This window comes from Pedobacter sp. AK017, from assembly GCF_014200825.1.
GTDB lineage: Bacteria > Bacteroidota > Bacteroidia > Sphingobacteriales > Sphingobacteriaceae > Pedobacter > Pedobacter heparinus.
The window spans coordinates 17,826-64,047 of sequence record NZ_JACHCW010000024.1; the positions used below are offsets into that span (position 1 = coordinate 17,826).

At 43.0% G+C, this 46,222-nt stretch carries 32 protein-coding genes; 22 read left to right on the top strand and 10 right to left on the bottom strand.

The genetic code is table 11. The annotated features are described in order from the left end of the window. Window positions 1-432 precede the first annotated feature (432 nt). The 10 genes from HDC92_RS23400 (at window position 433) to HDC92_RS23445 (ending at window position 8,394) form a co-directional block, all read left to right on the top strand. Window positions 433-816, top strand: coding sequence for a plasmid mobilization protein (locus tag HDC92_RS23400; protein ID WP_221271007.1), 384 nt, complete (start codon window positions 433-435; stop codon window positions 814-816). Further along, on the top strand, window positions 813-1,670 hold the full coding sequence (locus HDC92_RS23405; RefSeq protein ID WP_183877323.1) for a relaxase/mobilization nuclease domain-containing protein: 858 nt from the start codon (window positions 813-815) through the stop codon (window positions 1,668-1,670). The genes HDC92_RS23400 and HDC92_RS23405 overlap by 4 nt, the downstream gene beginning before the upstream one ends. A gap of 11 nt (window positions 1,671-1,681) precedes the next feature. Further along, complete coding sequence (locus HDC92_RS23410) at window positions 1,682-2,242, top strand: hypothetical protein (RefSeq protein WP_183877324.1); 561 nt, start codon at window positions 1,682-1,684, stop codon at window positions 2,240-2,242. A gap of 86 nt (window positions 2,243-2,328) precedes the next feature. Beyond that, complete coding sequence (locus HDC92_RS23415; RefSeq protein WP_183877325.1) at window positions 2,329-2,733, top strand: hypothetical protein; 405 nt, start codon at window positions 2,329-2,331, stop codon at window positions 2,731-2,733. 95 nt (window positions 2,734-2,828) lie between these two features. Further along, window positions 2,829-4,145, top strand: a complete 1,317-nt coding sequence (locus HDC92_RS23420) for a zeta toxin family protein (RefSeq protein ID WP_317618113.1) — start codon at window positions 2,829-2,831, stop codon at window positions 4,143-4,145. 379 nt (window positions 4,146-4,524) lie between these two features. Continuing rightward, a complete protein-coding gene (locus HDC92_RS23425) occupies window positions 4,525-4,728 on the top strand; it encodes a DUF2683 family protein (protein ID WP_183877327.1) in 204 nt (67 codons plus the stop codon). Between the two features lie 115 nt (window positions 4,729-4,843). Beyond that, window positions 4,844-4,975, top strand: coding sequence for a type II toxin-antitoxin system YoeB family toxin (locus HDC92_RS25275; RefSeq protein ID WP_317618114.1), 132 nt, complete (start codon window positions 4,844-4,846; stop codon window positions 4,973-4,975). A gap of 307 nt (window positions 4,976-5,282) precedes the next feature. Then, window positions 5,283-5,498, top strand: coding sequence for a hypothetical protein (locus tag HDC92_RS23435; RefSeq protein ID WP_183877347.1), 216 nt, complete (start codon window positions 5,283-5,285; stop codon window positions 5,496-5,498). Then, complete coding sequence (locus tag HDC92_RS23440) at window positions 5,488-5,826, top strand: type II toxin-antitoxin system RelE/ParE family toxin (RefSeq protein ID WP_183877328.1); 339 nt, start codon at window positions 5,488-5,490, stop codon at window positions 5,824-5,826. Before HDC92_RS23435 ends, HDC92_RS23440 begins: the two co-directional genes overlap by 11 nt. A 777-nt stretch (window positions 5,827-6,603) precedes the next feature. Further along, window positions 6,604-8,394: a DUF4091 domain-containing protein gene (locus HDC92_RS23445; protein WP_183877329.1), complete on the top strand. Its 1,791-nt coding sequence runs from the start codon at window positions 6,604-6,606 to the stop codon at window positions 8,392-8,394. Window positions 8,395-8,401: 7 nt separating this feature from the next. On the opposite strand, the gene HDC92_RS23450 is transcribed toward HDC92_RS23445, so the two are convergent. The 4 genes from HDC92_RS23450 to HDC92_RS23465 are packed head-to-tail and all read right to left on the bottom strand — an operon-like array spanning window position 8,402 to window position 14,575. Next, the gene (locus tag HDC92_RS23450; RefSeq protein ID WP_183877330.1) at window positions 8,402-9,691 is read right to left on the bottom strand and encodes a sugar MFS transporter; all 1,290 of its coding nucleotides are present in this window, start codon (window positions 9,689-9,691) and stop codon (window positions 8,402-8,404) included. Beyond that, window positions 9,681-10,499, bottom strand: coding sequence for a sugar phosphate isomerase/epimerase family protein (locus HDC92_RS23455; protein WP_183877331.1), 819 nt, complete (start codon window positions 10,497-10,499; stop codon window positions 9,681-9,683). The genes HDC92_RS23450 and HDC92_RS23455 overlap by 11 nt, the downstream gene beginning before the upstream one ends. A gap of 3 nt (window positions 10,500-10,502) precedes the next feature. Continuing rightward, window positions 10,503-11,405 (bottom strand): phytanoyl-CoA dioxygenase family protein, encoded by a 903-nt coding sequence (locus tag HDC92_RS23460; protein WP_183877332.1) that lies wholly within the window; start codon window positions 11,403-11,405, stop codon window positions 10,503-10,505. 29 nt (window positions 11,406-11,434) lie between these two features. After that, window positions 11,435-14,575, bottom strand: coding sequence for a DUF5107 domain-containing protein (locus tag HDC92_RS23465; RefSeq protein WP_183877333.1), 3,141 nt, complete (start codon window positions 14,573-14,575; stop codon window positions 11,435-11,437). 395 nt (window positions 14,576-14,970) lie between these two features. Here HDC92_RS23465 and HDC92_RS23470 point away from each other — a divergent pair, with 395 nt between their 5' ends. After that, window positions 14,971-16,047, top strand: a complete 1,077-nt coding sequence (locus tag HDC92_RS23470) for a substrate-binding domain-containing protein (RefSeq protein WP_015809910.1) — start codon at window positions 14,971-14,973, stop codon at window positions 16,045-16,047. Window positions 16,048-16,058: 11 nt separating this feature from the next. On the opposite strand, the gene HDC92_RS23475 is transcribed toward HDC92_RS23470, so the two are convergent. From HDC92_RS23475 to HDC92_RS23490, 4 genes are read right to left on the bottom strand one after another with little or no spacing between them, the layout of a single operon-like run. Next, window positions 16,059-16,967: a class I SAM-dependent methyltransferase gene (locus tag HDC92_RS23475; RefSeq protein WP_015809909.1), complete on the bottom strand. Its 909-nt coding sequence runs from the start codon at window positions 16,965-16,967 to the stop codon at window positions 16,059-16,061. A gap of 43 nt (window positions 16,968-17,010) precedes the next feature. After that, the gene (locus tag HDC92_RS23480) at window positions 17,011-17,649 is read right to left on the bottom strand and encodes a carbohydrate-binding family 9-like protein (protein WP_183877334.1); all 639 of its coding nucleotides are present in this window, start codon (window positions 17,647-17,649) and stop codon (window positions 17,011-17,013) included. Beyond that, window positions 17,646-19,811 (bottom strand): right-handed parallel beta-helix repeat-containing protein, encoded by a 2,166-nt coding sequence (locus HDC92_RS23485; RefSeq protein WP_183877335.1) that lies wholly within the window; start codon window positions 19,809-19,811, stop codon window positions 17,646-17,648. Before HDC92_RS23485 ends, HDC92_RS23480 begins: the two co-directional genes overlap by 4 nt. Window positions 19,812-19,831: 20 nt before the next feature. Then, window positions 19,832-22,537 (bottom strand): glycoside hydrolase domain-containing protein, encoded by a 2,706-nt coding sequence (locus HDC92_RS23490; RefSeq protein WP_183877336.1) that lies wholly within the window; start codon window positions 22,535-22,537, stop codon window positions 19,832-19,834. Window positions 22,538-22,888: 351 nt separating this feature from the next. Between HDC92_RS23490 and HDC92_RS23495 the strand changes: the two genes are divergently transcribed. The 11 genes from HDC92_RS23495 to HDC92_RS23545 all read left to right on the top strand — a co-directional run bounded on the left by HDC92_RS23495 (window position 22,889) and on the right by HDC92_RS23545 (window position 45,277). Next, entirely contained in the window at window positions 22,889-26,035 is a 3,147-nt protein-coding gene (locus tag HDC92_RS23495; RefSeq protein WP_015809905.1) for a SusC/RagA family TonB-linked outer membrane protein, read from the top strand. A 17-nt stretch (window positions 26,036-26,052) separates the two neighbouring features. After that, window positions 26,053-27,708, top strand: a complete 1,656-nt coding sequence (locus tag HDC92_RS23500; RefSeq protein WP_015809904.1) for a RagB/SusD family nutrient uptake outer membrane protein — start codon at window positions 26,053-26,055, stop codon at window positions 27,706-27,708. A gap of 95 nt (window positions 27,709-27,803) precedes the next feature. Next, entirely contained in the window at window positions 27,804-30,020 is a 2,217-nt protein-coding gene (locus HDC92_RS23505; RefSeq protein ID WP_183877337.1) for a glycoside hydrolase family 3 N-terminal domain-containing protein, read from the top strand. A 10-nt stretch (window positions 30,021-30,030) separates the two neighbouring features. Further along, window positions 30,031-31,296, top strand: a complete 1,266-nt coding sequence (locus tag HDC92_RS23510; protein ID WP_255484660.1) for a DUF2264 domain-containing protein — start codon at window positions 30,031-30,033, stop codon at window positions 31,294-31,296. 55 nt (window positions 31,297-31,351) lie between these two features. Continuing rightward, the gene (locus HDC92_RS23515; RefSeq protein ID WP_183877338.1) at window positions 31,352-32,614 is read left to right on the top strand and encodes a M28 family metallopeptidase; all 1,263 of its coding nucleotides are present in this window, start codon (window positions 31,352-31,354) and stop codon (window positions 32,612-32,614) included. Between the two features lie 177 nt (window positions 32,615-32,791). Further along, window positions 32,792-35,998, top strand: coding sequence for a SusC/RagA family TonB-linked outer membrane protein (locus HDC92_RS23520; RefSeq protein WP_183877339.1), 3,207 nt, complete (start codon window positions 32,792-32,794; stop codon window positions 35,996-35,998). A 21-nt stretch (window positions 35,999-36,019) separates the two neighbouring features. Next, window positions 36,020-37,951 (top strand): RagB/SusD family nutrient uptake outer membrane protein, encoded by a 1,932-nt coding sequence (locus HDC92_RS23525; RefSeq protein ID WP_183877340.1) that lies wholly within the window; start codon window positions 36,020-36,022, stop codon window positions 37,949-37,951. A 22-nt stretch (window positions 37,952-37,973) separates the two neighbouring features. Continuing rightward, window positions 37,974-39,140, top strand: coding sequence for a DUF5000 domain-containing lipoprotein (locus tag HDC92_RS23530; protein ID WP_183877341.1), 1,167 nt, complete (start codon window positions 37,974-37,976; stop codon window positions 39,138-39,140). Window positions 39,141-39,156: 16 nt separating this feature from the next. Continuing rightward, window positions 39,157-40,266: a DUF4998 domain-containing protein gene (locus HDC92_RS23535; RefSeq protein WP_183877342.1), complete on the top strand. Its 1,110-nt coding sequence runs from the start codon at window positions 39,157-39,159 to the stop codon at window positions 40,264-40,266. Window positions 40,267-40,385: 119 nt separating this feature from the next. Continuing rightward, complete coding sequence (locus HDC92_RS23540; RefSeq protein WP_036675319.1) at window positions 40,386-41,606, top strand: glycoside hydrolase family 88 protein; 1,221 nt, start codon at window positions 40,386-40,388, stop codon at window positions 41,604-41,606. Window positions 41,607-41,617: 11 nt separating this feature from the next. Further along, window positions 41,618-45,277, top strand: a complete 3,660-nt coding sequence (locus HDC92_RS23545) for a glycosyl hydrolase (RefSeq protein WP_255484661.1) — start codon at window positions 41,618-41,620, stop codon at window positions 45,275-45,277. 68 nt (window positions 45,278-45,345) lie between these two features. On the opposite strand, the gene HDC92_RS23550 is transcribed toward HDC92_RS23545, so the two are convergent. Together HDC92_RS23550 and HDC92_RS23555 are read right to left on the bottom strand one after the other, a co-directional pair. After that, window positions 45,346-45,693, bottom strand: a complete 348-nt coding sequence (locus tag HDC92_RS23550) for a hypothetical protein (protein ID WP_015809894.1) — start codon at window positions 45,691-45,693, stop codon at window positions 45,346-45,348. A 310-nt stretch (window positions 45,694-46,003) separates the two neighbouring features. Beyond that, window positions 46,004-46,222, bottom strand: a 219-nt coding sequence (locus HDC92_RS23555; protein WP_183877344.1) for a methionine adenosyltransferase domain-containing protein, incomplete at its 5' end; no start/stop codon positions are given.

Below are 46,222 nucleotides of genomic sequence, written 5' to 3' on the forward strand. Positions count from 1 at the left end.
GGCACTCCCCGCTACCATCCCAGGCTTAGCAGCCTGTTCTGGCCTCGGGAGCCGAAGCCCCTGCACCCGGCAGACCGGGAAACTTTGGCACCTGCTAACGCGGTGCAAAGTTAGCCCGTTTGCCTATAGGAGATAGCGAACGTTGAGGGGTACTTCGGCACTCCCCGCTACCATCCCAGGCTTAGCAGCCTGTTCTGGCCTCGGGAGCCGAAGCCCCTGCACCCGGCAGACCGGGAAACTTTGGCACCTGCTGACGCGGAGCAAAGTTAGCCCGTTTGCCTATTCGATTTAGCGGAGCCAGCTATGTTTCGGCATGGCCGAAACGCTGGCCCCATTCATCCGAGCTACGCTTTCGGATTCATGGGGGGCTACCGCCAAAAAGACCGGATGATCTCAATCATTCATCTGGTGATGAACAATTAAGATCTGCCTATGACAATGGAAAAAGAGAAAAGAAAGACTAGTAAAGGAGGCCGCCCGAGGGCGGCGATTAAGCGGGATGTTGCCCTGACGGTGATGTGCAACATCATTGAGAAAAAGTTGATACAGGCCGCAGCTAAGAAGCTGAAGACCACTGTCTCGGTTTACCTGCGTGAGCTGGGGCTAAACGGTACGGTAAAAATCAAGATAAAGACTTTACCAAAGGAGGTGTTACAACTGACCGGAACGCTGAACCATACGGCCGCTAACCTTAACCAGATTGCAAAAAAGCGGAATGGGAATGAAGAGCTGAATGCACTGGACCGGGCGCTACTAAACAAGGAGGTCCGCTCCTTGCAGGGATTAGTGGAGGAAGTAAAGACCTATTTGAAATGATCGGGAAAATTACAACGGGAAAAAGTTTTCGCGGTTGCCTGAGTTATCTGCATGAAGGCAGGTTGCAGGAAAGCGAGGAGCTGCAATTGGAAGAAATGGAGCGCAAACAAGCCGAGGTGATCCATTATAACCTGTGTTTTGGGAACAAGAAACAGGTAGTTAAACAACTGATCGAGGTGAGTAAGCTCAATCCAAAGGTCAGTAAGCCGGTCTTTCATGCTTCCTTAAGCTTTGCCCATGCTGACAGTGATCTACTGAATAAACAGCAGAAGGCAGATATCGGCGCGAGCTTGGCGGAGAAATTCGGCTTTGAACAGAACCAGTATGTGGTCATTACCCATGCAGATACCGAGCATGAACACCTGCACATTGTGGCTAATCGCATTGGCTATGACGGCAAGACGGCCAGCGACAGCAACAGTTATAAGCGCATGGCCGAATTTTGCCGGGAAATGGAAAAGGTATATGGACTGCAAAAGGTACTTAGCCCAAACCGCTTTCTGGCCAAGGAGCAGCGCATCGCTCTGGGCAAACGAGTGGACACGAGAAAAGAATTGCTCAAAGAAACCCTGGAATGGGCGGTTAGCAAGTCTACCAGCGTAAAGCAGGTGTGCAAGCGCATGGAAAAACAAGGGTATGAAGTGGAGCTGGGCAGAGGGATTGCCTTTACCGATCGGGATATGGTCCGGTTTAAGGGAAGCCAGGTTGGTTTTAGCCTGGCTGATATTCAGAAGAAACTGGTTCAGCAGGAGCAGATGCGCATCCGGCAGGAGCAAAAAGAACTGAAACTTCAGCAGGAATTGCTGCAACAAAAAACAATAAAGCGAGATAGATCGCAAGGAATTTCATTTTAAAACAAATGCTTATGAGTTTAGACGAAACGACATTGACCGAAGTACTGAAAGATGTACTCGAACAACAGGAAAAAAATCAAAAGGTCATCCAGAACCTGGAAATTGTGCTGGGAGAGCGTGATCAGGTTATTGCTACCTTAAGCGATGACAACAGGAAGCTGATTGCCAGCTTTGAAGAAAAATATAAAAAAATTGAGATCAAAGCACCTGTACCGGATCTCACGCCGGTGCATCGTGAACTGCATGCAGGTATGTCCAACTTCGTCCAGGTCCTGGAAAAGAAGCCCATGCCAATTGTCAGGCAGTTCAGGTTTCTGTTTTTTCCGGAAAACAACCCGGAGAAGTTTTACCGCATCGTTGCCGGACATATTATACCCTGGACCTTTGGTTTTATCGTAGCGATGGGCCTGATCCCCGTGGGAAGAAAATGGGCCGAGGGTTACGAGGCTAAACAGCACAGCAGGAGCAGGGATATTGCCGCAGCGGCATGGATAGAGGCGTATGAAAGCGGAAATGCAGCGATGCAAAAGAAATTGAAAAAGGCCTATGCTGAGGCAGAGAAAAAATATTAGCTATCAACTCATCAGCCGGGATATCCCAGCTGATGAGTTAAAACAGGATCAATTCACCTTATTTTTTAGTAAATTTGAGAAACATTATGCTTAAAGACATGGAAACGCAGTTTGTAAATGATGAAAGCGGAATGCCAGTAAAGGTGATCATCGGCTATGATGATTACCTTAAGATTGCTGAACAGTTACATTTACCGCTGGCACCCACAGCGACTATTAAAGAACCCGATACTTTTGACTGGTATACCAGTACAGAAAGCGCGAACTCAATCCTATCCGGACTGATCGCCCTGGCTTCAAGAGAAGAACGAAAAGAACTCGATAAAGCCATTCCCGATGAAAGCAGGGTTGCCGAACTTTCCGCTTTGGGAAAAGAGGCACTGGAACAGTATAACAACACGGAAAACTTTTCCAGCCCAGAAAAAATGAAGGCCATTATTGATAAATACAGCCCGATTCTTTTGGCCCAGAAAAAAAAACTTCAGTTTTAAGTGAAGGAACGTTTGCCGATTTTTCCAAGTCATTAAAAAGCCTTTACCGCCTGCCGGATAAAGACTTCAAGGAGATACAGCAGGATATCATTACTATTTTTGCCGCTGGCAAGTCGCCTTCAGAGCGTCCAGTGGTCATCATTTTGGGTGGACAGCCCGGAGCAGGTAAATCAGAGCTGGAGCGAATTGCCCGAAAAGAACTAGGGCAGAATGTCGTTAGCTGTAACGCAGATATTTTCAGGGACTACCATCCCGAGGCAGAAAAGATCAAGGCAAAACACGAATCGTATTACCCGGAACTTACCTCCGAATATGCCCAGGCGTGGAACAATGGCTTACGGGCTTACTGCGAAGCCAACCGCATGAATTTTATTCTGGAAACCACATTTTCCTCTGGAAATCTGATGAATAAAACCATATCGGAATTACAAGATAAAGGCTACAGGGTCGAGATTAAATTGATGGCCGTTCATCCAAAGCTTAGCCTGCTAGGTACTCATTTCAGGTATGAGCATATGAAATTAACCGAAAACTCAGGCAGGTTAGTGGGCAAGGAGGCGCATGATAACCGCTACAATTTGATCGCGCCAACGCTGTACCTGGTGCAGAATGAGGGTCTATACAATAAACTGCAAATCTACGGCCGTACTTTACAGAACGACCCGCAATCCTTCATTGAAGGGGTGAGTTTACTTTCCACAAACCCCAAAAATGCAGTACAGATTTTCCAGCAAGAAGTAGATCGTAAATGGTCGGCTGATCTACGTCTGTACTTTCTGCAAAACCTGGATAAGGTCATCGCCATGAAACAAGCCAGAAATGCCCCTGCCCACGAGATTAGCGAATTTAAAAAGGAAATGGCTGCCGAGTATCCTTCACAAAAAGAGATGCAGGAACTTACCGGTAGCATTATTTATCAGCAGCAGCAAACTGACTTATTGGAAAAGCGGGTGAGTGGACGATTGCCCATCATTGATATTGCTGGTACCAGCTTCACTGTTGATCTGGGCCGCAATGAACTACGGGAAACCAAGAATCCTGGTAATGTCATTAATTTCAAGGAGTTAGTGTTCTCTGAGTCGAAGGATAAGTATCATTGCTATTACCACATCAAAAAACATCGCATTTTTCACCCCGACAAGGACATTACAGTTATACCCAAAAATGTTAAACTCTTGGAGATCCCAAATAAGAATGCGCTTGATCCGTTTGCAGTTGCCAGCGAGAAAGGTGCTGTGGTCAAAGAATTTATTGCGAAATATCCTTTGCAAGGAACAATTATGGCAAACCTCCACCCCCTTTCGAAGTCTTACCTGCCGCAAATCGTGAAAGAAAATCTTATCGAAAAGCAGCGGCAGCAATCGGAAAGTTTGAATAAAGGGAGGGACAAAAATCAAGGAATATCCATGTAGGGAAATAAAAAAATGAGGGTATACCATTTTCACCGAATCAGCGAAGGTAGCCCTCACCGGAATATCCGTTCAAGGATATACAAGCGGGCAGCGCCGCTTTTGCCCCATTCTTCCTGCCCGTCCTTGACCTGATATCCGGTTCCGAGCTCTTGGGTGCTTACGCGGTTAAAATGGACTGATTTGTTTAAATTTATAGGGTTCGACAACTAACGACTATATCCGCCGTAATAAAAGTGAGTTTATTTTGCAAACGACTGACTGCCGGACGTATAAACTATGTAGGTGGTTGTGACAGCCGGTACGCCAAACAAGAATTGGTAATAAAAATCCATATCCATTGGCCAGTTTATTTTATATTTTTGTATATAAATTAAAGGCCATGACAACTGCAACTATACAAATACCTGATGAAAAGGTAGCTTTAGTTAAGCAATTGCTTAAGGAACTTGGGGTAACGGTCACGATTAAAACGACCGAAAAGAGTCCGTATGATCCTAAGTTTGTGTCTAAAATAAAAAAAGCGGATCAAGAAATTGAAGCTGGTGATACTAAAAAAATCCCCATTGCTGATTTATGGAAATAGCATACACCAAGCAAGCACAAAACGATTTGAAGTTTTGGAAGAAATCTGGCAATAAAGCCAGTCAAAAAAAGATAACCAACTCTTAGAATCCATCCTTGAAAGTAGTTTCGCGGGTATTGGTAACCCTGAAGCTTTAAAACTCGAATCAACTGGAAAATGGTCAAGACGTATTAACCAGGAGCATAGAATAGTCTATTGGGTGACGGATGAGATTAGCTCTATTCAGTCTTTGAAAAGACACTATTAAGGCCCCGAAAAAATAATTGCGGCTTCTCAGGGTCAAAAGCCGCGAAATGTGAGACTGCGCTGTGTTCGGTATTGGCGGGTGATAAGCAGCATAATCCTGGATTATGCTTAAGGTGGCATGAGACGTCATAAATCGCCTGTTATTAAGGAATGCTAATGGAGGATCTCAATAGGCAGTTTAAAGAACTGCTACCGGAATGCCGTTTCCCGGAATGTTTGTCTAACGGATACTAACGGTAAATCAAGGGCTAAATATTTTTGAAATCCCAGATTGGTATTTATAGGAAAATAATTATTAAATTTGCAGTATGACTGTACTGACTATCAAAGTTCCGGCAAGTGCCAAATCTCGAATAGCTGAGTTCGTTAAAGAACTGGGAGGGGAAGTCGTATCTAATAAATCCAAAGCAGGAAAAAAAGAAGCTTTACTTAACGAGATTAAAGAGGGTTTAAATGACGTTAAACTCATACGTCAAGGCAAAATTAAGCCATTTTCAATGTCAGATTTGTTGAGTGGAAAATAAAGTTCATCTTACCCCATATTTTTTTAAAAAAGCAAAGCGCTTACTAAAAAAATACAAGAGCCTGAAAGATAGCTTAGCCTCGTTAGAGGATGATCTGCTAAAGAATCCAAGATCGGGTGATAGCTATGGTGCAAATATCTACAAGATCCGTGTCGCTGATGAGTCCAAAGGCAAAGGGAAAAGCGGAGGTTTTAGGGTAATTACCTATCTAGTCGAGCAGCACAAAACTTCAACTGAAATATACCTGATCACTATTTTTGACAAATCGGAAGAAGCATCTATATCAAAAGAAGATGTAAAGAAAATTATCGATTCTCTGGGCTTTTAATTCGCAGGGCATGGACATTCAATCACTGGCGATTTAAAAAGGGACGGTAGTAAAATCAATTCAATTTCAAGATTACACCCTATTTCTGACAACACTTTCAGCTAAGAGTTAATGGCGAACAATAATTGCATGTAATTGAGGGAGCAGTTGAGGGAGCAACTGAGGGAGCAAATGGCGCCAAAAACGCTTTAATAGGCGCCAAAGTTAAAAAAGCAGGCAAATTGAGGGAGCAATAAAGGACTAATCAAACGTGAAAACGGCTACTTGTTATATCCGTGCCAAAGTTAATGAGGAATAATAGGAATAGAGGATGTCACGTCAAGCGTATAAATGATGGCGATTGTATAATACCCATCAATTAATACGCATGATCTTTTAAATCATTTCCGTATATTTGATCAATAGCAAACGAAGTTCTTTTAAATTAAAATATCAGTGAGTAATTCAGAGAGTCAATTTTATAAGCTCTGTAACACGCTGATTTATAGGTTATTTAAGGAGGGTGTTCAAGTCCCGTCCGGTCCGCAAGTTTTAAATTAAAACATCGAAAAGCCTTCAATCGTAAGATTTGAAGGCTTTTTCATTTTCCGGGTCCCCCGAAATATTCAATTTTTCCTTTAGGTTATCTAGCTATACCGGGTTACTGGTTTATTACACTATTTTTCGCAACCAAACGAAACTGTTATACGAAATAAAACGAAATATAATTGCAATAAAACGAAATGTTTTCTAACTTGGGGAACCTGTTTAACCGAACCAAAACTATATTACAATTTTATGAAAGTGACCAGCAAGCTTTATCAATTAATTCTTTTTAGTGCATTAACCGGAATTTCCGGCGCCGGATTTTGTCAGCAAACGCATTGGGACAAAGGACAAATATTTACAGAGGCAAACGATCCAGTAAAAACGGACAACAAAAACTGGCTAGAGGTAAAACCGGGTTTACATAGTTCTTTTGTATCTATTGATAAACGTTATGCTAAATCTGAAGTGCCTAATATTAACATAGAGCGGTCAGTTCATTTAACAGGTTGGAAAGGAGAGCGTTTGTCAGCCCAGGTGCTGCTCTGGACTACAGATTCCATTCCCGGAGCGAAAATAACCTTATCTGATTTTATTTCTGAAAGTGGGAGTAAGCTCAAATCAATCGGTTATGCCCGGTTCGAGCGATATGTGCTGACAGACGAATATGGATCCGGATGGGCTTGCGGAAAACGGAACGCAGCAGATTTTTCCAGTTCATTATCTGCAGATATGCTGGATGACCTTTCGTCCTTCAATCTGGAAAAGAAAAAAGTAAGACCCGTGTGGATCACCATAGAAATCCCCAGAAAAGCAGAGCAAGGCTCCTATTCGGCGAAGGTACAAATAACTACCAAACAGGGAAAGCAGCAGGAACTGAACTTATCCCTGGATGTTATCAATCAGCTGTTACCGCAACCATCTTCGTGGAGCTTTCACCTCGACCAATGGCAACACCCCTCAGCAGTTGCCCGTGTAAATAAATTACCTGTATGGAGTGAGGCGCATTTCGAAGCCATGAGACCACAAATGCAGCTCCTGGCAAACGCCGGTCAGAAAGTAATTACGGCTACATTGAACAAAGACCCCTGGAATATTCAGACTTATGATCCTTATGAAGATATGATCATCTGGACAAAGGGAAAGGACGGAAGCTGGTCGTACGACTACCGGATTTTTGATAAGTGGGTATCTTTTATGATGGGCCTTGGAGTAAAGAAGATGATCAACTGTTATTCTATTGTTCCCTGGAATAATGAAATCCATTATAAAGATGCCATCACAAACAAGTTTGTAAACATAGTGGCCAAGCCTGGTACTACGGCGTTTACCGAAATGTGGGAACCGTTCCTGAAAGATTTTGCAAAACATCTGCAGCAAAAAGGCTGGCTTGAAATGACAAACATTGCCCTGGATGAAAGAAATAAGGATGAGATGGGAATGGCTTTTGCACTGATAGAAAAGGTAGCCCCAAAACTTGGCGTTGCCTATGCTGATAATCAAAAGACCTATAAGCGTTATACCAACAGTGATGATGTGAGTACCGCGGTTCAACACCCTATAGATGACAAAGATATTGCAGAGCGCAGAAGCAAGGGATTGAACACTACCTTTTATATCTATTGTGGAAATAGTTTTCCCAATCAATTTACTTTTTCTGAGCCCGCTGAGTCTGCTTATTTAGGCTGGTATACCCTGGCTACAGGTTATAATGGCGTGCTGCGCTGGGCTTATAATTCCTGGGTGGAAAATCCTTTGGTAGACTCCCGATTCAGAACATGGCCTGCAGGAGACACCTATATTACTTATCCGCAAGCCAGAAGTTCTATCAGATACGAGCGTATGCTGGAAGGTATCCAGGACTATGAGAAAGTGCTTGTGGTAAAGAAAATGCTGGAACATAAGAATGACCTGGCTACTTTAGCGAAATTGAATGATGCCATTGCGAAATTGAAAAGCCATTCCCGATATGAAGGTTGGAATAGTGATTTAAATGCAGCAAAGCAATTGCTCAACAACATTTCAGTATCCTTATCGAAATAGCATTCTGTTAAATTTCATTCGGCATTGAACGTCTGCCCCTCAGGCTGTAGTATAGATTAAAAAGATAGCAGGGAATTAGAATGATGTAGGCATATTGATTATTGGTATACTTAGCTAAAACGCCATATACTAATGGCATGATGGCCCCACCGGCAACGCCCATAATCAAAATAGCAGAGCCTCTGTTTAGCATCTTCCCTTTTAACCCTTTTAGGGCCTGGGGCCATATTGCAGGCCATAATAATGCATTAGAAAGGCCTAGTAAAGCGATAAATACGATGGAACCTGTACCGGGGACAAAGATCGCCAGAAGTGAAATGAGTATGCCCAGCCATGCAGAATAGGTAAAAGCCTTTTCCTGTGATATATATTTGGGAATGGCATAAGCGCCAAAAAGATAGCCAATCATGGTACTTGCTAAGGTATAGGCAGTAAGGTTCTTTGCAATGTTTAAGGAAAGGCCATGATAAATGCCATAATTACCAATGGTATCTCCGGCTATCACTTCCAGGCCAACGGTCGAAAATGTTGCAATAAAGCCCAATATAAAGTTTAGCCGCAGTTTAGCCGCCTGTTTTAAATCAATTGTCCCCTTATCCGGACGTGCTGGTAATGAGGCTTCAATTTCAGGTAAATGCGCAAATTTAATGAGATAGGCTATGGCTAAAAGGATGAGCGTCAGTGCTATATAAGGTAATATTACTGCATGTGCAAGGCTATCCAAACGTAATTTACGGTCTGCATCTGCCATCTGCTGAAGTTCGGCAATCAGGCCATCAGAATTTTTAAGAATAATAGCGCCTAAAATAAGCGGGGCAATTACACCGGCAAATTTATTGCATATACCCATCATGCTGATGCGTTGTGCAGCCTTTTCAGGAGGGCCAAGCAGTGTAATATAAGGATTCACCGCCGTTTGCAATAAGGTTGTACCTGTGCCCACTACAAACAAGCCCAATAAAAATAAAGGGTAATAACGCATTAAGGCCGCAGGTATAAACAATGCACAACCAATAGCCATAATTATCAAACCAACACGCATCCCTTTAACCATACCTGTCCGTTCCAGAATTTTGCTGGACGGAATGGCCATCACGGTATAGGAAATATAGAAGGCAAAAGTAACCAGGTAAGCCTGCCATTCTTCCAGTTCACAGGCTATTCTCAGGTAAGGGATCAGTGTTCCGTTAACCCAGGTTATGAAACCGAAAATAAAAAAGAAAGCACCAATAGTTATGATTTGCATGGTCAGGGCCTTTTTAGCCGGAGTCTGTATGGTTAGGGTTTCATTCGGCATAATATCTGGTTTTAAGTAAATCTTTAATGTATTTGTTGAGGTTCCATTGGTGTTCAGAAGCAGGTATATGGCCGGGACTGGACGACATATACGGGAATGGGCCAAACTCTGATGTAAAAGTGAAATATGGAGCCGCTTTTTCTTGCTGCAGGCAAATTGCTTTATCCCAGATTTGTAAATGATGCTGAAGGGCTTCCTGCCATTCCGGATTGCGGGGGTTATTTACCTGGGGGCCCTGCGTAAAGCCGACACGAGCATGGATGTGCCGGGTTCTGGACAAGGCCAGGTCAACTGCTGCTGCCTGGTCTTGTAAAAAACTTTCTGCAACAGTAAACCAATGAGAAATATCGAGTGTAAGGTTTAACCAGGGCAGTTCTTCTAAAAAAGCTTTGGTACCATGTGCGGTAAAACTAAATTTTCCACGATGTGTCTCGTGCAGGATCTTAATTCCACTTGAAATGCTTATTTGTTCCGCCTGGGATAACAATTCCAGATTTTGTTCAAAACTGAAATGATCTTTTCCAGTATGTGAGGTAATGAACATGGGTTCTGCCTTTGTCAGGTTAATTAACCGACTTTGCATTTCTTTTTTGTGCTGATTAAAATCTGGTGTACAGGTATCCCAGTGTACACCGATCAGCTTCAAATTCATAGCTGCTGCAAGCTGCGCCATTTTTTTTTGTATCGTAGGGTTGGAAGGCAAGCTGGCTTCTACACCATCGTACCCGGCATCCTTAACCTTTCTTAAAAAGTCTGCCCAATCCAGGTGCTCATTACCCCAGTAGGTACAAAAAAATAACTTCTCCATATTTTATATGGCCATTTCCTTTTCAGGATCTATCAATATAGGGAAATATTGTCCGCTTATTTTTTCTCCTTTAGGTATGGCTGGAGTTCCTGGCATCAGTTCTTTGTCGGTATCAGAAATGGTGCCATCTGCAAACATATTTAAAACAAAGGCCCTTCTTGATCTTTCAGATCTGTTTTCGTAAGATCCATGGATCAGCAATGGGTGGTGAAAGGTTCCATAGCCCTTTTTAAGCTCAATTGGAACTGGTTTGAAAGCTGCTTTTTGTTCGTCTGTCAGAAACTCCATCAAACCTTCCATTTCTCCTGCTAGTTCCGGTTTCTCCAAGAGGCCCCAGTTATGGCTTCCGGGCACATAATACATGCAGCCATTTTCAGTTGTTGCATCGTCAAGCGCTACCCAGCAGGTTAAATGTTGCAAAGGAACTGTCCGTGTCCAGTACGAATAATCCTGATGCCAGGCTACCACGCCGCCATGTTTGGCAGGTTTGCAAAAAAGCTGGTCATGCCAAAAGCGGACGGCTTTGTTGCCCAGCAGCTGGCTGGCCGCCATAACAAAGGCCGGGTTCCATAAAATGTCATGAAAAGCCGGCGTAATGCGCCAGGCTCCTAAAGCATGGAACAATACAGAGTTGGGATCTGTTGAAGCATTGGAGAAAAACTGATGAAATAAAGTGTGGTCAGGCAGGTTTGGATCTGAAATGCGCAACAGGTCTTCATTCAGCTGATCTACCTGCCATTCTTCTAAAAATTTGATGCCACTTACATAACCATTCGCTTTGAAAAAACTGATTTGCTCATCACTGAGTTTATATTTCTCCCATTCTTCCTTGTGTGTTGGCCATTTGAAAAAGTCTGATACCAGCTGGTGGTATACGGAAAGGTCTTTAAGTTGGTTCGTGTTCATTTTGCTGATTTTTAAATCCGATTGATCTGTTAATTCATTGTAGCTAAATGTGTATGCTTGTTAAATAATCCAATACTGTGTAATTTTTTTACGAAAGGAAAGGACCGGTCTTCAAATGGCACTTCATAAGGCAGAACCTCTTTAACCGGAACCTTCTGTTGAGAAAGTTCAGCCAATTCCTGTTGGTTGCCTTTTAAAAATGCGATGCTCCATTTTAGCGGTAAAGCATCAGGATCTTGTTTTAACCAGTTGTCCAGGATTCTTTCTGCACCTTTTACATCACCCATTTCCTGCATAAGAAAAATGCTGATGAAGTCAAGTATACCATAAGGACTGAGTTTATGGTGCATTCTGTAACTTGTTATTTTATCCGTTAGTGCCTTTCGTTCTTCTTTATTTTCATGATCTATACAGATAAGCTGCATGTAGTCTTCGAGGCGCTCATCAACATGATGAGGTTTGCCAATGCCCATGTTTTCAGGCCATGTCCTAGCCATATTGATATGATGTGTCGCTTTTTCCTGGTTCTTATCTTCAAGCGCGTTAAACGCACAGAGCAGGTGAGTTTCCCGCCAGCTGTTCCTGCCTTCAGAGGCCCCCTCATTTGGCAATACGGTCATATTGGTCATCAGGGCAATCCCTTGTTCAAATTTATGCGTATGCATAAAGCATTTTGCAAGTTTCAGCCCTAAATAATAATTGTCGGGATACATTTTATATCCTTTACTGGTGATGTTGAGTGCCTGCACCCAGTCCTCATGTGCAGCGTAGTAATTGGAAAGGTTTAGAACTGTCCTCCATTCATCGGGTGCAAGCTGAAAGGCTTTTTTTAGGTCAGAAAGGCAGCCGTCCTCCTGCAATTCCTCTTTTAAGTTTGCCCGTACAATATAAAAAGGATAGAAGTCGGGCAGCTGCTGACAGCTGTTTAAAAGACTCAATGCTTCTTCTCTGCGCAGGTTCTGGATATGGGCAAGTGCAAGATAATATTTAAACTGCCAGGCATTGTGCTGGCTAATTGCCCAGTTCAATACTGTAATGTCCTCTTCACGATGCGGAAAAACAAAATCAGGCCTCATTGCCACTGCCTTTTCCAGTGCACTGGCAACAGTAGTTTTCGAATCGGAAAGCGAATATAGATAAGCTTTCCAAAGATAAACCATTGCGTAATCAGGGGCTGCTTCCAATAGTTTAAGCGCTTCACTATACAGGTTTACATTGTAATAGAAGGCAGCCAGTTCTGTATAAGTTTCATAAGGAAGTTCACTTACGGTAATTTTGTCCAGCGGGATGCCTTCTGCTTTGTTCAATTCAAATTTTGCCAGGTAATTAATGGGGTCTGTATGTAAAAGCTGTTTGATCAGTAGCATCGACTGTTTTTTATTTCCTTTAAGATTGTTTATAATGATGCTTAAATATAAAGATTGGAGATTGTCCGGGCTATACAATCTTGCTTTTTTTACATAAGCATATGCCTTTTCAATCTGACCTTCACGCAGTAACATTTTTGCCAGAGCTATAAATGATGCAACCCTATACTCGACAGATTGACTGGCAATAGAAAAACCATCCTTTGCGTCTGCTGTATTTCGTAACCTTTCATTTACCAGTCCATATAAATAATTGGCCTCCGGGTCATACGTATCAACAGATAATACAATACTTAAAAGGTTCAGTGCTTCAGTAAATTTAAGTTGTTTAAAATAAAGACCTGCCAGGCCGCTAAGCGCTTCTGTATAAAAGGGGTCCAGGTCCAGGCAAATCTGATAATGCGTTATTGCTCGGTCAAAAAAACGTTGTCTTTCCCATTCCTTTGCCTGAATGCAATGCGCTTGTACCGAATCGAAATTGTAGTCCTTACTCAGTTTTGTGGGTCTTTTTAATACTGTATGCTGTTCAGGGCCATTGTATATTATCGAATCATTTAACGTTACCAGTAATTCGGCTGCTTTTACAGGGTATGGAAGTCCGAAGCTGCAGTTCTGCATTGCTTTCATTCTAAGCTGTGTTGAAAGGATTTCCTTAGTGTGGTGAAAAACTTTAAAATGATCATCCAGGCTTTCATTGGCACAGATATTAATCAATTGGTTTCCTTCTTGTACAGTTATATAAAATGAAAGTTGTTGATTGCCATAGGTTAATCCTCCAGTGTTTTTAACCGGAAACCAATGTTCTTCCCAGGTATCGTAAGTATAGGGTAAAAATGACCTGTGTTTAAACGGGGTTTTAGAGCTGGCAGCAATACTTTGATTAAATAAACGACCACTTTGAACCTCTGTGTACTGGCCATCCTCGTCTGTTAAAAGATCTTCCCAGATCATACCATAACGCGAAAGTCCCCAAATCCATATCTTTTTTCCTGGTTTTTCGTCATAAGGAGCAGAATGTCCCATGCCAAACTGATCATTATGCCAGTAACACCCCCAAAAATCGGTATAGGCGCCAAAAACATGATAGGATTTATATTCACCATAATTATTCTGGTCGTAGAAAGAAATTTTTCTTTTTTCGTCATCCTCAGGCCAGCTCTGTGGTACTCCATCGTGTCCTAAACGATGCTGCCCCGGGTAGATGTATTCCAGGTTTCCGGAGGTTTTAATACCCACATTGTTCCATTGATAGTAGGACTGGGACATACAACTATTGTTGTGCCACCAACTTTTAGTGCTAAAATGTGCAGCATCTTTACCCAGTTTTATTTCTACACGCCATTCTGTACGGGAGGGCCAGTCCGTGGCCCCGATAAAGCAGCTTACACTGCCATCTTCATTCTCAATTGTTTTGTAGTCAACCGGAGCCGAACAGGAGGGAGTATGCCCGATGATGCCCATATTGATTTCCATGCCACCGGAAGTCCAGGGACCTCTCATGGCTACATCTCTGAATTTTGCTGCATGGTTAAAATATATAAATTCCCTTGTTGTCGATTTTTCTATGGCACCCCATATTTTTCCCCCTACAGCTGGATTGATCCAGATTTTGATGTGATTGTTTTCCATAACAATCATTTCCCAGGTCTGTTCTATGCTTTTATTGGTGTATCCATCAAAACGGTTATAAGGATACAGGCGTCCAAACTCAGGAATGGGACTCGGATCCGAATAGGGATACGTTTTAAGTACAATAAGTTCCTTTCTGATGATCGCTTTTTCTTTAATCTTGGTGTCTTCCATTTGATGTCACAGGTTGAGCAGGGATAAGTATATGAGCCCAACAATATTTCTATGATCAAACTTAGTTAAGAATAAATTAAGAAGCAAGCCGTGAATTAAAAAAATGTGTGCGCACACACATGATTATTTGTTGAAATAACCAATAAAATGTATTTTATTTGCAATACGCATACATTTAATATTAAATGTATATGTGGATAAAAAAACTTACGGTTTTGGTGATATGCCCTTGAAAAGAGGATTAACCGGATAGACTTGTATTTATGTTTATCTTACAAACTAAATAAATACATTTGTTAAATTTTTTTAGCCGCCGCCGCCAATATTTTTGATTATCTTCTGGCTTGCAGAAGGAAAGAATAACGCTTTAATATAACAGAAAATATAAATAGAAAATGAAGAACATCCGTATTAAGGATATTGCCGTTAAAGCAAAAGTATCTGCAGGTACTGTCGACAGGGTATTGCACGACCGGGGGAATGTTTCTGAAAAGGTAAAGGAGCGGATTCTTAAGATCATTGAAGAAATGAACTATGAGCCAAATTTCATGGCCCGCGCCCTTGGAACCAAAAAAGAATATCATTTTGCCGCGCTTATTGGTGATCCCCGCTACGATGCGTATTGGCTCGATCCAAGGGCCGGGATCCAAAAGGCCGCGAAAGAAGCACGACAATACGGTGTTAAGGTGACATTGTTTATGTTCAATCCTTATGATCCCCATTCATTTGTGAAAAAAGCTGAAGAAGTTAGCCGTGCCAATCCGGATGGGATTTTACTTGCTCCAATGTTTTACAGGGAAGTACTTCCGTTTTTCGAAGCATGGAAAAAACAGGAAATCCCTTTCGTTCTGTTTAATACCCAAATTGCAGAATTTGATCCCCTGAGTTATATCGGACAAGATTCCTATCAGAGCGGCCAGGTTGCAGGTAAGCTGATCCATTACGGACAACCCCAGCCACCATCCGTTTTAATTGCCCATATCGATGAAGAGATCAGTAATTCAGCCCACCTTACCAAGAAAGAGCAGGGTTTAAGGAATTACTTCATTCAGAATAATTTGAACCATCAATATGAGATCATTAAAGCAGAGTTGAACTTACGCAATTACGCTTTGTTTGTAGAACAGCTCGATTCCATATTTGAAGGTAATCCCCAGTTGCAGTTTTGTTTTGTGACAACCTCCAAAGCCTTTGAAATCGCAAAGTATTTTGAACAAAAATTTATCAACCACATCAAAATAATAGGCTACGATCTTATTCCTCAAAACCTCCATTACCTCAATAAAGGGTCTATCAGCTTTTTAATCAATCAAAATCCATTAGGACAGGGGTATTGGGGTATTAACCAGTTGGTTGATCATTTGGTGTTTAAAAAGGAAATTTCGGCCATCAAGTTTCTGCCGCTGGATATTGTTACCAAAGAAAATCTGAACTATTACATCGATGATTCGATGCTTTACAACAGATTTTAAAAAAGCGCTGTTTACAGGTAAGGGTTGAGCGGAATGTGCACCAGGTGATAACCGGCCCGCTTTAACTTTTGCTGCTCCTGTTCATCTGGTGTTTCTTTAAAAATTAAACTTGTAAGCACCTGACTGCTGCATAATTTTAACTTCACCAGCAGGTCGAATATATATTTTTTCATCCTTAGTTTTAAAAACTTCAGATTTCCCGGATTGGCCATGGTTGTTTCTGCACCTTTATAATAGAAATTGGAATTGATCCTTTTAAAAGCCACCATACGTAAATTCAGTCCTGCCGCTAGTTTTTCAAACTCGCGTTCAGAAACCTTGTATACAAAATTTCCTACAGGTTCATAAGAAAACCGGTTTTTCCAGACTTTCTGTACCAGTTTATCATTTATTGCTGCCAGAATATTGGTGATGAACAGGAACATTGGCATTTTAATTACCGGATCCTGGGGTTCAATCATCATGATGCCCTTTCTGGCTACCCTCAGCATTTCATATACCGCCATATATGGCCTTGGAAAATGATGGTAGGTTTCTTTGCACAATACATAATCAAAGCTGTTGTCTTCAAAAGACAGCTTCTCGGCATTTTCAGCCGAAAAACTATTGATAAACCCTTCCTGTTCAGAAACTTTGAGGAAATCACTTTTCAGATCACTGGCGTGGGCGGTATTGTCATTGCCATTTGAAATGATGTAATTGGCATCTAAACCGTAAGCATCACCAACGGTTAACCAAGCCTGTCCCTTTACACTGATCAACGGGTCGAGACAGGAGAATTGTATACTTTGAAGCCAGTTGTTGATGGTATTCTGATCTGCTTCTTTGAATTTTTGAAAATAAGCTTTTTTAGATTCTTCAGTTGGGAATAGGGTGTTGTACCAGTTCCCATGTTTATTATAGCTCTCTTCTTGAAACATCTGCTTTTTTTGGCAAGGTTATAAAAAAAACTACAAAATCCAATTATACAAAATCAATTAAACCAAAATATTCCGGTAAATGAAAGTTGGGACTATCCGTTGTAATATTGTTCCAGGCCAGGTAATGCGGCTCTGGAAGATCATCACCGCATTTAAAAAAATTGCCCCTGCATGATGGTCCTTCAAGTTTACGAATGGTATGAAAACAGAATACCTCAAAAGGAATAACCAGCGTCAGCTCCCATTCTATCAGCGATTCCATTCCCTTGCTTTTAAATGAGCGGCAGTAGCTGATCTGATCGATAAGCGATTTTGGCAGGTACTTTCTTTCCCTGCCTGTTCCAAAACCCAATAAACAGGTTCCGGCGTTGTTGAACTCAAAGTTGTAATATCCTGCATCGGTATTAAAACCAATAAAAAACTCTACACAACTGTCTCTGTATACCGGGTCGTTGGCGTTAAAATATACAGGATTACTAAAGGCTTCCCTGACATAATATTTCAGCGCGATGCAGTCTTTCCCCTGAACAATGGCGAAACCGGCTTGTACGTCTGCGCAGGCATATTCTTTCCAGGGTGAGCAGCCTATGGGCTGTCGTTCCACTTGGTCAAGTAGATCAGACAGCCCAAAGAGCCCTGTATTGGTGTTGATTTCCGGCAGGTATGCTACTTTTAGTATCATTTTACTTTTTGATAGCCAATTTTTTCAAATGGGATATTTCTGAAACCAGGTATTTTTTGCCATATGATGGCATCCTTACGCAATTTAAAGTTTTCTTTGGCATAGTTTTCAAAACCAGGATCTTCATTGGTTTCGTAATTGCTTTTCATAAACGGCAGCATTTCTTCCCGGCCTTCAACTCTTTTTGGCATTTTTACCAACAGGTTGTTATAAAAAGTATCTCTTTTTGGAATCTCCGGATTATCTTCAAAGTATTTTGGTAATGTTGGATACTGGGTCGAGTAAGGTGGGTTCTTGTAATTTACAGCTTCCAGTCGTTTTTGAAAAGTACCATCTTTTACCAGCATGGCCCTTGCCCAGTGCTTTAGCCGGTCATCAATATGCCCAGCATATTTTGTTTCAATAAAAATGTTGTTGTGGTAAGGATTGTCCCTGCCGCCACCAATAAAGCCTGCAACAGTTCCTGCTTTATAAAATACATTGTCATAAACTTCCATTCCACAGGCTCCGTCATCGTGGTAAACCGCCATAGTCTTATGATCACCACCTATATGATGAAAATAGTTGTACCTTACAATCTGCCCCATTTCAGAAGGGTTCCTGCCAAAATACAGGGCGCCCATATCATCCGAGTCCATCACCAGGTGATGAAAATTATTATACTCAACCAGATGATTATTGCCATGCAGCATCACACCAGATGAAGGTGCATTGTAAATGTCGCAGTTGGAAATGCTGTTACCTACCCCTGTGATCCATATACCAGGGCGATACGAACGTTCAATGCGGTTGAAATCGTGAATGCTACAGTTTTTAACATAATTATTGCCGCGTTCAAGAGTTAACCTGTTCCCGCCGCTGATCAAAAAGCCACCTGATCCGGTATTGTAAACTTCGCAGTTGACAATTCCATTGTTTTTTCCGGCTTCCCGGTCAAAAACCGTATGGTCATAAACATATTGTACCAGGCTCCCAATAGATCTGGAGGCGGGCTTAACGGCAAATACACTTAAGCTGTCTGATTCTGCCTCTACACCTTTACCCATAAAAACTGCTACAATGCCAAGATTGGTAAACTTACAGCCATCAATCAGCACGCGCTCTGTTCTTTCCATCGTAATACCGATGCCCCGGCTGCAGGTAAAATCCAGGTTTTGTATCTTCACATTCTGTACATCATCTATGGAAAATAGTGGACTTTCCAGTTCTGAGATTTCCAGTTTTTTTAAATTATCGGGCGGTAAAAAGTAAAGCATTTTGGTCTCGGTGTCCACATAGTATTCTCCCGGAACATCAATCTCTTCAGGTATATTATATGCATGCCATGCCCGCCATGGTTTTCCATTTCCGAAACCATAGGCATGGGGCTTAAGTGTAGTAATGGTCTGTTTTACTGTATCTATGCCCCTTAAAGGCACCGCGTCATCTGCATAGCCCCACATGAAAAAGCCGGCTATCCAGGCTTTCTCAGGTTCTTTCCACCTTGAAGGGCGGTTAATGTCCTTATAGGTAAAGGTACCACCCCGGTTTGTAGAGTCGCCCCATCTTGGAATGGAACCCGTATCCAGTACAGAGTGGATAGGGACAGTCCCTTTATTTGGCCAGCGTGCAATTCTGCCCGGTTCGTCATTTGTAAAAATTTCCAGCCATGCAGGTGCAAAAGGTCTTGTAAAGCCGGTCATCCTTAACTTACCGGTATTTTTAATACCGGCTTCCTTAAGGTTTACCTGCCTTATCCTGTTCCTGAATTCCGGTAGAAAGCGCTTCCGATATCCGGCATCCGAAACGGGTTTGATCAGGTTTGGGGCAATGATCTTCCCACCATGAACAATTACCTTTTCATTGTTGTAAGCCTTTATAGTCAGGGGCACCAATGAATTCCAGGTTTTCCCCTGTACAATTTCCAGGGTATTTGTCTGCGGATAAACTCCGGCACGTAAAATAATCTCTACAGGTTTTTTGCTCTTCTTAGCTGCGGCATTGGCCCTGGCTAAGGCTGTTGAAATTGTTGATACAGGGTTTTTAAGCGTACCTGCAGCGTTTACTTTCCCATTTGGGGCCACATATATTTTAAGGGCTTGCTGCGCATTTACCGGGACCCAAAGGGTCAGACCTAACAGCAATAAACTTGCCGATCTTTTCATTAAAGTCGTAATCTTCATAACAATCCGCTTTATCTTAATTATTGTTTCCTTTTGATTACAATAAGAAAGCCTTTTTCGCCTTCAAGGTTGATTTCTTTTTCGACATTGATTGACCGTCCGTCCTGGAACTCTTTTATTTCCGGTATTTCTGCTGTTACCTGGTCAGGGGACAAGCCCAGGGCTTTCCAGTCTATTTTCAGTTTGCATTTCTGCGGTTCTGCAGTCCAGTTGGCCAAAGCCACAATTACTTCATCCTTTCCTTTATAAATAGTGGCCTCAGTTTTTTTATTATCCGTTTTAACCGGAATTTCATCATTCCAGAATCCGATCATCTGTTTCTTTTCAATATGGTAGTCATCCCAGAATTTCCAGATATATTCTGGTGTTTTGGCTTTAAACCAACCCAAACGGTTTGTAATACCAAATACCATACCCCTCCATGGATTTCCACCTTTGTTCAGCATTTGTGAAGAAAGTCCGAAGGGAACACCACTTACTTCTATCAGCCAGTAATCAGAAGAACGGTCGTAATCCCTGGCTTCACCAACCCATAAATGATCAATATAAGGAAGCATATCCATATACAGGTTTAGCGAAGAAGCCCATTTTGCATATTTGTTGTAATGGTTCCAGGTATGCATGTCAATTTTCGCACCTGGACGGTCGCGCTCCAGGATTTTACGGGTCCTTTGCATGGTTTCCCTGTCAAGCGCCAGGTCATCCATGTAAATGCCATCAATGTTCAGCTCCTTGCACATCCATTCCAGTCCGCCCAGAAAAAAATTATTTAAGCGAGAATCGGGCCTGGTCAGGATCGAAAGGTCCTGGCGGCCTTTATATTTACCCGAAGTAAAAGTAGCCACCCAGCCCGGTATAAAATCCTTCTTTAAATTCTGACCCAGCCATGGATGTACGCCATTCGGGTTTACCAAAGTTCTGGTAGCCATTCCTGGACCCGGGTAAATGATTTCATCACCCAATGCCCGCATAGCCCATATTTCAGGCGCATTTACGCTAATCTCCCGTGTAGTATAATAAAGTTTTGTTTTTATACCTTTAGTATGGCTGCTATCGATAAATGCTTTCAGGTCGGGAACATTGTCATTGGCCATTGGATAGTCCAGGAAAGGGTAGATATCTTTCTTGTGGTGGATGTTGATGATATTGGCCCCATGTTCCTGTGCAAGTCTGATTGTATTGCTGGTTGTATCAATGTCCGAATGGTAATAGCGATCGTTAAACTGTATGTCCTTATTGATCAGTTTGAAAGGTGTAACCAGAAATTCTGCATCAAACTGATAGGTTTCTCCCTTTTTCAAGGTGCGCTCACCAGAATAGGCCTTAATCATTACTGTTTTTTCCTGTTCATAAATATCTACCCCACCTTTATGACCATTGCCCCAGGATTCAGGCTCATGCAATGGCCCAAATGGATAATAGAGGTTAACCAGCTGTCGCTGATAGTTTTTCCCTTTAAGTTTTAGCTTCAGTCCACCATTCACCGCACCCATCCATACCTCATCCTGATGTTTTTCCAGCACATCCCATTTCCAGCGCCAGTCTTTCGGACTAAAACCACCTTCTTTGTCCAGTCCCATCATATAGGTCGCTTTTTCCGGACGCATAGGTACCTGCAAACGGATATCATCTATAGAGATATCCTTTGAAGCCGTCACTACCGCACTATAACCAATAAATCCATCATAATCTGCACGGCCTTTAATGGTAACGCTGATGTCCCCGTTCGTTAATTTAGTTTCCCAATGTGTTGACCCCGGAAAATGATCTTCAAATTTCAATATTCCTGCGGCAAGCGGAAGTTCCCGTCCATCTTTTTCAATAATAAACCGGATAGGCGCCGCAATAATGGGTTCGCCTTTCGGTAAGATCAGTTCATTGTTTTTATCAAAAAAAGTTTGAATATCAAGTGGCAGGCCCTGATCAGATAATTTAATGGTACGGCCCAATATAGAAATGTTCTTTTGAGCCCGGTCTACCTGTTTAAAGCCATTGGTCAGGCCATCGTCCATTGCAACTTTTGTATTCAGCCAGGCCAGACGGGACAATTTGGTCTCGTCATTGTAGCCATGATTGGCAATAATATTTCCCTTTACATCTATACTTATGTGAATTAAGGTAGCCGGCAGACCTTCGGGCTTAATCTCCACTGTACCTTTATATAGACCTTTGTAATTTTCAGGTACATCTACCCCAAACCATAAAGGCAATACATTGTGCGGATCAAGATGCAGCGATTTTGAAAATTTCTCTCCTTTAAAAGAAATGCCCCCCGAATTGAAACAGGTTACTTCTTTTATAGACTGCCCCTTGTCATTGTTTAGAGCTGAAAAGCGAACCTGTATATTTTTTAAAGGCTGCCCAGCTCCATAAACCCCAACCTGAAATACATAATATTCTCCTGGTTGTGCTACGCCTTTAAATGAAACCAGATCGGCCGCCGAATGGTTTGTCCATTTTTCAGGCAGACTATCCAGCAGGCGGATTGAATTTTCCCTGCTTTCAGGAAAGGTAAAATACTTTTTCCCCGGAAATTTTTTTAAAAAGGCAGTCACCTGTGTGCTTGCTGCTGGTTTAGACATCACTGTAGGAGCCAATCCGATATACCCGGTTAATTTGGTTTCCCGTATGGCGTCAATGTCAATGGCATGTAGCAGTTTGTCTTTGTTCTGTCCGTAAACAAGCGGGCCAATTAACATCAGGGAAGAGAATAGCAGTTTTTTCATAATTGTTGATTTATTAAAACAAATCGGGTGGTTTATTTTGGTTGTTGCAATTTTTGCTGTTTTAACAGTTTAGCGTACAGATTCTTTTTAAAGCTTAACCACATGCTATGATGTGAAAATCAAAAAACACTGTAGCCAAACATAGCAACAAAAAACCGGTAATAAAAAATAATTTCAAAATTGTGTTCGCACACATTAATATTTTATTATGTTTGTGTAAGCAATATGATGTGATTGTGTGTTCGCACACTTTATATTGTGATTGTTTTTTTGAAAATAAAGTAATCAGAAGGCAATCGATTGCAAAATATAACCAAATAGAAACTTTTAACCAACCTAAATTCATGAAGTATGACAAAACTCAAACTACTAAATTGTAACTTTTTAAGTCTGAGGGTTACAAAATTGTTGCTTGCTTCTGTTTTTATAGTCTTACTGGCCGCCTCCGGTAAAGCTGTAGCAGCAAAGAAAATGTTGGCCCCCATAACCATCACAGGTAAGGTGATGGATGAAAAAGGCGAGACCATTATTGGGGCAACCATCAAAAGTTCGGCAGGTGGTGGTGCCGTTACCGATGTAAACGGAGGTTATTCTTTAACTACAGAGAGTAACGCGACGCTTACTGTTAGTTACCTGGGATATATTAGCCAGGAAGTAAAGGTAAATAACCGCACAAAAATTAACATTACCCTTGTCCCTGCGGCCAATCAGTTAAATGATGTAGTTGTAATCGGCTACGGTACGCAAAAGCGTAAAGATGTCACCGGCTCAATTACTACCGTCAGATTAGAAGATGGTCCTAAAGCCAGTGTCCCGTTTGTAAATGCGTTAGAAGCATTACAAGGTACATCTGGTATCAATGTTGGCCCTTCAAATGCTGCAGGTGCTACCCCTAACATTGCAATCAGGGGGCAGAATTCTATCAGTGGGGGAGGAAATCCATTAATCATTTTAGACGGGGTGATCTTTGATGGAAACCTTAATGAGATCAATATGAACGATATTGCTTCTTATGATATCCTGAAAGATGGTAGTGCTGCTTCCATTTATGGTTCACGTTCTGCAAATGGGGTACTTGTAATTACTACCAAGCGTGGCAGAACAGAAAAACCTCAGATCAACTTCAGCACCTATTATGGCGTACAAAACTGGACAAGGGTTCCTAAAATGAAAGCCGGTGATGAGTTTATTCAGTGGAGAAAAGACAATATGTCTATCAGGGGTCAGGACATTACAGATATGACGAAAGTGTTGTCGAATCTAGAGTATAAGGCGTATAATGAGGGGCATACCTTAAATTGGCTGGATGAAGTTACACAATTTGCGCCTATCCAGAATTACCAATTAAGTGTCTCCGGAAAAACAGATAACACCAATTATTATTTCTCAGCGGGTTACCTGAACCAAAAAGGGGTGTTGTACAACGATAAGTTTAAGAAGCCAAACCTCACCCTAAAAGTAGAGAATAATATTACAGACTGGTTATCGTTTGGTGCAAACGGATATTATTCGTCACGTGATTTTACAGGCAATTCGCCAAGCTTATACATGGCTACTTATATATCCCCATACAGTTACAGGTATGTAGATGGCAGCGATATCTACCAGCGTTACCCCACAGGAAATACGTCAATGTACAGTCCTTTCTGGGGTAGCCCTACTAATGTTACTCAACCTGGAGTCTATGATGACGATTTGAACAAGCAAAATACGATAAGAGGTACCGGGTTTATCAATGCGAAAATACCTTTTATCAAAGGTTTGAACTATAGATTTGAAGCTACAGGGACAAAATCGGTTTCGAATACAGGCTTTTTCCACCACGAATTTGGTGAAGTGAACACTTTGCTTCCTGGAGACATTGCGAATCCTGCACAGTTTTTGTCCAGAGCAAATGGGTACAGGATAAATAATCAGGGAAACAGCTGGGTAATCAATAGCCTGATTTCCTATAACCGTTCATTTGGGGACCATAATATTGACGCTTTGTTTGGTTATACCCGCGATTTCAGTACAACTGAACAACTGAGGGTAAATTCATCCGATTTCTCTGCAGCCGGAACCACCTTGTTAGGGATGAACGGTTTAAATACGGGTAAAGTCATTACAACAAATACTGAATTTGCTAAAACAACCAATGTTGGTTATTTCGGCAGGTTAAATTACAACTATAAATCAAAGTACTACGGTACATTTACCTTGCGGCGTGATGGTTATTCTGCATTCGCCGAAGGCTTTAAGTACGGTTATTTTCCAGGGGGATCTGTTGCATGGGCATTGAGTGAAGAAAATTTCATGAAAGATGTGAAATTTGTAAACTACCTGAAAATAAGGGCTTCTTATGGAAAAACAGGTAGCCAATCGGTAGGGTCATACTCTTCACTTGCTTTTACTGACAACACCTTGTTTACCGTTTTTGGCAGCAATTCTTTTTTAATCAGTACTCCTTCCACACTGGCTAATAAAACATTTACCTGGGAAACTACAAATACCTTAAACCTTGGGGTAGATTTTCAGTTGTTAGACCAGCGCTTAACCGGTAATGTTGATGTTTACTCCAGCAAAACCGATAATCAACTTCTAACACGATTGCTGCCAATTTTCACTGGTTTTAGTTCCGTAAAATCGAATCTCGGCGAAGTTCAGAACAGGGGAATTGAAATTACTTTAAATTCAACCAACATAAAATCTGATGATGGATTTAGCTGGAGCTCTGGAATCAGTTTCTGGCTGAACAGAAATAAAGTGACGCATTTGCCTGATGATAAAGACCAGCCGGAAAACTCATTGTTCATTGGTAAGTCTTTATTAGGGTTTTATGATTATACCGTTGAGGGAATCGTGCAAAGTTCTGATACGGAATATATGAACAAATACAAAACTGCAGGTGGAGCCCAGATATTCTTTCCTGGAGACCTTAAAATCAAGGACATCAATGGTGATGGGATGATAGACGTTAACGACAGGTCAGTAATTGGATACAGCAAGGAAAACTTCAACTTCAATGTTTCCAATACCTTTAATTACAAAAATTTCCAATTGTTTTTTACTGTTAACGCTATCATTGGTGGTGGAAAGAACAATTTCTTTATGTCGGGCAATCCACGCGGGTTAAATCCAGCGTCGCTTTTGCCAACTTCAGGAAATTGGATTGCCGGCCAAAACCCATGGATGCCGGATCGTGAAAGCAATGAATTTGTAAGACCTAACTATGGAAATCCGTTTTCATATGGTTTTTACCAGTCGCGCACATTCGTGCGTTTGCAAACGGCCTCATTAAGCTACAGTCTTCCGAAAGAACTGCTCAACAAGTTAAAAGTAGATAATTTGAAGTTGTTCGTAAGTGGTACCAACTTACTGACTTTTACAGGATGGACAGGTCTGGATCCAGCCAATGGGGCACAGATTGGTGGTAACGGCGGGTCTTCTCAGACATCGGTAAACGCCAATACGCCTATTATGAGAACTGTTTCCTTTGGCTTAAACTTAGGGTTTTAATTAAAATATGAATAGATATGAAATTACATAGAAATATACGAGTAGTCGCAGTAGGACTATTAGCACTACTTGCTTCCTGTAAAGATGATGAGTTTTTGAGGGAAAGTTTGGACGACAGGATCAGTACTGAAACAGCCTATACCAATAAAGCACAGCTGGAAGGTTTAAGCGGAACCTTTTACAGGTATGTACAATTGATCTACAACATGAACGACGGGCCGCATGAAGCATGGATCCTGGGCCTGGGTACCGATGTTTGTTTCGATCCACGGGATGACAACGCCAAATACAACAACTGGGGTCTGGTGAATTCAGTAGAAGCCTATTCGGCTGATTGGTTTAACAATCAATATGCTTTGCTTAAAAATGCTAATCAATTGATCGAGTCTGCATTAAAACCTGGATTTCCATGGGCCACAGAAACTGATAAAAATCAAGCCCTGGCAGAAGCCTACTTTTTCAGAGCATTTGCTTATCGCAATCTGGTACACTTGTACGGTGGGGTTCCTATTGTCGATAAACCGGTCACTTCAGCAAAGGTAGATTTTGTACGAAATACACGTGAGGAGGTCCTACTCTTTATAAAAAAGGACCTGGAATTTGCCAGGCTTAACCTTCCAATTACCCATACTGTACCTGGAAGGGTAGTAAGGGCCGCTGCAGATCACTATCTGGCAGAAATTAACCTCGCAATGAAAGATTATGATGGTGCCATTGCTGCCGCAACCAGGGTTATTGATGGTACGGATGGTACTTATGGTTTGGTAAACGCCCGTTTTGGCGCACGCAGTTCTGAAACGGATAAAGATTATTACTATGACCTGTTTGTGATGGGAAACCAAAACAGACAAGCGGGTAACAATGAAGGGATTTTTATTGCGCAGTTTGCACAAGGTCCTACAGGTGCTTCTATCCCTGGAGGAACTACGTTTGCAGGAAGACCGCTAATTGAACGGATGATGTGGTGTAACTACTGGGGTCTCGCAAAGATTGGTTATCCTGGTGTTGCACAAGACAGTACTGGTCGTGGGGTTGCTTATGCAAGGCCAACCAATTATACCAATTATACCATCTGGAAAAATTCAGGAAATGACATCAGGAATAACGAAACCAATATCAAACGCAAATATTATTTCGGTGCAGATATTAAAGATGCTGCTGGAAATCTGTTGTATAAAAAGGCCACATTAATCCCAAAATCTTTCCTGACCACAAGGGATGATACCATGATTTATGTATTCCCGAACTGGGCAAAATTTGGTACGGATAAGCACATCAATAAAGTACCAGATAATGGCTATGTAAGGAATTTTTATGTCGTTCGTTTACCGGAAACCTATTTCCTGCGTGCTGAAGCCTATCTGGGAAAATCAAGAGCAGATCTTGCTGCTGACGATATTAATGTAGTAAGAAGACGTGCAAATGCCACACCGGTTGCTGCAGCAAATGTAGATATAGACTATATCCTTGATGAAAGGGCCAGAGAGCTATATGGGGAAGAATTCAGAATGATGACCCTGGCTCGCTTAGGAAAGATCTATGATAGGACCAAAAAATATGGATATGAGAAATCTCAGGCTACAGTTCAGATGATGAACAACCTGATGCCAATTCCTCAAACAGCAATAGACAGAAACACCGGAGCCAAAATGCCCAACAATACTGGCTATTAATTTTTGCTGAGTATACACAAATTTCAACTGTGCAGGGTTAAACCTCTGCACAGTTTATTCTTTTTCTTGCAATCGACTGCTACACTTTAAATATTATGAGGCTATTTCAATTTATACTATTCTTCTTTACAGGTCTGCAGCTTTTAAAAGTACAGGCCCAGGAAAAAACCGGTTATATTCCCTTAACCAAACAAGAAAGGCAAAAAGTAGAACTGCTGCTGAGTAAAATGACCTTGGAAGAAAAAGCGCATCAGCTGGCCTCATTTTATCCCAATGCCAATAAAAGATTAAATATCCCCCATATGCAGGCCGGTGAATGTCTGCATGGTGTGGTTGCTGCCGGCACCACTTCTTTCCCTCAGGCCATTTCCATAGCCAGTTCCTGGGATCCTTCGCTTGTCGAAAGGGTATCTACCGTGATTGCAAAAGAAGCCAGGGCTTTAGGCATACACCACTGTTATACCCCAATGCTTGGGGTTTTGCGCGATGCGCGCTGGGGCCGTTTCGAAGAAGGTTATGGAGAAGATGCCTACCTGGTCAGTAAAATCGGCGTAGCCTTTATCAATGGCCTGCAGGGCCGTGGCAAAAACCGCTTCGATAAGGACCATGTAGTGGCAACAGCTAAACATTTTGTGGCAGATAGTGAACCCCTGCTGGGTGCCAATGGTGCTGCAGTCGAAATTTCCCTGCGTAGTTTGCACGAAGTTCACCTTCCGCCTTTCCGGGCTGCAGTAGAAGAAGCTCAGGTGGGTTCGGTCATGCCCGCGCACCATACCTTAAATGGGGTGCCCTGTCACATCAATACCTATACCCTAAACGATGTATTCAGAAAGGAATACGGCTTTGATGGCCTGGGGGTTTCTGATAACAACGACCTGAGGTGGGTACAGGACCGCTTATTCGCCACCGAAAGCCGGGAAGAAACCATCAGAAAAGCACTGGAAGCAGGTGTGCATACCGAGCTTGCCTTTAAACAGACCTGGGCCGATAAAAGAATGTATGGCCCCCCACTGGTCGCCGCGGTAAAAAACGGAAAAGTGCCGGTAAAACTGCTCGACGACGCCGTTAGAAAAGTACTGGAATTTAAGATTGCCCTGCACCTCGACGAAGAAGAAAATCCATTGGGCAAGGAAATGACCGAATTACAAAAAGGTACAAAAGATGCAGATGTAAATGCTGATGTATTCTTTTCGCAGATCGATGGCTCATTGTCCAGCCCCAGATCAAACTATAAAACTGTATTAAATAATCCTGCACACGATGCACTTGCACTCGAAGCAGCCCGCAAAAGTCTCATCCTCCTAAAAAACAACAACCTGCTGCCATTTAAAAAAAGTCAGTTCAAAAAGATAGCCGTAATTGGTCCAAATGCCGATACAATTCGTCTGGGCACTTATTCTACCCAGCAGCCTAAACACTTCATTACTGTAAAACAAGGCATCGAAACTGCTGTAGGTAAAAATGCACAGGTATTGTATGCAAAAGGGACTGATATCCAGCATCCAAAAGATACGCAGCTTGCAGAAGCCGTTGCCATTGCAAAAGAAGCTGATGTATGTATCCTGGTGCTGGGTGATGATGATAAAACCGTAATGGAAAATGTGGATAGGGACGACATTACCTTGCCGGGCGACCAGGATAAGCTGTTACAGGCCATTGTGGCCACAGGCAAACCTGTAGTACTGGTATTGCTGCATGGCCGTCCGGCCGCTATTCAATGGGCCAAAGACCATGTTCCGGCCATATTAGACGGTTGGTTTCTGGGCCAGGAAACAGGTACTGCCATTGCAGAAGCCATATTTGGCGATCTGAACCCTTCCGGAAAATTAACTGTTACCTACCCAAGAAATGTAGGTCAGGTACCTGCATTTTACAATACTTTAATACCAGGCAGGCCAAGGATGATGTGGGGAACGACAGAAGGTGCAACCTATCCCTTTGGTTATGGCATCAGCTACACACAATTTAAATATGGAGTACCAAAACTCTCTAAAGCCAGCATGAAAGCCAGTGAAACTGTTTTTGCCGAAATTGAAGTAACCAATACCGGTAAAGTGGCCGGCGATGAAATTGTGCAGCTGTACCTTCGTGATGACATCTCTTCACTGGCAAGGCCAATTAAAGAATTAAAAGGGTTTAAACGCATTAGCCTGCGTCCGGGCGAAACCCAAAAGATTTCCCTGCCCATTTCTTCCCGTTCGCTTGAATTCTGGAAAGATGGCAAATGGATTACCGAACCTGGCAGTTTCACAGTCATGATGGGCCCAAATTCTGAAGAACTGAAAACCATTAAATTAGAACTGACCCAATAAACCGATCATCATGTACAGGCGCCGATTTTTATCTTTAGTACCACCCGCAGCCCTGATGGGATTGGGTATAAATGCAGCCGATGCACGGACCTCTTCCGAAAATCCTGTAGGTATGCAGAAAAAAAATGCAGAAAGCAGGAAATACTGGATTGCTGTGCTCACAAAAATCGCCGACCCTGTACTGGAAAGCTTAAGCAGGGGCAGGCTTAAGCTGGACATGCCCGTAGAAGTGAATCCTTCCAGCAAATTCGACCGGACTAAAGTCACTTACCTGGAAGCTTTCGGACGCCTGATGGCCGGAATGGCACCCTGGCTGGAGCTTGGTATCGATTCTACAGCAGAAGGAAAACTCAGGGAGAAATATATCCTGCTCGCCCGTAAAAGCCTTGCCAATGCAGTCAACCCATCCTCACCGGATTTCATGCAGTTTACTTCCCAGAAATATGAACAGGCCCTGGTAGACGCTTCTTTTTTAGCTCATTCGCTGATCAGGGCTCCCAAGCAGCTTTGGGAGCCATTAGATGCAGAAACAAAGAGAAATGTCATCAATGCCCTAAAGTCTACACGCAACATTAAACCAACCTACAACAACTGGCTGCTTTTTACGGCAATGATAGAAGCCTTTTTAATGCGAGCAGGTGATGACGGCGACATAGTGCGCATCGATTATGCCATCAAAAAACTGGAAGAATGGTATAAAGGTGATGGTATCTATGGCGATGGGCCTAAATTTCATTTCGACTATTACAACAGTTTTGTGATCCACCCCATGCTGATCGACATCGTAAAAACTGTGACAGACAGGGGCCTGGAAAAACAGGAAGTTTACAATACTGTATTGGAAAGGGCCATCAGATACGCTGCAATCCAGGAGCGTACCATCTCTCCTGAAGGTACATTTCCACCCGTCGGAAGGTCTCTGGTTTATCGTTTTGGGGCCTTGCAAGCCCTGGCACACATTGCATTGCTGTCTAGACTCCCGGAAAACATCCGTCCGGAACAGGTAAGAGGGGCCATGTCACTGGTCATTAAACGCATGATCGAGGCCCCGGGTACATTTGATAAAAATGGATGGTTAACTATAGGCTTTTGCGGACATCAGGTTGATGTAGGCGAATATTATATGTCTACCGGAAGTTTGTACTTATGTACAGCAGGATTGTTGCCACTGGGCCTGCCGGCAAACGATGTATTCTGGACAGGGGCGCCGGCCGACTGGACCTCGAAAAAACTATGGAGTGGTGTTAACATGCCTGCCGATCATTCTATTCCTTAACCTGAAATTTATGTTAGCTAAAAAACGACTTCTGTTATTATTCTTAACTATATCAATGCATTTGGCTCTTGCTTTTAATGCTGCCGCACAAGATATGGATTATTCCAGAAAAGTGATCCAAACCTTAACCTCAGCCGCTTTTAAGGGTAGGGGCTATGTGGCAAATGGAGACCAGATCGCCTCTGCATTCATAGCCAGGGAATTTGAGAAATCTCACCTGATCCCACTAAACAAAGGGTCCTATTTTCAGGATTTTCAACTCTCCGTAAATACCTTTCCTGGAAAAGTGCGTGTAAAACTCAACAACACCAAGCTCAAAACAGCAGTAGATTATCTGATTGATGCCACCAGTCCCGCTGTTCATGGTAAATTTAAGGTGGTCACGGTGGGCAGGGCCGATATCAATACCCCCGAGAAGTTCGAAAACTTGATTCATAAAGCTGCGGCTTCTTTCATTTTGCTGGACAACAGGGATGCCGGGAAGGAAAGTGCCGAAGAACAAAGAATAATCTCTGCCCATGTAAGGGCCCTGCGCAGTAGCGAAAAGCTAAATTTTAAAGGCTTAATTATTTTTACAACAGAAAAACTAACCTGGACAACCCTCACTTATCAAAATTCACGGCCTGTCATACAGGTGAACAAACCAGGGCTTGATCCTAAAACCATTCAAACCATTACCGTTGATGTAGACAGTAAACTGGTCCCGGATTACCAGACGCGGAATGTTGCCGGAATGATAAAAGGGTATTCTGGCTCAGATTCTACACTTGTCATCACTGCCCATTACGATCACCTGGGCATGCTGGGCCGCAAAGTTTATTTCCCCGGTGCAAACGACAATGCCAGTGGTACCACCTTCATGCTCAATCTACTGCGTTATTACGCGCAGCACCAGCCCAAATACAATACTGTCTTTATTGCATTTTCTGGTGAAGAGATTGGTTTGCTAGGCTCTAAAGCATTTGTCAAAAATCCACTCATCGATTTAAAGAAAATTAAATTCCTTGTCAATTTTGACCTGGCAGGTACCGGCGAAGAAGGCATTAAGGTCGTAAACGGAACCATATTCAGAAAACAGTTTGATCTGCTGTCAAAACTCAATACCCAGTATCAGCTGGTACCAAAGGTAGAAATAAGGGATGAAGCCTGTAAAAGTGACCATTGTCCGTTTTACCAGCAAGGGGTTCCATCTTTTTTCATTTACACCATGGGCGGTATACAGGCTTATCATGATGTGTACGATAAAGCCGAAACCCTGCCTTTAACTGAATTCGAACATTATTTCCAGCTGATGGTAAAGTTCTTTGCTACTTTTTAAAAACCAAAACCAAACAAACCATGAAAGGAACCCGTCTATGATTTAGATCAATACTACATGTAACTTTTAATGCGCTATAGCGTATGGAAGCCCAGGAAATCAATTCATAACGAAAAGAGAATAACCAAACAAACCCTCTGTTTTCGTGAATCATAACACTTAACCAAGTTATACAACATGAAAAAAATACCTATTCTTCTTGCCTGTATCCTGATGTGCGGTGCCGTTTCGGTAAAGGCCTTCAATACAAAAAAGCAGGGAGTTTTTAATTACACCACAAACTATATTAAGGAAAGCAGTCAAACTGTCCAGCGGGTCATAACCGGAATTATTTATGATGAAACGGGTGAAACACTACCTGGTGCAACCGTTAAGGTACAGGGTACCGAACGCGGAGCTGTGACCAGCATAGATGGAAAATACACCGTCCAGGTCAATAGTGATACCGAAGTGCTGGTCTTTTCCTATATCGGTTACATCAGCCAGCAAATTACCATCGGCAATAAGAAAACACTGGATGTGAAATTGCTGCCCAATCCAAAAAACGCGCTCGACGAAGTTTCCGTAGTGGCATTTGGGGTACAAAAAAAGGAAAGTGTAATCGGCTCCATTACTACAGTAAAACCAGGAGAATTGAGGGTTCCTTCCAGTAACCTGACCACGGCACTGGCCGGTAGGGTTGCAGGCGTTATCGCCTACCAGAGAAGTGGAGAACCCGGTGCCGACAATGCCGACTTCTTTGTACGTGGAATTACCACTTTTGGTAACAATACCAAGCCTTTGATCCTAATCGACGGGATCGAGCTTACTACAACTGATCTGGCCCGGTTGCAAACCGATGATATTGCCACTTTCTCTATCATGAAAGATGCTACAGCAACGGCGCTATATGGTGCGCGAGGAGCCAATGGGGTAATCCTGGTAACCACCAAACAAGGTGTGGCAGGTAAGGCAAAAGTTTCCCTCCGGGTAGAAAACTCGGCAAGTAGTTCAACCAGCGATGTCGACCTGGCCGATCCGGTTACCTATATGAAACTGGCCAATGAAGCTACTGCAACGCGAAATCCCCTAACCCCAATCCCTTATCTTGAAGATAAAATAGAAAACACGGCCAATGGTGTAAACCCACTTATTTTTCCGGCCAACGACTGGCGCAAAATGCTGTTTAAAGATTATGCAAACACCCAGCGGTATAACTTAAACGTAAGTGGTGGTGGTACCGTGGCCCGGTATTATGTAGCCGGCGCATTTAGCAAGGACAATGGATTGCTTAATGTTGATAACCGGAACAACTTTAACAACAACATCGATTTTAAAAGTTATTCCCTGCGTTCAAATGTAAATATAGACCTCACCAAATCAACTGAACTGATTGTACGGCTGAGCGGAAATTTTGACGATTACAACGGGCCTATAGAAAGTGGTACTACGATGTACAGAAATGTCATGCGATCTAACCCAGTGCTTTTCCCGGCTTATTATCCAATAGATGCAGACCATTCTTTTGTAAAACACATCATGTTCGGAAATGCTTTTGGCAATAACTACATCAATCCTTATGCCGATATGGTGAGAGGCTACCGCGATGAAAGCCGATCGCAGATGCTGGCCCAGTTTGAACTGAAGCAAGGTCTGAATGCCATTACCGAAGGGCTTTCTGCAAGGGCCATGGTCAATTTAACCCGTACCTCTAACTTTAGTTATTCCAGAGGTTACAACCCTTTTTACTACCAGCTGGGGGGCTATGACCTGCTCACCAATCAATATACCATTTCACAGGCAAATACTACAGGTACAGAATACCTGGGTTTTGCAGAACTGCCTAAAACTTTAAATTCAACGTTTTACTTTGAATCTACAGTTAACTATAACCGTGCCTTTGCTAAAAAACATGAAATCGGTGGTTTACTGGTAATGATAGCCAGGGAAAGTCTGGGCGGTTCTAATGCTGAGGATATCTTTCAGTCCCTGCCTTCCAGGAACCTGGGTATTTCCGGTCGGGCAACCTATGCCTACGACAGGAGGTATTTTGCAGAGTTTAACTTTGGTTACAACGGAACAGAACGCTTTGCCGAAAATAACCGCTTTGGTTTCTTCCCTTCAGCTGGCCTGGCCTGGAGTGCCTCTAACGAGAAATTCTTTGCACCGCTAAAAAATATAATCACCAACCTCAGGTTCCGTTACACTTACGGTCTGGTAGGTAACGACCAGATTGGGGATGTAAACGACCGGTTCTTCTACCTGTCTAATACCGACCTGAACAATGTAGGCCGGAGAGCTGTTTTTGGAAGAGACCTTACTGAGGTTAAAAATGGAGTAGTTGTTAACAGATATGCCAATCCAAACATTACCTGGGAACGCGCAACCAAACAAAACATGGCCATGGAGCTCAGTCTGCTAGGCAAAGCCAATATCGTTGCAGAGTACTTTACCGAAAAACGCGACAATATTCTGATGTCCCGCGCCTCGATTCCCAATACCATGGGTTTATCCTCTGTTTCCAGGTCTAATGTAGGTAAAGCCAATGGACGTGGGGTAGATATTTCACTCGATATGCAACATGCCTGGTCTAAAGATCTCTGGCTGTCTGTACGTGGAAACCTCACTTATGCAACCAGCAAATATGAGGTATATGAAGAACCTCAGTATGCAGAGGCTTATAAATCCAGGGTAGGTAGTTCTTTGCAGCAAACCTTTGGTTATATCGCAGAGCGCCTGTTTGTTGACGATCAGGAAGCAGCCAATTCACCACGCCAGGAGTTTGGAGGCCCCTATGGCGGCGGAGACATTAAATATACCGATGTAAATGGAGATGGAAAAGTGAATGAAGCGGATATGGTACCTATTGGTAACCCTACTGTTCCGGAAGTGGTTTATGGCTTCGGCTTCTCCTTAAGTTATAAAAAGTTCGATATTTCTGCGTTTGCACAAGGCTCGGGCAACCAGTCTTTCTGGATTGATCCGGCGGCAACAGCCCCATTTGTGGCTTATACTTATCCGAAAACTAATGAGGCAAATTCGGGCAAGATATACATGAACCAACTGCTGCAGGCCTATGCCGACAGCTATTGGTCGGAAGAAAACAGAAATGTTTATGCCATTTTACCTCGGTTGAGCAATAGCCCAAATGCCAATAACAACCAGACCAGCACCTGGTTTATGCGTAACGCTGCCTTTTTAAGGCTTAAGCAGGTCGAGCTCGGCTATACCTTCCCTAAAGGACTGGTAGAACGCATCAAGGCTACTAACTTCCGCATCTATGCCAGTGCAACCAATTTGCTGATGTTCAGTAAATTCAAAATATGGGATGCTGAAATGGCTGGTAACGGCCTGGGTTATCCCCTGCAAAAGGTCTTAAATTTTGGCCTCAACTTAACCTTTTAATAGCTAATTTATATGTACGACATGAAATATTTAAGAAAAGGAAACTGGTGCCTCAAGGCAGCTATCCTTATTTTTTTCACTACATTCAGCTCCTGTAAAAAGTATTTAGATGTTATCCCTGATAATATTCCGACCATAGACAACTCCTTTACCATGCGGGCCGAGGCAGAGAAATACCTGTATACCTGTTACTCCTATATGCCCAAAGATGGCAATCTTGAGCAGGATCCATCCTTGCTTGGAGGAGATGAGACCTGGGCGATTAACGGACCGCCAAAACCAACGTTTAACCACAGGATATTTGACCTTGCCATGGGCCTTCAGGCTACAGTGAACCCCATAGGCGACAGCAACACTTATAGCATCTGGACAAACCTATACAAGGCATTACGGGATTGCAATATTTTCCTGGAAAACGTTGGAAAGGTACCCGACCTGAAGGAAGAAGAAAGGGAACAATGGATTGCAGAAGTTAAGTTCCTGAAAGCCTACTACCATTTTTACCTGGTTAGAATGTATGGCCCCATTCCACTGATCAAAGAAAACCTGCCTGTAGAAGTAGACATTTCTACTGTAAAAATTGTAAGGGCCCCAGTAGATGAGTGCTTTGCCTATATTGTACAATTGCTCGATGAGGCAAAAGACAATTTGCAACCCGTAGTAGCCGATCCGGTAAAAATGTTGGGCAGGATTACCAAACCCATTGCCTATGCCTTAAAAGCAAAAGTGATGGTTACGGCCGCTAGTCCGCTCTTTAATGGTAACACGGAGCAGGCAACCCTGAAAAACCGGGATGGTACCCAGCTGTTCAACCAGCAATTTTTAGCCAGCCGCTGGGCCGATGCTGCACTTGCATGTAAAGAAGCCATAACAGTTGCCGAGTCTGCAGGACATCGTCTATATAAATTTGACAGGGCCAGTTCCGCGTCTGTACTTACCGATCAGATTGTACAGCAGCTGAGTATCAGAAATGCCTTTACAGAAAGGTGGAATCCAGAGATCATCTGGGCAAACAGCCAGAGCCTTTCCGCTAATACACAGCTTATCGCTACCCCGAATGTCGATTTTCGCTATCAAGACAATAGCGTAATTGGTTATGAACTGGCGCCACCATTAAAAATTGCAGACATGTTTTACAGCAAGAATGGAATCCCTATAGAAGAAGATCCAACCTGGAACGTCAATCAGCCTGCTATAAAAGCAGGAACAGCTGCCGATCAGCGCTATATCAAACTGAATTATGAAACCTCATCTACCAATTTTGACCGGGAACCCCGTTTTTATGCCAACCTTGGGTTTGATGGTGGCGTTTGGTACGGACAAGGATATTACAACGATGCTGTACCAACGGGGACCTATTATGTATCTGCCAAAAAAGGGCAGCCAAATGGTAAAGGTAAGGCCGATTTTGGTTCAGTAACAGGTTACTTCATCAAAAAATATGTGCATTTCCAAAATACCCAGGGTGCATCTGCGGGTGATTACAGCATCAATAACTACCCATGGCCAATCTTCAGGCTTGCCCAGTTGTACTTACTATATGCCGAAGCCTTAAATGAAAAGAACGGACCAGACGCAGAAGTGTATAAATACATCAATTTGGTACGTGAAAGGGCTGGTTTGCAAACCGTAGAACTCTCCTGGTCTACCTATTCCAATAATAAAGGCAAATATTTAACACAACCAGGTTTAAGGGCCATCATCCATAGGGAAACGCTGATAGAAATGGCATTTGAAGGAGCCCGTTTCTGGGATCTGAGAAGATGGAAAGAAGCCCCTCAGGAATATGTAAAACCGGTGCAGGGCTGGGATATCGAACAGGCAACAGCCAGCCTCTACTATCGCAAAAAACTGATCTTTTCTCCACGCTTCGGATTAAAAGATTATTTCTGGCCCATCCGCGACAATAACATTTTAAATAACAGGAACCTGGTGCAAAACATAGGTTGGTAATTCACAATAAAAAAAATACGTGATGAAAAGAATATTGTATATGATTTTTACGCTCCTGACCGTCATCAGTGTGCAGGGCTGTAAAGAAGATCCAAGATTAGATCACAGCGATCCAAATGCAGCGGCCCCTCAGCAGGTAACTGATTTTAAACATGAAAACACACCTGGCGGCGCAAATATTACTTATAAGATCAGCTCAGATGTAAACCTTGCTTATGTAAAAGCGGTGTATGAAATTCAGCCCGGGGTTTTCAAAGAAAGCAAGTCGTCCATCTATACGGATACCCTGAAACTGGAAGGCTTTGGCGATACCAATGAATATGAGGTGAAAATCATCAGTGTTGGTAGAAATGAGAAAGAATCGGCTCCAGCAATTGTGAAGATCAAGCCATTGGCGCCTCCTGTAGAGCTGGCTTATGATGCGCTTAGTATAGAACCTGGTTTTGGTGGGGTAAAGGTGAGGGTGAAGAATGATTTACAAGCCAACCTGGCCATAGTACTGGATGCAGATACTACCGGGAACGGACTGTTACGCCCCTTGCAAACCTTTTACACCAAAACTGCCTCAGGTTCCTTCTCGGTAAGGGGCTTATCGGCCACGCCTAAAAAGTTTTCTGTATACCTAAGGGACCGCTGGGGCAACAAATCCCTGGCTATCATTAAAACCCTTACCCCTTTGTTTGAGCAAAAAGTACCCAAACCATTCGCGGGCTATGCCCTGCCTACCGACCAACCGGCATTAAGCACCAACGTTTTGGCCAATATCTGGGATGGTCTGGTTAACCTGGGTATTTATGCATCCAACAACAATACACCCATACCCCAATGGTTCACCATCGACCTGAAAGTTCCTGTGGTATTGAGCCGCATGAAAGCGCATCAAAGAACGCCTCCATATACTTATGTTGGGGCATGTGTAAAATCATTTGAACTTTGGGGTTCCAATGCACCTGCCTCCGATGGTAGCTGGGCATCCTGGACACTGATCGGTAAATTTGATTCTTTTAAACCTTCAGGAAGCGTAAGTGTAACGGCAGAAGACAACGCCTATGGATTTACAAATGGTGAAGATTTTGAAATGCCGGATACTCCGCCTGCATACCGCTACCTGCGTTTTAAAACAACAGAAACCTGGGGAGGAACCGGACAGGTAACTATTGCAGAGGTCACTTTTTGGGGTAAATTATAAATGTTAAGCTGTAAATATGAAAACTAAGATATTTTTATCAATTGCCTTAGCAGGTGTGTGTGGTTTTATGGCCTGTAAAAAAATGGACAGTACCTATGCACAATATGTCATTCCTAACGGGATCATTTACCCCGGAAAAGCCAATTCACCTGTTGCCAAATCAGGCCTCAATAAGGTGCAGATTTCCTGGAAAAGGGGTTCCGATCCTAAAGTAGTCAAAGCCAGGGTATTCTGGAACAATTATACCGATTCTGCAGAGGTACCCGTACCGGCTAATCAGGAGGTGATCAGTTATACCGTAACCAATCTTCCGGAAAACTACTATAGTTTTATCATCAGAACCTATGATGCCGCTGGCCATGCCTCTGTACCGGTAGAAGTTTCAGGCGATGCCTGGGGCGAGCGCTACCGTTCCACTTTATTGAACCGCGTGGTGCAATCTTCTACCTTTAACCTGGCCAATACACTTAGCCTTCAGTTTGAGCCCGTAATCCCAGGTAGTACCATCGTCAAGTCAGATGTGGAATATACCACTACTGCAGGAGTTCTGAAAACAGTAAGCGTTTTGCCAGGTACCCTAACTTTACAGTTAACCGATTATAAATTGGAAACGGGCTATAAATTAAGGACCCAGCATTTAGCTGCTACGGCAATCGATCCGCTGTATACCAACGACCAGCTGGTAGAAAGCTTTTTGCTCAACAAGACCGAATGGAAAGTGATTGATTTTTCTTCCCAAAATCCTGATGCCAATAACCTCAGTATCCCGGCAAATATGATTGACGGCAATCCGGCTACCCGCTGGGTTACGCTGGCTACTACATCCAGGTACCCACACTACATCACTGTCGATCTGGGAAGCAGCAGAACCATCAAAACCGTAAGCTTATGGCGCTGGGTACAAGCTACTCCCGATGAGCGCGGCCCTAATGTGGTCCAGTTTTTAGGCAGTGCCAACAATACCACCTGGACGGATATGGGTACCTATGATTTTGACCGTCTGACCAATAATGAACAGATTTTTGCCATTCCTGCGCTGTCCCAGGTTCGCTACCTTAAAGTAGTGGCAGTCAGCGGACCGCAAACTTATGTGGTTTTAGGAGAAGTAAATGTTACCGTAAAATAGCTAATAATCCCCCGCCAATGATCCAGGCGGGGGATCTTTTTAAACACAGAACAAACGGAAAAGGAGCAGGAAAGGTTGCGTGCTCCATTACAATTGGAATAGAAATTAACCAGATAGTAATGAATAAATTAAACACCTACTTATGCGTATTGATTGGCGTCTCGATTGTAGCAGGATGTGCAGTAAAGGAGCCGGTTTTTAAAACAGACCCCCTATTGTTAAAAAACATCGACAGCACCTTTGCCGATGCAGGTAAACAATACCACCTGATGATGAAAAACCTTCCCCCAAACCAATTCCCGAAAACTTTTTATCCCCTTACAGGCAAATTCGAAGCCTGCAATTCCGACTGGTGGGTAAGCGGGTTTTATCCAGGTTCTTTGTTGTATATCTATGAACAAACGAAAGATACAGCACTTTATAACGAAACCCGCAGGATCCTGAAAGTGCTGGAAAAAGAGAAAAACAATACCAGCACTCACGACCTTGGCTTTATGATGTACTGCAGTTTCGGAATGGCCGATAGGATCAAACCAGAACCTGAGTATAAAGACATTTTAATCACCAGCGCCAAATCGCTGGCCAGCAGGTTTAACCCTAAAGTGGGTTGCATCCAGTCATGGGATGCAAAACCTGACGAGTTTCTGGTGATCATAGATAACATGATGAACCTGGAACTCCTGTTCTGGGCAACAAAGGAAACCGGCGACTCCAGTTATTATAAAATAGCCGTTACACATGCCAGTACCACCATGAAAAATCATTTCCGGCCCGATTACAGTTCCTATCATGTCATCGATTACAACCCGGAAACAGGCCTGGTACAAAAGAAAAGAACAGATCAGGGCTATGCCGATGAATCGGCCTGGGCAAGAGGGCAGGCATGGGGCTTATATGGCTATACGCTGATGTACCGTGAAACCAAAGACAAAAAGTACCTGGAGCAGGCCAACCATATCGCTGAATTTATATTAAAGCATCCCAACCTTCCCCAGGATAAAATACCTTACTGGGATTTTAATGCTCCCGACATTCCCAACGCGCTAAGAGATGCCTCGGCAGGGGCCGTTATGGCATCAGCACTGCTGGAACTTTGCCGGTATAATAAAGGAGAGCAGGGACAGCATTATTTTAAAACTGCCGAAAAAATGATAAAGACACTTTCTTCTGCACAATATAAGGCTGCTACAGGTACAAACGGCGGGTTTATCCTTAAGCATGGTGTAGGTCATATGCCCAAAGGCTCTGAAGTGGATGTGCCCCTTACTTATGGCGACTATTATTACCTCGAAGCACTAAAGCGGTACAAAGAAATGAAAACCCAAACCAACCTATTTTAAGCAGAATGAATATGAAAACACTTTATATGCTTTGCGTATTGCTGATGTTGTCAGGCGCTGCCCAACATTCTTTTGCACAGAAAAAGAATGGCCTGCCACACGACACAAAGTTTAGTGGCTACCCAACAAGAAATACGGACTTTGATGTGCGGCCAGGCTTCGGTAACCCACCTAAAGGCTATGGAAATGTCCCTTTCTTCTGGTGGAACGGTGATACGCTTTCGCGCGCACGCTTAACTGAACAGTTGGATATCCTTAAACAATCTTCTACAGATGGTTTTGCAATAAGCTACCTGCATACCGATCCCAGGGGCGCAGATGCAGAACTGAATAAAAAGCTGGGCTATGGCCTTTATGGACGTACCGAACATGGTAATCCCGCAGTATATTCTGATGAATGGTGGAAAACCTGGAACTGGTTTTCCGGCGAAGCCGCAAAACGGGGCCTGGCTGCAGGCCTTGACGATTATACCATAGGCTGGGTAGGTAACGGCTATTCTACCGATGAGGTACGCGACCTGGAACGTTTCAAATCCTATAAGGGTGCGCTGGTTATAAAAATCGATACCATAGCAGCAGGTACTTCCTTAAAAAAGGCAGTCCCACCAGATCTGATTAGCCTTACTGCCTGGCCGGTTACAGGCAGGGCCGCCTTTATAGACCTTAAAGGAAAGGTTAAAAACGGAAGTATTGAATTTAAAGCACCAAACAATGGCAACTGGAAAATATATACCATTGTGGCCAGCAATAACTACATGCTGCATCCCGATCATGGTAAGGAACTGGTAAAACATTATTTTCAGCGCTTTGAAGATAAAATGGATGCCCAGGGCCGCAAAGGAATGAACTATTTTTTCCAGGATGAGCTGTTCATCCCTTTTGACATGAACACCTGGTCGGAAGATTTTGCAGAGCAGTTTAGCCGTATAAAAGGCTACGACGTACTGCCCTATCTGCCAGCCTTAAAAGAAAATATCGGTGCAATCACCCCAAAAATCCGTATGGATTATGCCGATGTGCTGATAGAACTGGCCGAGGAAAGATATTTTAAGCCCATTTACAACTGGCATGCCAGCCGCGGGCTCATTTATGGCTCAGATAACCTGGACCGGGGGCTGGAACCCCTCAATTATGTAGATTATTTTCGTATAGAAAGCTGGTATACTGCCCCAGGAAATGATGCCCCGGCCAGAGGCTCTTCTTTTTTACAGACCAAAGTATCCAGTTCTGTTGCACATTTATACAAGCGTCCACGCACCTGGCTGGAAGCCTTTCACAGCATGGGCTGGGGCAGCAGTGGCGAATGGCTGACCGAACAGCTGGACCACCATTTTATAGCAGGGGGTAATCTCATTTGTATGCATGGCCTCTATTACACCACGCATGGCGGATGGTGGGAGTGGGCACCACCTGATTTCCACTATCGCATGCCTTACTGGCCACATATGAAAAAATGGCTGGAATATGGGGAGCGCCTGAGTTATTTGATGAGCCAGGGCATCCATGTTAGCGATATTGCCCTGATGTACCCTACCGAACCCATGCAGGCTTTTCCGGGCAGCAGGCCCGATATAAGTTTTGCCACTGCAAGAACATTAAGCAATGCCGGCCTGGATTATGATTTTATGGATTACAGATCCCTTCTTAAAACAGAGATCAGTGACAAATCCCTGAAAGTATCAGATATGTCTTTTAAGGTGCTGATCCTACCTGATATGAAAGCGATGCACCACGAGGCTTTGCAACAGGCGCTAAATTTTTATCGTAAGGGAGGAATAGTAGTAGCCACCGGTGCATTGCCTATGGCCAGTACACGTAAAGGCAGCAACGATCCGGAGGTTGATGCCATTGTAAAAGAAATTTTCGGCTTAACGGCAAGAGAACTGGAAGCCGGTAAAAAGGCCGAGATTCATCAGAATGCTGCCGGAGGGAAGGGTTTGCTTGCCGATACGCTGAATATTGCAACTGTATTGGCGCAACACATTACACCCGATTTTATTCCTGGTGAAGGAGGGGGCAAAGTGCTGCACCGCAGGGTCGGAAATAAAGAGGTATACATGACAATGAATGTAAAACCGGGCAACGAAGTTTTTTACCGGGCCCTGGGCCGTGCCGAATTATGGGATGCCAAAACCGGCGAGACCAAAGTTTTGCCTGTTGTTAAACAGACTGCAGCAGGAACTTATATCCGGTCAGATGCCGGTTATACCAATTCATCACTCATTGTTTTCTCGCCAGGAGAACCGCTGATAGAAAGCAAAAAAACATCTGATGCAGTTGCCCTTGAAAAAATTCCGGTGACAGGAAACTGGAAGATAGAATTTCTGCCTACCATGAACAACAAATGGGGGGATTTCCGCCTGCCCGCCTTTGATGGTATGATCGGTACGGAAGCCCGTACATTTAAATTCAGCACTAAGGCCAATGCGGCTAAAGACTGGACAGCTGCTGCATTTAATGACAACAGCTGGAAAGAAGGCATTTACGATTACAGCTACCAGATGCAATGGTTGCTGGACTCTACTTCAAACAATTTTGATGCCTTAATAGGCCAGGCACTTGACGGAAAGCTGGACAGCTGGAAACCTTACCGTTTTAGCTGGCGTTTTGGTGTTTGGGACCATCCCGGCCCGCAGGGTTACCATGGGTTAAAAGCTAAGGTAAACGATGGTTTCCTTATTTTGGATGGGGCTGGCGACCACCTTTTTAAAACTTATGTTTATGCCCCGCAGGAACAATTGTACCATGTAGAGCTGGGAGAAAGGATGCCAGATCGCTTTTATGTGGATGGCAAGGCTTTAACAGGCACTGAGATCAAACTGAATAAAGGCTGGCATGCTGTACTTGCCGCTTATGCCAAGGTGCCTAAAAAAGGGTATAAAACCGGGCCAAACTCACGTGATGAACGTCCGAGAAGTGCCATTGTCTTTTTGCCGGCAGCAAACCCACTTCCGGAAAAGGTAGACCCTTATTCTAAAATACTGGCTATGCGCTGGTATCAGGTGCCGCATTTAATGTTTGATCCGGATAAGGGCGAAAACAAAGCCTATTGTTACCGGTTCAAATCTGCGCCGGGTTTAGAAAAAATGGAAATGGGTATTTATGGTAAAAACCTTGCTGTTTGGATAGACGGACAGCCGCTGGATAAAAAGTACATCCAGCTGTTGAAAGCCGAATCTGGTTTAAATACTTATCAGGTAAACCTGCCGGAGAAGAAAGCGCAGATCGCAGAAGTGGCCATGCAGATCGAAACCGAAACGGGGATCCAGGATGTTGCCGCATTCCCTTTTCCTGTAAAATTATTCTGCCGGTCTGGATTGCTGGAAGCGGGTGACTGGTCGCTAACGGGGCAGATGAAGCATTATTCGGGTGGATTGTATTACAGAAAGACCTTAAGTTTCAGTGCTGAGCAATTGAAAAATAAAGTTTCACTCGATTTGGGTGAAGTTGTGGCTACCTGTGCTGTTAAAATAAATGGACAGGATGTGGTAACGATGATGTCCAAACCTTATAAAACTGAGATCACTAAATTCCTGAAAGCAGGGACTAATGAAGTAGAAGTATTGGTGTATAGTACGCTGTCTAATCACTATCAAACTATTCCATCCGCTTATCGTGGGAATCCAAGGGCCGGACTGATCGGGCCTGTTGCGATCGAGATACAGAAATAAGGACATTGCCCATAAAAAAGCCCGTATGACTATTTTTTCATACGGGCTTTTTTATAGGCAATTGTGTTTTAACTCAGCAACTCCTGCAGGTCGCGGTCTGCTGTAGGTATTTTTTTCAGGAAATCATCAAATCCTGCATTTTCCTGTGAGCTGTACATGCCGTAAGCATCTAAGATATAACCGATCTGCCCGTCTTTATCCTCCAGTAAATAGAGTACAGAATTGTCGCCAGGATCTGAATCCCCTTCAAAACGGTAAGTTTTGATGATGGTCAGGTCTTCCGGATTGTAAATCTTGTTTACGCCAACCCCCTGCATTTTACCATGGTCGGTCATTTTAATCTCATTGTCTAAGCCTTTAAGCCTCAATTTCTCTAAAATCTGGCTCAGTGTATTCATTTCTATAGGATGTTCCATGGTTTTATTCTTTTTTATATAAAACAACCGGTTGAAGAAATGGTTTGATCTCAACTTGTTTTAATGCCGGTTATGGTAAAGATGCATTGGGGATGGGTTTAAGTTTAAAACAAATTTTAAACTTCTTTTAAACAGGACTAAAACAAAGTTTAAACAATATTTGATTGTATAACCATTGTATAAGCATTGTGTAAACATTGTATAAATATTGTTTAAAACTGCTCTTCATCCCAAACACAATCCAAAGGCTGGAGCAAAAAAAAGCCCTCCTGACTACAGGAGGGCTTTGGGTATTTTAAATGCTTATTGCTTACAGCACAAAAGCAGTTTTTACTTTATCTACAAAATCAAGTTTTTCCCAGGTAAACAGGTCTACCGTAACTGTTTTTTCCTCACCATTAGGCGACCTGAAAGTTTTGGTTACGGTTTCCGGTTTGCGGCCCATGTGGCCATAAGCTGCGGTTTCGCTGTATATAGGGTTTCTTAGTTTCAGGCGCTGTTCAATAAAGTAAGGGCGCATATCAAACAA

Bases quoted from the DNA above. Each gene is read 5' to 3' on its own strand.
- HDC92_RS23520 (WP_183877339.1), top strand. From the start codon at position 32,792: ATGAAAAAAATACCTATTCTTCTTGCCTGTATCCTGATGTGCGGTGCC.
- HDC92_RS23405 (WP_183877323.1), top strand. From the start codon at position 813: ATGATCGGGAAAATTACAACGGGAAAAAGTTTTCGCGGTTGCCTGAGT.
- HDC92_RS23445 (WP_183877329.1), top strand. From the start codon at position 6,604: ATGAAAGTGACCAGCAAGCTTTATCAATTAATTCTTTTTAGTGCATTA.
- HDC92_RS23540 (WP_036675319.1), top strand. From the start codon at position 40,386: ATGAATAAATTAAACACCTACTTATGCGTATTGATTGGCGTCTCGATT.
- HDC92_RS23410 (WP_183877324.1), top strand. From the start codon at position 1,682: ATGAGTTTAGACGAAACGACATTGACCGAAGTACTGAAAGATGTACTC.
- HDC92_RS23475 (WP_015809909.1), bottom strand. From the start codon at position 16,967: ATGTTTCAAGAAGAGAGCTATAATAAACATGGGAACTGGTACAACACC.
- HDC92_RS23480 (WP_183877334.1), bottom strand. From the start codon at position 17,649: ATGATACTAAAAGTAGCATACCTGCCGGAAATCAACACCAATACAGGG.
- HDC92_RS23485 (WP_183877335.1), bottom strand. From the start codon at position 19,811: ATGAAGATTACGACTTTAATGAAAAGATCGGCAAGTTTATTGCTGTTA.
- HDC92_RS23460 (WP_183877332.1), bottom strand. From the start codon at position 11,405: ATGAACACGAACCAACTTAAAGACCTTTCCGTATACCACCAGCTGGTA.
- HDC92_RS23515 (WP_183877338.1), top strand. From the start codon at position 31,352: ATGCATTTGGCTCTTGCTTTTAATGCTGCCGCACAAGATATGGATTAT.
- HDC92_RS23465 (WP_183877333.1), bottom strand. From the start codon at position 14,575: ATGGAAGACACCAAGATTAAAGAAAAAGCGATCATCAGAAAGGAACTT.
- HDC92_RS23545 (WP_255484661.1), top strand. From the start codon at position 41,618: ATGAAAACACTTTATATGCTTTGCGTATTGCTGATGTTGTCAGGCGCT.
- HDC92_RS23400 (WP_221271007.1), top strand. From the start codon at position 433: ATGACAATGGAAAAAGAGAAAAGAAAGACTAGTAAAGGAGGCCGCCCG.
- HDC92_RS23535 (WP_183877342.1), top strand. From the start codon at position 39,157: ATGAAAACTAAGATATTTTTATCAATTGCCTTAGCAGGTGTGTGTGGT.
- HDC92_RS23510 (WP_255484660.1), top strand. From the start codon at position 30,031: ATGTACAGGCGCCGATTTTTATCTTTAGTACCACCCGCAGCCCTGATG.
- HDC92_RS23495 (WP_015809905.1), top strand. From the start codon at position 22,889: ATGACAAAACTCAAACTACTAAATTGTAACTTTTTAAGTCTGAGGGTT.
- HDC92_RS23530 (WP_183877341.1), top strand. From the start codon at position 37,974: ATGAAAAGAATATTGTATATGATTTTTACGCTCCTGACCGTCATCAGT.
- HDC92_RS23470 (WP_015809910.1), top strand. From the start codon at position 14,971: ATGAAGAACATCCGTATTAAGGATATTGCCGTTAAAGCAAAAGTATCT.
- HDC92_RS23500 (WP_015809904.1), top strand. From the start codon at position 26,053: ATGAAATTACATAGAAATATACGAGTAGTCGCAGTAGGACTATTAGCA.
- HDC92_RS23525 (WP_183877340.1), top strand. From the start codon at position 36,020: ATGAAATATTTAAGAAAAGGAAACTGGTGCCTCAAGGCAGCTATCCTT.
- HDC92_RS23490 (WP_183877336.1), bottom strand. From the start codon at position 22,537: ATGAAAAAACTGCTATTCTCTTCCCTGATGTTAATTGGCCCGCTTGTT.
- HDC92_RS23415 (WP_183877325.1), top strand. From the start codon at position 2,329: ATGCTTAAAGACATGGAAACGCAGTTTGTAAATGATGAAAGCGGAATG.
- HDC92_RS23425 (WP_183877327.1), top strand. From the start codon at position 4,525: ATGACAACTGCAACTATACAAATACCTGATGAAAAGGTAGCTTTAGTT.
- HDC92_RS23550 (WP_015809894.1), bottom strand. From the start codon at position 45,693: ATGGAACATCCTATAGAAATGAATACACTGAGCCAGATTTTAGAGAAA.
- HDC92_RS23435 (WP_183877347.1), top strand. From the start codon at position 5,283: ATGACTGTACTGACTATCAAAGTTCCGGCAAGTGCCAAATCTCGAATA.
- HDC92_RS23455 (WP_183877331.1), bottom strand. From the start codon at position 10,499: ATGGAGAAGTTATTTTTTTGTACCTACTGGGGTAATGAGCACCTGGAT.
- HDC92_RS23450 (WP_183877330.1), bottom strand. From the start codon at position 9,691: ATGCCGAATGAAACCCTAACCATACAGACTCCGGCTAAAAAGGCCCTG.
- HDC92_RS23505 (WP_183877337.1), top strand. From the start codon at position 27,804: ATGAGGCTATTTCAATTTATACTATTCTTCTTTACAGGTCTGCAGCTT.